General features: G+C 34.9%; 44 protein-coding genes (1 of these 44 running past the window's edge). 16 read left to right on the top strand and 28 right to left on the bottom strand.

The window, feature by feature from the left end:
• On the top strand, positions 1–1,484 hold the 3' portion of the coding sequence (locus ACN0QX_RS04175) for an acyl-CoA carboxylase subunit beta (protein WP_248399937.1). Its footprint begins 145 nt before the window's first position; 1,484 of the gene's 1,629 nt are visible here — the last part of the coding sequence; the start codon falls outside the window, past its left edge; the stop codon is at positions 1,482–1,484.
• Complete coding sequence (locus ACN0QX_RS04180; protein ID WP_417195653.1) at positions 1,484–2,755, top strand: MFS transporter; 1,272 nt, start codon at positions 1,484–1,486, stop codon at positions 2,753–2,755. Before ACN0QX_RS04175 ends, ACN0QX_RS04180 begins: the two co-directional genes overlap by 1 nt.
• A gap of 46 nt (positions 2,756–2,801) precedes the next feature.
• On the opposite strand, the gene ACN0QX_RS04185 is transcribed toward ACN0QX_RS04180, so the two are convergent.
• The 4 genes from ACN0QX_RS04185 to ACN0QX_RS04200 all read right to left on the bottom strand — a co-directional run bounded on the left by ACN0QX_RS04185 (position 2,802) and on the right by ACN0QX_RS04200 (position 8,137).
• Positions 2,802–4,946 carry a YfbK domain-containing protein gene (locus ACN0QX_RS04185; protein WP_417195654.1) on the bottom strand — a complete coding sequence of 715 codons (2,145 nt, stop codon included), beginning with the start codon at positions 4,944–4,946 and terminating at the stop codon, positions 2,802–2,804.
• 73 nt (positions 4,947–5,019) lie between these two features.
• Complete coding sequence (locus ACN0QX_RS04190; RefSeq protein WP_417195655.1) at positions 5,020–6,087, bottom strand: AMP-binding protein; 1,068 nt, start codon at positions 6,085–6,087, stop codon at positions 5,020–5,022.
• A 6-nt stretch (positions 6,088–6,093) separates the two neighbouring features.
• Positions 6,094–7,053: a CPBP family intramembrane glutamic endopeptidase gene (locus ACN0QX_RS04195; RefSeq protein WP_417195656.1), complete on the bottom strand. Its 960-nt coding sequence runs from the start codon at positions 7,051–7,053 to the stop codon at positions 6,094–6,096.
• Positions 7,054–7,084: 31 nt separating this feature from the next.
• Positions 7,085–8,137, bottom strand: coding sequence for an o-succinylbenzoate synthase (locus ACN0QX_RS04200; protein ID WP_417195684.1), 1,053 nt, complete (start codon positions 8,135–8,137; stop codon positions 7,085–7,087).
• Between the two features lie 57 nt (positions 8,138–8,194).
• On the opposite strand from ACN0QX_RS04200, the gene ACN0QX_RS04205 reads away from it, so the two are divergent.
• Together ACN0QX_RS04205 and ACN0QX_RS04210 are read left to right on the top strand one after the other, a co-directional pair.
• Positions 8,195–9,130, top strand: coding sequence for a sterol desaturase family protein (locus ACN0QX_RS04205; protein ID WP_417195657.1), 936 nt, complete (start codon positions 8,195–8,197; stop codon positions 9,128–9,130).
• Between the two features lie 38 nt (positions 9,131–9,168).
• Positions 9,169–9,960 carry an SDR family oxidoreductase gene (locus tag ACN0QX_RS04210; RefSeq protein WP_417195658.1) on the top strand — a complete coding sequence of 264 codons (792 nt, stop codon included), beginning with the start codon at positions 9,169–9,171 and terminating at the stop codon, positions 9,958–9,960.
• 1 nt (position 9,961) lies between these two features.
• Here ACN0QX_RS04210 and ACN0QX_RS04215 read toward each other — a convergent pair whose 3' ends face one another.
• From ACN0QX_RS04215 to ACN0QX_RS04230, 4 genes are all read right to left on the bottom strand, one after another.
• Positions 9,962–10,726, bottom strand: a complete 765-nt coding sequence (locus ACN0QX_RS04215; RefSeq protein ID WP_417195659.1) for a head GIN domain-containing protein — start codon at positions 10,724–10,726, stop codon at positions 9,962–9,964.
• A 76-nt stretch (positions 10,727–10,802) separates the two neighbouring features.
• On the bottom strand, positions 10,803–11,480 hold the full coding sequence (locus ACN0QX_RS04220; protein ID WP_248399953.1) for a metal-dependent hydrolase: 678 nt from the start codon (positions 11,478–11,480) through the stop codon (positions 10,803–10,805).
• A gap of 77 nt (positions 11,481–11,557) precedes the next feature.
• Positions 11,558–12,460, bottom strand: a complete 903-nt coding sequence (gene menA, locus ACN0QX_RS04225) for a 1,4-dihydroxy-2-naphthoate octaprenyltransferase (RefSeq protein ID WP_376859459.1) — start codon at positions 12,458–12,460, stop codon at positions 11,558–11,560.
• A gap of 9 nt (positions 12,461–12,469) precedes the next feature.
• Positions 12,470–13,309 (bottom strand): 1,4-dihydroxy-2-naphthoyl-CoA synthase, encoded by an 840-nt coding sequence (locus ACN0QX_RS04230; protein ID WP_417195660.1) that lies wholly within the window; start codon positions 13,307–13,309, stop codon positions 12,470–12,472.
• A 51-nt stretch (positions 13,310–13,360) separates the two neighbouring features.
• Between ACN0QX_RS04230 and ACN0QX_RS04235 the strand changes: the two genes are divergently transcribed.
• Positions 13,361–14,479, top strand: coding sequence for a C1 family peptidase (locus tag ACN0QX_RS04235; protein ID WP_417195661.1), 1,119 nt, complete (start codon positions 13,361–13,363; stop codon positions 14,477–14,479).
• Positions 14,480–14,657: 178 nt separating this feature from the next.
• Here ACN0QX_RS04235 and ACN0QX_RS04240 read toward each other — a convergent pair whose 3' ends face one another.
• The 5 genes from ACN0QX_RS04240 to ACN0QX_RS04260 all read right to left on the bottom strand — a co-directional run bounded on the left by ACN0QX_RS04240 (position 14,658) and on the right by ACN0QX_RS04260 (position 19,428).
• On the bottom strand, positions 14,658–15,491 hold the full coding sequence (locus ACN0QX_RS04240; RefSeq protein ID WP_417195662.1) for a S1 RNA-binding domain-containing protein: 834 nt from the start codon (positions 15,489–15,491) through the stop codon (positions 14,658–14,660).
• Between the two features lie 132 nt (positions 15,492–15,623).
• On the bottom strand, positions 15,624–15,962 hold the full coding sequence (locus tag ACN0QX_RS04245; protein ID WP_248399961.1) for a DUF2853 family protein: 339 nt from the start codon (positions 15,960–15,962) through the stop codon (positions 15,624–15,626).
• 89 nt (positions 15,963–16,051) lie between these two features.
• Positions 16,052–17,812 carry a 2-succinyl-5-enolpyruvyl-6-hydroxy-3-cyclohexene-1-carboxylate synthase gene (menD, locus tag ACN0QX_RS04250; protein WP_376859454.1) on the bottom strand — a complete coding sequence of 587 codons (1,761 nt, stop codon included), beginning with the start codon at positions 17,810–17,812 and terminating at the stop codon, positions 16,052–16,054.
• A gap of 50 nt (positions 17,813–17,862) precedes the next feature.
• Entirely contained in the window at positions 17,863–18,999 is a 1,137-nt protein-coding gene (locus tag ACN0QX_RS04255; protein ID WP_417195663.1) for a chorismate-binding protein, read from the bottom strand.
• A gap of 3 nt (positions 19,000–19,002) precedes the next feature.
• The gene (locus tag ACN0QX_RS04260) at positions 19,003–19,428 is read right to left on the bottom strand and encodes a PaaI family thioesterase (protein ID WP_417195664.1); all 426 of its coding nucleotides are present in this window, start codon (positions 19,426–19,428) and stop codon (positions 19,003–19,005) included.
• A gap of 52 nt (positions 19,429–19,480) precedes the next feature.
• On the opposite strand from ACN0QX_RS04260, the gene ACN0QX_RS04265 reads away from it, so the two are divergent.
• Positions 19,481–20,122: an alpha/beta hydrolase gene (locus ACN0QX_RS04265; protein WP_417195665.1), complete on the top strand. Its 642-nt coding sequence runs from the start codon at positions 19,481–19,483 to the stop codon at positions 20,120–20,122.
• A 3-nt stretch (positions 20,123–20,125) separates the two neighbouring features.
• Here ACN0QX_RS04265 and ACN0QX_RS04270 read toward each other — a convergent pair whose 3' ends face one another.
• On the bottom strand, positions 20,126–21,073 hold the full coding sequence (locus ACN0QX_RS04270) for an NAD(P)H-dependent flavin oxidoreductase (RefSeq protein ID WP_248399971.1): 948 nt from the start codon (positions 21,071–21,073) through the stop codon (positions 20,126–20,128).
• Between the two features lie 272 nt (positions 21,074–21,345).
• The gene (dnaK, locus tag ACN0QX_RS04275; protein WP_417195666.1) at positions 21,346–23,253 is read right to left on the bottom strand and encodes a molecular chaperone DnaK; all 1,908 of its coding nucleotides are present in this window, start codon (positions 23,251–23,253) and stop codon (positions 21,346–21,348) included.
• Positions 23,254–23,451: 198 nt separating this feature from the next.
• Between dnaK and ACN0QX_RS04280 the strand changes: the two genes are divergently transcribed.
• The 5 genes from ACN0QX_RS04280 to ACN0QX_RS04300 all read left to right on the top strand — a co-directional run bounded on the left by ACN0QX_RS04280 (position 23,452) and on the right by ACN0QX_RS04300 (position 27,537).
• Positions 23,452–23,946, top strand: a complete 495-nt coding sequence (locus ACN0QX_RS04280; RefSeq protein ID WP_417195667.1) for a hypothetical protein — start codon at positions 23,452–23,454, stop codon at positions 23,944–23,946.
• An 87-nt stretch (positions 23,947–24,033) separates the two neighbouring features.
• Positions 24,034–25,458 carry an L-serine ammonia-lyase gene (locus ACN0QX_RS04285; protein ID WP_417195668.1) on the top strand — a complete coding sequence of 475 codons (1,425 nt, stop codon included), beginning with the start codon at positions 24,034–24,036 and terminating at the stop codon, positions 25,456–25,458.
• A 120-nt stretch (positions 25,459–25,578) separates the two neighbouring features.
• The gene (gene panB, locus ACN0QX_RS04290) at positions 25,579–26,397 is read left to right on the top strand and encodes a 3-methyl-2-oxobutanoate hydroxymethyltransferase (RefSeq protein ID WP_248399979.1); all 819 of its coding nucleotides are present in this window, start codon (positions 25,579–25,581) and stop codon (positions 26,395–26,397) included.
• A gap of 57 nt (positions 26,398–26,454) precedes the next feature.
• Positions 26,455–26,736, top strand: coding sequence for a four helix bundle protein (locus ACN0QX_RS04295; RefSeq protein ID WP_417195669.1), 282 nt, complete (start codon positions 26,455–26,457; stop codon positions 26,734–26,736).
• A gap of 90 nt (positions 26,737–26,826) precedes the next feature.
• Complete coding sequence (locus ACN0QX_RS04300) at positions 26,827–27,537, top strand: RluA family pseudouridine synthase (protein ID WP_417195670.1); 711 nt, start codon at positions 26,827–26,829, stop codon at positions 27,535–27,537.
• On the opposite strand, the gene ACN0QX_RS04305 is transcribed toward ACN0QX_RS04300, so the two are convergent.
• The 5 genes from ACN0QX_RS04305 to ACN0QX_RS04325 all read right to left on the bottom strand — a co-directional run bounded on the left by ACN0QX_RS04305 (position 27,526) and on the right by ACN0QX_RS04325 (position 31,841).
• The gene (locus tag ACN0QX_RS04305; protein ID WP_248399981.1) at positions 27,526–28,365 is read right to left on the bottom strand and encodes a sensor histidine kinase; all 840 of its coding nucleotides are present in this window, start codon (positions 28,363–28,365) and stop codon (positions 27,526–27,528) included. The genes ACN0QX_RS04300 and ACN0QX_RS04305 overlap by 12 nt on opposite strands.
• A complete protein-coding gene (locus tag ACN0QX_RS04310) occupies positions 28,358–29,062 on the bottom strand; it encodes a hypothetical protein (RefSeq protein WP_417195671.1) in 705 nt (234 codons plus the stop codon). Before ACN0QX_RS04310 ends, ACN0QX_RS04305 begins: the two co-directional genes overlap by 8 nt.
• A gap of 8 nt (positions 29,063–29,070) precedes the next feature.
• Positions 29,071–29,574 (bottom strand): hypothetical protein, encoded by a 504-nt coding sequence (locus tag ACN0QX_RS04315; protein ID WP_417195672.1) that lies wholly within the window; start codon positions 29,572–29,574, stop codon positions 29,071–29,073.
• A 70-nt stretch (positions 29,575–29,644) separates the two neighbouring features.
• Positions 29,645–30,157, bottom strand: coding sequence for a hypothetical protein (locus tag ACN0QX_RS04320; RefSeq protein ID WP_417195673.1), 513 nt, complete (start codon positions 30,155–30,157; stop codon positions 29,645–29,647).
• 145 nt (positions 30,158–30,302) lie between these two features.
• Positions 30,303–31,841 carry a YifB family Mg chelatase-like AAA ATPase gene (locus tag ACN0QX_RS04325; protein ID WP_417195674.1) on the bottom strand — a complete coding sequence of 513 codons (1,539 nt, stop codon included), beginning with the start codon at positions 31,839–31,841 and terminating at the stop codon, positions 30,303–30,305.
• A 166-nt stretch (positions 31,842–32,007) separates the two neighbouring features.
• Between ACN0QX_RS04325 and ACN0QX_RS04330 the strand changes: the two genes are divergently transcribed.
• A complete protein-coding gene (locus ACN0QX_RS04330; RefSeq protein ID WP_376859427.1) occupies positions 32,008–32,985 on the top strand; it encodes an NAD(P)H-dependent flavin oxidoreductase in 978 nt (325 codons plus the stop codon).
• 3 nt (positions 32,986–32,988) lie between these two features.
• Here ACN0QX_RS04330 and ACN0QX_RS04335 read toward each other — a convergent pair whose 3' ends face one another.
• The 5 genes from ACN0QX_RS04335 to ACN0QX_RS04355 all read right to left on the bottom strand — a co-directional run bounded on the left by ACN0QX_RS04335 (position 32,989) and on the right by ACN0QX_RS04355 (position 40,363).
• Positions 32,989–33,954 carry a YheT family hydrolase gene (locus ACN0QX_RS04335; protein WP_417195675.1) on the bottom strand — a complete coding sequence of 322 codons (966 nt, stop codon included), beginning with the start codon at positions 33,952–33,954 and terminating at the stop codon, positions 32,989–32,991.
• 10 nt (positions 33,955–33,964) lie between these two features.
• Positions 33,965–35,584 carry an adenine deaminase gene (ade, locus tag ACN0QX_RS04340; RefSeq protein ID WP_417195676.1) on the bottom strand — a complete coding sequence of 540 codons (1,620 nt, stop codon included), beginning with the start codon at positions 35,582–35,584 and terminating at the stop codon, positions 33,965–33,967.
• Between the two features lie 72 nt (positions 35,585–35,656).
• Positions 35,657–37,690: a protein-disulfide reductase DsbD family protein gene (locus tag ACN0QX_RS04345; protein ID WP_417195677.1), complete on the bottom strand. Its 2,034-nt coding sequence runs from the start codon at positions 37,688–37,690 to the stop codon at positions 35,657–35,659.
• Positions 37,680–39,002 carry a tRNA lysidine(34) synthetase TilS gene (gene tilS / locus ACN0QX_RS04350; RefSeq protein WP_417195678.1) on the bottom strand — a complete coding sequence of 441 codons (1,323 nt, stop codon included), beginning with the start codon at positions 39,000–39,002 and terminating at the stop codon, positions 37,680–37,682. Before tilS ends, ACN0QX_RS04345 begins: the two co-directional genes overlap by 11 nt.
• Positions 39,003–39,058: 56 nt before the next feature.
• Positions 39,059–40,363, bottom strand: coding sequence for an anthranilate synthase component I family protein (locus ACN0QX_RS04355; RefSeq protein WP_417195679.1), 1,305 nt, complete (start codon positions 40,361–40,363; stop codon positions 39,059–39,061).
• 154 nt (positions 40,364–40,517) lie between these two features.
• Here ACN0QX_RS04355 and ACN0QX_RS04360 point away from each other — a divergent pair, with 154 nt between their 5' ends.
• Positions 40,518–41,867 (top strand): DEAD/DEAH box helicase, encoded by a 1,350-nt coding sequence (locus tag ACN0QX_RS04360; protein ID WP_248400621.1) that lies wholly within the window; start codon positions 40,518–40,520, stop codon positions 41,865–41,867.
• Between the two features lie 82 nt (positions 41,868–41,949).
• On the opposite strand, the gene ACN0QX_RS04365 is transcribed toward ACN0QX_RS04360, so the two are convergent.
• Positions 41,950–42,462, bottom strand: coding sequence for a DUF3124 domain-containing protein (locus tag ACN0QX_RS04365; RefSeq protein ID WP_248400004.1), 513 nt, complete (start codon positions 42,460–42,462; stop codon positions 41,950–41,952).
• A gap of 342 nt (positions 42,463–42,804) precedes the next feature.
• Positions 42,805–43,188: a MotA/TolQ/ExbB proton channel family protein gene (locus ACN0QX_RS04370; RefSeq protein WP_417195680.1), complete on the bottom strand. Its 384-nt coding sequence runs from the start codon at positions 43,186–43,188 to the stop codon at positions 42,805–42,807.
• 337 nt (positions 43,189–43,525) lie between these two features.
• Here ACN0QX_RS04370 and ACN0QX_RS04375 point away from each other — a divergent pair, with 337 nt between their 5' ends.
• Together ACN0QX_RS04375 and ACN0QX_RS04380 are read left to right on the top strand one after the other, a co-directional pair.
• Positions 43,526–44,431, top strand: a complete 906-nt coding sequence (locus ACN0QX_RS04375; protein ID WP_417195681.1) for a sensor histidine kinase — start codon at positions 43,526–43,528, stop codon at positions 44,429–44,431.
• The gene (locus tag ACN0QX_RS04380; RefSeq protein WP_417195682.1) at positions 44,432–45,148 is read left to right on the top strand and encodes a LytR/AlgR family response regulator transcription factor; all 717 of its coding nucleotides are present in this window, start codon (positions 44,432–44,434) and stop codon (positions 45,146–45,148) included.
• Between the two features lie 130 nt (positions 45,149–45,278).
• Here ACN0QX_RS04380 and ACN0QX_RS04385 read toward each other — a convergent pair whose 3' ends face one another.
• On the bottom strand, positions 45,279–45,848 hold the full coding sequence (locus ACN0QX_RS04385; protein ID WP_248400016.1) for a TMEM175 family protein: 570 nt from the start codon (positions 45,846–45,848) through the stop codon (positions 45,279–45,281).
• 189 nt (positions 45,849–46,037) lie between these two features.
• On the opposite strand from ACN0QX_RS04385, the gene ACN0QX_RS04390 reads away from it, so the two are divergent.
• Positions 46,038–46,553, top strand: coding sequence for a DUF3124 domain-containing protein (locus tag ACN0QX_RS04390; RefSeq protein ID WP_248400018.1), 516 nt, complete (start codon positions 46,038–46,040; stop codon positions 46,551–46,553).
• Positions 46,554–46,909 lie beyond the last annotated feature (356 nt).

Genomic DNA, 46,909 nt, shown 5'->3' on the forward strand with positions numbered 1-46,909 from the left:
GTATTGATTATTTATTAGACGCTAAAAAACCAGCCATTGAAATTGCTGCTTTCGCGGGAGACGATATGTATGAAGAGCACGGAGGATGTCCATCCGCTGGGGTGGTTGTAAAAATGGGTTATGTAAAAGGTAAACAATGTTTGGTTGTTGCTAATGATGCCACGGTTAAAGCTGGAGCTTGGTTTCCAATAACGGCTAAAAAGAATTTACGCGCTCAAGAAATTGCTATAGAAAACAGATTACCTATTATATATTTAGTGGATTCAGCTGGTGTTTACCTGCCATTACAAGATGAAATATTCCCTGACAAGGAACACTTTGGTCGTATTTTTAGAAACAACGCTATAATGAGTAGCATGGGAATTACACAAATTGCTGCGGTTATGGGAAGTTGTGTTGCTGGTGGTGCCTATTTACCGATTATGAGCGATGAAGCCTTGATAGTAGATAAAACCGGAAGCATCTTTTTAGCTGGTAGTTATTTAGTGAAAGCCGCAATAGGAGAAACTATAGATAACGAAACACTTGGTGGCGCAACAACACACTGCGAAATTTCTGGTGTAACGGATTATAAAGCAAAAGATGACAAAGATGCTTTAGATAAAATTAAAAACATTGTTGATAAAATTGGCGATTATGATAAAGCAGGATTTAATCGTGCTGATGCTAAAAAACCGAAAGAAAACCAAGAAGATATTTACGGAATTATTCCAAAATCGCGTGCTGATCAATATGATATGTACGAAATTATCAAGCGTTTGGTTGATAATAGTGAATTTGAAGAATACAAAGCCGGATACGGCCAAACCATTATTACCTGTTACGCACGTATTGACGGCTGGGCTGTTGGTATTGTTGCCAACCAACGTAAACTGGTGAAAACTGCCAAGGGCGAAATGCAGTTTGGTGGTGTAATTTATAATGATTCGGCTGATAAGTCTACCCGTTTTATTGCTAATTGTAATCAGAAGAAAATTCCTTTAATATTTTTACAGGATGTTACTGGTTTTATGGTTGGTAGTAAGAGTGAACATGGTGGGATTATAAAAGATGGTGCTAAAATGGTAAATGCTGTTAGTAATAGTGTGGTTCCCAAATTCACCATTATTTTAGGAAACAGTTATGGTGCTGGTAATTATGCCATGTGTGGAAAAGCGTATGACCCACGTTTAATTGTGGCTTGGCCAAGTGCTGAACTTGCCGTAATGAGTGGAAATAGTGCTGCTAAAGTCTTATTACAAATAGAAAAAGCATCGCTTAAAAAGAAAGGTGAAGAAATAACGCAAGATAAAGAAGATGAACTCTTCAAAAAAATTAAAGACCGTTACGACAAACAAGTATCTCCTTATTATGCAGCGTCGCGCATTTGGACAGACGCCATTATAGATCCTTTAGATACCCGAAAATGGATTAGTATGGGAATAGAAGCGGCAAACCATGCGCCTATTGAAAAGCCATTTAACATGGGCGTATTACAGGTATAATGTTTAAAAAACAATCAGCTTCATCAGCCTTTACTATCATCTTACTAATATTAGCTGGTGAAGCTGTTTTTGTTTTACCCTTTGTTTTAGCACGCATATTTAGACCTACTTTTTTAGAAGTCTTCGCAATCAACAATACGCAATTGGGGAGTTGTTTTTCGGTTTACGGCATTGTGGCATTCGTTTCTTATCTTTTTGGTGGTCCATTAGCCGATAAGTTTAAACCGAATAAACTTATGGCTGTGGCCTTATTTCTCACAGCTCTTGGCGGATTTTATCTTGCTTCTTATCCGTCTCTATTTTTACTCCATGTCCTTTACGGTTTCTGGGGATTTACTACCATATTTTTATTCTGGGCTGCCATGATTAAAGCAACTCGAATTTGGGGAGGCACCAATAATCAAGGTATTGCATTTGGTTTTTTGGATGGTGGTCGTGGTTTAACAGCTGCCCTATTTGGTACTTTAGGAGTATTGTTGTTTTCATTCTTTTTAACATCCAATATTAATGACACAAGCTTAAGTGAAAGACAAAGTGCTTTTAGAATGGTAATAATTGCTATATCTTTAATAGTTTCAGTAATTGGAGTTTTAGTTTATTTCTTTCTTAAAAATGATACTTATTCAGAACAAAACAGCAAAATTTCCCAAAAACTAACACTTCAAAACTTTAAAGTAATTATGAAATATCCAAGTGTTTGGTTGCTCATGATAATTATTTTATGTGCTTATTTTGGATATAAAATGACAGACGTTTTTAGCCTATATGCAAAAGACGTGATGAAATACGACGATATCGATTCGGCTCAAGTTGGAACGTACCTTTTATACATGCGACCAATTATAGGTGTTACCATTGGTTTATTAGCAGATAAAACACGAGCCTCTTTTTGGATTGTTATTGGATTTCTATTGATGCTTTGTACAAGTTTAATTTTTTCGACGACCTTCATAAATAGTAATGAAACAATCCTATTTGTTTTATCTATTATTATCATGGCCATTGGTGTATATTCCGCACGCGTATTATATTTTGCTACGTTGGAAGAAGCTAAAATACCATTGGCGCTCACTGGTACTGCTGTTGGTTTTATATCTATAATTGGCTACACACCTGATATCTTTGCTGGTCCTATAATTGGATATTTATTGGATGCATCACCTGGCGTTTTAGGACATAGACATGTTTTTATGACCATGGCTATTTTTTCTTTTATTGGTTTATTAGCAGCTTTTGCATTCTATAAAATTTCAACAAAAAAGAACGCTTAATTTCTTAAGCGCTCTTTATTTATTTTTTAATTATACCATAAAATTATCACAGACTATTATATGCATTTACCAATCGAACAAACTCGGAACGGTAACCATTCCCATCCTGGCCTCTACCCTGTTTTGCTAAATCCAATACATCATTCAATTTGGAATTATTATCATATTCTGAATGACGCAATTGCATACCGTATAACGCAACAGCTGAAGCAAATTTCATATCAACTGATGCGTTTTCAACTTTATTTTCATGCACATGAACCATCTCGATACTTTTATCACCTTCTGGTTTTTTGTATCGGAATTTCACGGTGAATAGTTCATCAGAGAAACTAGACGCATTTTCATTTTTGGTATATTTTAAATCAGAAATATCTTTTAAATAATGGCTTTTCACACCAACTGGAATAACTTCATATAAAGCCGTTACGGTATGTCCACTGCCTAATTCACCAGCATCTTTGGTATCATCAATAAAATCTTCATCAGCTAACAACCGGTTTTCATAACCTATTAATCGGTAGGCTTGAACAACCGCAGGATTGAATTCTACTTGAATTTTTACATCCTTAGCAATCGTAAATAAGGTTCCGCCAAATTCCTTTCCAAAAACTTTTTGTGCTTCCTGCATCGTATCAATATAGGCATGGTTTCCGTTGCCTTTATCTGCTAATGTTTCTAATTTTGAATCTTTGTAATTCCCATATCCAAACCCTAAAACGGATAGGAACACACCTGTTTTGCGCTTGTCTTCAATTAGTTTTTCCATATCTTTATCGGAAGAAGCGCCCACATTAAAATCACCATCTGTTGCTAGAATTACGCGATTATTACCGTTTTTCTTAAAGTTCTTTTCCGCCAAACTATAAGCCAACTCAATACCTTGTCCACCAGCTGTAGAGCCTCCAGATTGCAACTTATCTAAAGCTGCTATAATTTTCTCTTTCTCAATGCCAGATGTTGGTTCTAAAACCACACCAGCTGCTCCAGCGTAAACAACTATAGAAACATAGTCTTGAGGACGTAATTGGTTCACCAATAATTTATAAGCTGATTTCAATAAAGGCAATTTATTCGCATTTCCCATAGAACCTGATACATCAATTAAAAAAGTTAAATTGGATGCTGGTAATTGGTCATTTTCATACGTTTTTCCTTGTAAACCAACACGTACTAATTGCGTATCTGTATTCCAAGGCGTTTGAATTTGTTCGGTGTTTATGGAAAATGGATGTTTACCTGTTGGTTCCGGATAATCATAGTCAAAATAATTTACCATTTCTTCAATTTTAACTGAATTCGCTGGAATTTCTTGTCCATTATTAATCATCCGTCTGATGTTACTGTAAGATGCTTTGTCAACATCTATTGAAAACGTTGACAACGGTTTTGTTTTCACATTTTCGAAGGTGTTTTCAACAATTTCTTCGTAAATATCATTATTATCATACGTATTCGGTTGAATTATATGATGTTTGACTTCTTTAGGTAGTTTATAATTACTCCCTTTTGTTGTTACAATAATAACACCATTTGAACCTTGGGAACCATACAAAGCGCTACCACCTGCACCTTTTATAACATTTGTACTCGCAATATCTTTAGGTTTTATTTTTGATAAAGTTTCCGCCGAAACTACATTGCCATCAATTACAATAAGCGCTTGATTGTTTCCCGTTACCGAGCGATTGCCTCGTAAAACAATTCGAGTGCTTTGGTTAACACCATTATTGTTAGTGTTTATTTGTAATCCTGATACTTTTCCTGACAAAGACTGAACTATATTTGGGTTGGAACTTTGTGATAGTTGTTCCGTACGAACACGCTGGTAAGACATCGTTCTTCTTGTAGCTTTTCGTTTGATACCTAAAGCAGTCACAACAACTTCTTCCAATGATTCAGAATCCACTTGCATGGCGAAGGAAATAGTGTTTGTGTTTTTCTTGATTTTTCGTTCTGCAGTTATATAACCGATAAATGAATAGGATATAGTAGCGCCTTCAATGGCTTGAATGGTATATAATCCGTCAAAATTGGTTTGAGTACCATCTGAAGTTCCTTTAACTATAATATTCACACCAGGTAATGGCAGTCCGTTTTCATCTGTAATAGTTCCCGAGATTGTTTTCTTTTGCCCGTGTATTTGCAAACTTATAAAGGCCACACATACAATTAGTAATAGATTTTTCATGGTTTTGTGTTTTAAATTCTAGGTAAACCTAAAACACAATGGTCATAATAAAAACTAGGAATTCGTGAATGGGTTATTTGATTGAGGCAAGTGTCTTTTTTCGCTGTATTTTTCCAGAATGGGTTTCTTGAAAATGATTTACAAAGAAAATATCTTTAGGGATTTCATGTTTCTGTAATCCTGTAAAGACGTCTTGTTTTATGGTTTTCTCTTCACCCTCAATAACTAAAATAACACGTTCGCCTAACTCGTTATCAGGTTGTGAAGCAATAAAAAATCGATCATCTAAATGAGCTGTCAGTGTATTTTCAATTACTTCGGGATGGACTTTGACACCTCCAGAATTAATAACATGATCTATACGTCCTAACCATTCAAATGTGGATTTGTCTTGAATTTTAACCACATCATTCGTAACAATTATGGCTTCGGAAATGTTTTTAGCATCAATAACCAAACATTCACGATTATCTTGTGAAATTATAACGCCGGGTAATACTTGAAAATACGGTTTCGGTGTTTCTTCAGAAAAATTATTAAGTTGCTTTACGGCAATATGGCTAACGGTTTCAGTCATACCATAGGTTTCATAAACTGTTGGTTTTATAGTCTGAATAATCTTTTTTAAATCTTTTGAAACCGGAGCTCCACCAACAATGATGGTTTTTATTTTGGCAACTTTAGCCAGATTCTTTTGCAATTGCATGGGAATCATAGCAGCAAATTGGTATGTTTTACGCGGATTAATTTCTAGTATTTTTTTTGGTGGAATACTATCTAAATGTAAACCCAACATCAAAGCACGAATTAACATCATTTTTCCGGCTATCGTTCCGGCAGGCAAACATAAAAGTGCGCGATCTTTTGGTTGCAATTCGAAAAAATTACCTGTGGTAAGTGCTGAATGCACCATAGCTTGTTTACTAACACCAATAGTTTTAGGTGTTCCAGTAGAACCTGATGTTTGTACCGTAAGTGTTTCATTTGAATCCAACCAATCTGCTAAAAATTCGCCAATAGCTATTTCAAAATCGTCACCTTCCTTGATGAAACTATAAGCGACTTCCTTTAAACCTTCACGATTATAATGAATACCATTTAGTTGAAAATGATTGTGAACTTTATCAAATGTTGGTGTCATGATTAATTAGTTGTTTGTTATATTTTCAGATTCTATTATTGGAGCTTCAACAGTACCAAACAATTTTTCTTTCCAATTGTTCCAATTATATTTTTTTGAAAACACAAAAAGTACAACTGGAAAAATTACAAAAACAGGCATAAACACGTCCATAAAACCAGCTGCTCCAGGTAATGATGTGTCTTTAAATACGGAATGTGTTTGCAGTGCTGTCCAATCTGCAGTTACCAATAAAGCTGTAAACAAATTATTGGCGGCATGAAACCCTAAAGCTAATTCTAAACCTTCATCCATTAATGTTGAAATACCTAAAAACAAACCTGTGCCTATATAATAAACCATGACGATGTAGCCTAATTGTTTAACTTCCGGGTTAGCTATATGTAAAAGTCCAAATACCACGGATGTGGTTAACAACGGCACCCATTTATTTTTAGTAATAACACCCATACCTTGCATTAAATACCCACGAAATAAGTACTCTTCAAAACTCGTTTGAAGTGGAATTAGTGCAATTGCTATAACACATAGAATGATAAATGGGACGAGTTTAAAGTTTAAAACATAATCTTCCGGCGACAAAAAATAATCTAAAAAAATAAAACTAGTAGATACAAATCCCCATAAAATAAAAGCGAACCAAAAACGCTTCCAGTCAATTTTATCACGCGCAGTTGTTAAAGAAACGATGGATTGTTTATGAAGATATTTAGCCACAATAAAAACCCCTACCAAACCAGCTGCAAAAGATAGCAACATGAGGAACAGATTTAAATTTGGTTCCAATACTGTCATCATTTGCGCTTCCGTCATGCCAAAAGCATTACCACCATCGGAAACGGTTTTAAATAAAACAGCCAAGGTAAATGGCATTTGTCCTATCACGACCGCTAGAAAAATAATGAGGATTCCAATAATATATCGCCACCATTCGTGCAGACCTTTAAATGCTTGTGCTATGTACATGTTTTATAATTGTGTTCGTGTTAAACTTAAATTAATTGCTAGTTGTAGCGCTTATATTGAAGTGCCATAACTTGTTATTATCATAAAATAAAGAACCTGTGTTTATAGTTAAAGGACTCTCAAAATTATTAGTAAATAAACTTCCTGTTCCTAAACCTTGAGGCATATTTGCGTTTAAAGTATATGTCCATTGGGCAATAGCATTCAAACCTACATTACTTTCCAAAGCACTTGTTATCCACCAACCAATTTGATTGCTTTCGGCCTGTTGAATCCACTCTTGACTCCCTTTCCAGCCTCCTACAAAACTCGGTTTTAAAATAATGTATTGCGGTTTAATGTGATTTAAAAGGAATGCCTTGTCTGAATTTTCGAAAACGCCAATTAATTCTTCATCTAAAGCAATTGGAAGAGGAGTTTTCAAACATAATTTTGCCATAGCTTCTATTTGGCCCGCTTTTATTGGTTGCTCAATAGAGTGTAAATTTAAATCGGATAGACGTTTTAGTTTTTCTAACACATCGGTTTCAGAAAAAGCGCCATTGGCATCCACGCGTAATTCAATATCATTAGCTGAAAATTCATTCCGAATAGACTTCAGCAAACCAATCTCCGTTTCAAAATCAATCGCACCAATTTTCATTTTAATACAGGTAAAACCTGCTTCAATTTTATCTTGAATTTGCTGCTTCATAAAAGCATCTGTTCCCATCCAAATCAAACCATTAATAGGAATAGATTTATTGTTTTGAGTAAATTGTGAAGGAAATAAATCGAAAGGTGTTTTAGCATCCAAAGATTTAAAAGCCATTTCCAAACCAAATTGAATACTTGGGAAAGTTTTTAATTTAGTATATAAAACGGCGAGACCTAAATGGATGTTTTTGCACGTCCATTGTAATTGTTCTTCATAATTAGGAACATCATCCGCGCTTAAACCGCGTAAAATACCACATTCACCAATCCCTTGTTTTCCTTCATGTTCTAGAATAATAAACCAAGTTTCCTTCGTTTTTAAAACCCCTCGAGACGTACCACTTGGCTGCTTAAAATTAAGAATATATTTATGATAAGATGCTTTCATATAGTATTCAAAAGTACTCAATTTATTTTGTATTTTAGACAACATAAAACAATCCTAATGCCTGAATTTCCAAACATTATTGTATTTGCCATTCCGTTTTTTGTTTTAGCAATGTTGCTTGAAATGTATGTTACTACCAAACAACAGATTAGGACCTATGAAACAAAAGATGCCTTATCGTCTATTGCTATGGGATTGGGTAATGTTTTCTTGAATTTTTTAAGCAAAGCTATTGTGCTTTTGGTCTTCTTTTGGATATATGACAACTTCCGATTGTTTACTATTCCTGTAGCTTGGTGGAGTTTTGTATTAATTTTCTTTGCGGATGATTTCTCTTATTATTGGTTTCATCGTATTTCTCATGAAAGTCGTTTGTTTTGGGCATCACATGTGGTGCATCACTCATCGCAAAAATATAATTTAAGTACTGCTTTACGCCAAACATGGTCTGGCGGATTTTATTCGTTCGTTTTTTGGCTTTGGATGCCTTTATTGGGTTTTCATCCTGCCATGATTTTATTACAAATGTCTATTAGTTTGTTATATCAATTTTGGATTCATACCGAAGCTATTGATAAAATGCCTAAGTGGTTTGAAGCCGTATTTAATACACCATCTCATCATCGGGTTCATCATGGCAGTAATCCGTTGTATTTAGATAGAAATCATGCAGGTATTCTAATTATTTGGGATAAGTTATTTGGTACGTTCCAACCTGAATTAAAAGAGGAAAGAGTTATTTATGGTTTGGTTGTTAATATTAACACGTATAATCCCGTAAAAATTGCTTTTATAGAATGGCGAAATATGCTAAAAGATGTTTTTTTCGGTAGAAAATCTTTAAAAAATCGGTTTCTCTATTTAGTGAAACCACCGGGTTGGACGCATGATGGAACCGGAAAATTGAGTGATGATTTACGTCGGGAGTGGCTGGAGAGTAGTTTGCAGCCGCAGTCGCAGTCGCAGTCGCAGTCGCAGCTTAAAGAAGATTAGTTTTAAATAAAGAGACACCCGTTTTGGCGAGCATTTTTATGAATTTCAACAACAAAGTTATATGGATTACGGGAGCTTCCAGCGGAATTGGTAAAGCTTTGGTTGCTAGTTTGGCAAAACAGAAATGCCAACTTATTATTTCATCCCGACGTTTAACAGATTTGGAAAACGTAAAAAATGCGCAACCCAATCCCGAAAATATTGCCTGTGTGCCTTTTGATTTAGCCGATTATAATAATATGTTACCAATTGTTGAAAGTGCCATCGGCAGTTTTGGCACGATTGATATTTTAATAAATAATGGTGGCATTAGTCAACGGTCGCTCATTATTGAAACCGATATTGCTGTTGATAAAAAACTGATGGAAGTAGATTATTTAGGAACTGTAGCCCTTACAAAAGCATTGCTACCCTATTTTGTGCATCAGAAATCTGGACAGTTTGTAACCGTAACGAGTTTAATGGGGAAGTTCGCATCGCCTTACCGGTCAGGATATTGTGGAGCCAAACATGCGCTTCATGGCTTTTTTGATGCCTTACGATTAGAACATGAAAAAGAAGGAATATCTGTCACTTTAATTTGTCCAGGTTTTGTAAATACTGATATTGCACGCCATGCCTTAATTGGCAATGGTGAGCAACAAAACACCCAAGATACAGCTACAGAAAAAGGGCTTCCAGCAGACGTTTTTACTGAACGCATGCTGAAAGCCGTTTATAAAAATAAATTTGAAGTTTATATTGGTAAAAAAGAAGTGTTAGGCGTTTTTTTAAAACGTTTCTTTCCAAAATTTCTGCATTGGTATACCTTAAGAAGTGCTGTACGTTAAATTAATCTATTTTTACAATTTCCACGTCACCAAATGATAAGCCGTTTTCTACTCTAACACTTCCTTTATAGGTAATTGTTGGTTCGCCGTAGGACCTTATTTTAAGCTTATCAGACACATTGCATTGATAACTGCCATCGCCATAAGCCGTTATTTTGGTTTCCTTATTATTTACCTGTGAAAAATCGACCGTACTTTCACCATAACCAATTATTTTTTGGTTTTCAATACTACCCTTTTCAATAACTAAATAACTTTCGCCATATATGGATACTTTTAAATCTTTTAAGGTTACGTCTTTCATGGTTACTTGAGATTCACCATAGATACTAAAGACAATTTTATCGGATATGATGGCATCTTCAAAATTAAAACGCTCTTCGCCTCTTAAAGAAAACGATTTTACTTTTTTATAGTAAATAGTTGCTCTTGCCACGGTTCCTTTATAAGCCTCAACCGTTCTGTGTTTGGTGCTTTTTTCTTTATCGTTTTCGGTGATGATTTTAGCATCATCCAAATAAACTTGCAGTGTTTTGTTTTTAACTTCTACATTAATTTCCTCTAAAGGTTCGCTTATCATTTCAATAACCACTTCTTCCTTATCACCAGTTTTAAAAACAACTTCTATATGTGGACTGATAATAACTTTGTCAAACGTTTTAACGCTAAAGGTTTTATTTTGTCCAACAACCAAGTGGGCACTTAAAAAAAGGGTAATAAAAAAAATAGTGATAATTGGAGACGCACTTTTTAAAAAGGAATTCATAATGCGTATTTTGATTAATATATCCTTAAAGACAAGCACTTTTTAGGTTTGTTACAGTTTTGAATACGTTTTTTAATTACAATTCCAAACTATCGCCAATTTTCAATAACATTAAATCTTTATCTTTTTCAAAAAATTTGCGTTTTGCAACTTCATGATCAATTTCTATATATCCGAAGGTATCAAAATGGTAGCCTAACACTTTATCACATTGCACAAAATCACTGGCTAAAATAGCATCATCAATTCCCATGGTAAAATTATCGCCAATTGGTAAAATGGCTAAATCTAACTTGGTACGTAGTGGAATGAGTTTCATATCCATGGTTAATGCTGTATCTCCAGCAATGTAGATGTTTTTATGTTCGCCTTCAATAACAAAACCTCCTGGTTGTCCACCATAGCTGCCATCAGGAAACGACGAGGTATGAATAGCATTTACATATTTCACAACACCAAATTCGAAGTCCCAAGAACCTCCATGATTCATAGGATGTCCTTCCAACCCTTTATTTTGAAAATGGGTTACAATTTCAAAATTGGAAACAATAACGGCATCTGTATTTTTAGCAATCGCTTCCACATCCAAAATATGATCTTGGTGTGCATGAGTTAATAAAATATAATCCGCTTTTAAGGTGCTAATATCTATATGTTTGGCGTTCTCATTACCCGTAATAAAAGGGTCCACAAGAATATGAACACCATCTACTTCTATTCCTAAACTGGCATGACCGTAAAATGTAATTTTCATTGAAAGAGGGTTTTAAATTCGGTATTGAAAAATACAAAATCTAAAACAATTTTATGAAGTGATAGCCATAAAATCTACTAAATAATATAGCCCACTCCCATTAAAATGGCGAGTAGAAATGTAGAAATAGCCACTTTTTTTAATTCTGAATCTAGTAAGGAAGGGTTAGTCGTTTTTCTAACATAGAATAAATGCTTCACCAGTGGAATATACATAACCATAAACATTAAATTATATGGTGAAACATAATACAAAACTGCAAATATGGCGGAAAGAAGAATAGCACCACAAATTAAAATATAATGATAGCGTTTGGCATTTTCAAAACCGAGCTTTACGGCTAACGTAATTTTATTTGATTTTTCATCCGAAATAATATCGCGCATATTATTTAAGTTCAAAACCGCCACACTCAATAAACCAATGGTAAAAGCCGGCAAAATAATAACGTGATCTATTTTTAAGGTGTATAGAAAATACGTGCCTAAACCACTTACTAATCCGAAGAATATAAATACAAATACATCACCTAGACCTTTGTAACCATAAGCAGAATCGCCAACGGTATAATTAATTGCCGCATAAACTGAAAGTGCTCCCAAGGCTAAAAATAGCATGGTATATAAAAAATGACGCATACCAAAAGCGCAAAAAAGTAAAGTGACAACTAAAGCTATAATGACTAAAATATTAATTTTTATAGCCATAAACATTTGGTCTGCAGATACATTTCCACTTTGCAAAGCACGTTTTGGACCTACACGTTCATCATTATCGGTACCTTTAACACCGTCGCCATAATCATTAGCAAAGTTGGATAGCACTTGTAGTGCAACCGTTGTTAAAAGTGCTAAAACAAAAATATACCAATTTACATATCCATTATAGGCTGCAAAACTTGTAGCAAGAATAATTCCTGAAATGGATAATGGTAAGGTGCGCAATCTTGCTGCTGAAACCCAATGTTTTATTGATGGCATAGACTGTATTTAAGGAATCCATTTTTTTGGAAAATTAGGCTTACGTTTTTCTAAAAAGGCATCACGACCTTCTTTGGCTTCGTCTGTCATATAGGCTAAACGCGTAGCTTCTCCAGCAAAAACTTGCTGACCAACCATACCATCGTCTGTTAAATTCATAGCAAATTTGAGCATTTTTATAGATGTTGGCGATTTGGCTAAAATTTCTTGAGCCCACTCATAGGCCGTAGATTCCAATTCGTCATGTGGAATAACTGCATTTACCATGCCCATATCAAAAGCTTCTTGTGCCGAATAGTTTCTACCTAAAAAGAAAATTTCACGCGCCTTTTTCTGTCCAACCATTTTAGCTAAATAAGCAGATCCGTAACCACCATCAAAACTGGTAACATCGGCATCCGTTTGCTTAAAAATAGCGTGTTCTTTACTAGCTAATGTTAAATCGCAAACTACATGTAAACTATGTCCACCACCAACTGCCCATCCCGGAACAACGGCAATAACGGCTTTTGGCATAAAACGAATTAAACGTTGTACCTCCAGAATATTAAGTCTATGATAACCATCATCACCAACATAACCTTGATGACCACGTGCTGTTTGATCGCCTCCTGAACAAAAACTATAAACACCATCTTTGGTTGAAGGCCCCTCAGCTGATAATAATACGACCCCAATATTCACATCTTCATGTGCATCATAAAACGCATCATATAATTCACTAGTCGTTTTTGGGCGAAAGGCATTTCGAACATTTGGTCTATTAAAAGCTATGCGTGCCACACCATCAGATTTCTGATAGGTGATGTCTTCATATTCCTTAACCGTTTTCCAGTTTGATACACTCATTTTCTTTATTTTTGTCAAAAATAATTATTATTTATCTAACAATTCAGTACCATGAGAAATATTCTGTTTTTATTCGCCTTTCTTTTTACAATCACAACCAGTTTTTCACAAAGTTACACCTTTGAATCGGTAATCGATTTAGATGCCACCGATGTGATTAGTCAAGGAAATACGGGAACATGTTGGAGTTTTTCAACATCCTCATTTTTAGAAAGTGAAATCATGCGGTTAACGGGAAAACAAATTGATATTTCTGAAATGTTTCAAGTCCGTCACACCTATCCTAAAAAAGCATGGAATTATGTTATGCGTCAAGGAAAAGCACAATTTAGTGAAGGTGGTTTGGCTCATGATGTTATGAACAGTATTCGCGATTATGGTTTGGTACCACAATCCGTTTATAGTGGCATGGAAACTGGGGCAACTGGACACAATCATGCTGAAATGGTAGCCGTTTTAAATGGCATGTTGGATGTTTATATTGAAAATCCAGGAAGACGATTATCACCTAAATGGCAAGCAGTTGTAAATAGTACTTTGGATACCTATTTAGGAAAAGATATTACCTCCTTTACATATGAAGGTGTGGAATATACACCAAAATCGTTTCAGGCAATGACGCAAATTAATCCTGATAATTATGTAAGCATAACCTCATTTACACACAAGCCGTTTTACTCCCAATTCATTTTAAATATTCCCGATAATTTCTCCAATGGTAGTTTTTATAATGTGCAATTAGATGAACTGATGTCCACCATTAATCACGCTTTAGAAAATGGTTTTACGGTTGAATTAGATTGTGATGTGAGTGAAAAAACATTTTCTGCTAAACACGGTATTGCGGTAATTCCTAAAGATGATGCAACCGCTGCTGAAGCTATTATTAGCGTACGTCCGGAAAAAACAATTACTCCAGAATACAGACAACAAGAATTTGAAAACTACGCTACAACAGACGATCATTTGATGCATATTACTGGTATGCTAAAAGATCAAAATGGCACCTTATATTATAAGGTAAAAAATTCTTGGGGAACAGATGAAAGTCGCGTAGCCAATAACGGTTATATATATATGAGTGATGCTTTTATGCGTTTAAAAACCATTTCAGTCATGGTGCATAAAGACGCTGTTACTAACGATTTAAAGAAGAAATTGAAATTGTAATAAAAATAAGAATCAAGACTTAAATTTTGCTGACTTGATAACCTAGTTATTGAATTGGGAAATGTTTAATTAAATAGACTTTCAAGCAACTAAAAAAAAACAAAAGTCATCAACTCCTAAATCGCTGTTGATGACTTTTTTATAATAGTTTCAAATTGTAAGATATACTAGAGGATTCCTATTCTACCAAATAAATCCCATCATCTTTAATTTCAATCAATTTTTGTCTGTATAAGGTTCCAATAGCTTTCTTAAAGCTTTTTTTACTCATTTGAAGCGCATTTTTTATAGTATCTGGATCAGATTTGTCTGTAAGGTTTAAATAACCACCATGGTCTTCCAGTACCTTCATTATTAAATCCGCATTCGGTTCAATACTTCGGTAACCCATTTTACCTAAACCAATGTCCAGTTTATTATCAGGTCGGATTTTCTTAACATAGCCTTTTAAGCGGTCGCCAATGGAAAGGTCTTGAAAAATATCATCGTTAAAAATTAAGCCTTGATGTTTTTTATTCACTATCACATTCATACCAATATCAGATGGATGCGAAACTATTAAATCCACTTCTTGAAAAGCTTCAACCGTTAATTCTTTATTATTTAAAAACTGATTGGTTTTACTAGAGGCAACTAAACGATTAGACGTTTCATCAAGAAAGCAATACACCAAATACCAGCCGCCTTTTTTCATACTAAAGGCCTGTTCTCTAAATGGACAGAATAACTCTTTAACCATTCCCCAGTCTAAAAAAGCACCATGTTCGGTAACGGCATTACAACGTAATACAGCAAATTCACCACGTTGAATATACGGCTTATCGGTAACGGCAACTAGACGTTCTTCGTTATCTAAATACACAAATACATCCAGTTTATCCCAAATTTTAAATTCTTTCGGGACATAGCGGTTTGGCAGTAAAACCTCATTTCCATCCGCGTCTTCCAAAAATAATCCTGGTTCGGTTTCGCGAAGGATTTCTAATGTATTGTATTCTCCAATTTTTATCATGTGACAAAGGTACTATTTTATGAGATATCTTGTGTATCTGTTTTTATGGATTTAGAAATATCCTCAATATTTTAAATTTAGGTATAAAAAAAGCCACTTGAAGAAGTGGCGTTTTACATATGTTATGAAGATCTAGTAAACAGATTCCTTTTTGAAATGTTTAGTTAATAGATAATATACAACAGCTCTGTACTTATTACGGTTGGATTTACCGTATTGTTCCATAACTATTTCAATTCCTTTATCTAATTCCGGGCTATCTTTTAATCCAAGTTTTTTAATTAAGAAATTGTTTTTTACCGTTGCTAATTCCGATGCATCTGAACCTGAAACCGTTGCTGCATCCGCATTATAAATAGATGGTCCACAGCCAATAGTTACTTTTGTCAGTAAATCCATATCTGCATTTACACCTAATTTATCTTTTAAATCGGCTGCATATTTAGCTATTAATTCGTCTCTTTTACTCATGTTTATAAAAATTAATTTAAAGATTAATATGAGCCCCCTAATATACTTAATAATGAGTCATTTAAAAAATACGACGCCATTTTTAACAATTACTTAATAAACTTGAAATAATTCAATAATACGTCGTCATTCTCTGTACGTGGTGTGAATATTTCTAATATTTTGGGTTGATCTGATTCTTTATAAAAATCTTTTAATTTATTTTTAAGCTGAGTGGCATTCGCTGCAGTTCCATATTGGAAGCCATACATAGCAGCCAATTGTTTTGCTGTAAAATTATGAGTAGTTTCAAAAAAGTTTTCAAAATTTTCTGAATCCTTATTTCCTGGCAAAATTCTAAAAATTCCACCGCCTTGATTATTCACAATAATTAGTCTAAAATTATTAGGAATGTAATTATTCCACAGTGCATTGCTATCATAAAAAAAGCTTAAATCGCCAGTAATAAAAACCGTTTGTTTTTCTTGGCCAACGGCACAACCTATAGCTGTAGAAGTACTGCCATCAATACCACTGGTGCCACGATTACAAAACACGTTTATTGATTTATGAATATCAAAAAGCTGTGCATATCTTATCGTGGAACTGTTACCCAATTGCAATGCGAGATTATTTGGTAAACTTTTAAATACCGTCTCAAACACCTGAAAGTCACTAAAAGGAATTTCGTTTAAATACGCACTATGTTTTTCTTTTCTATAAAGTCTAACCTGCTCCCAAGTGGCTTTGTAATCACTTTTTACAAAATGCGTGATTTGGGGTAAGAAGGTTTCAAAAAAATTATTAGGTGTTGTTTCAATATGTTTCTCCAAACAAAAAAATGTGTCATTTGCATAATCACGATCTATATGCCAATGTTGCTTTGGCTGGTAACTTCGTAAAAAAGCTTTAATTTTTTTGGAGACTACTAGTCCGCCAAAGGTTAATAAAATATCAGGTTGCAAGGCTTTAAAATCATCATCTTCTAAAGGTGCAATCATGGTGTCTATACTATTGAAAAACCCTGGATTGTGGATATTAGAAGTTGTTTCCGTAAACACAATTACGCTATTATCTTTTACCAATTCATCCAACCATTTTTGTTCTATTTCGTTTGGTGGATTTACGCCAACTAAAACCATTTTTTTGGTTGCGCTATTCCAGGCATCAAGGCATTCATTATAAATAAAGTCGTCTACTTTACTTGCGCGTTTGTTTATATCAATAATTTTTGGATTCACACTTAAGCTATCCGTTAACTCATAAAGGGGTTCGTGAAATGGCATATTAATATGAACTGGACCACGCTTGGACAAAGCTTTGTTAAGCGCTTTATTGATTTCCGTTTCATTTTCCTGCTGTAACTCCTGTTTTCTTCCTAAAAAGCGCTCTAATTTGTTTTCTAGTGTTTTAAGAATGGCTGGTTCATCTTCATCCCGATTTTTAAATTCGGCATCCATTTGTGAACTTAAGTTTGCCGTATAAATAATATGATTTTTATAAACATCGGTTTGGTTAATGGTTTGCCCATCACCTATTCCTATCAAGTGTTTCGGTCTATCAGCCGATAAAACAACCAACGGAATATGACTGTAATAAGCTTCAGCAATAGCAGGATAGTAATTTAAAAGTGCACTACCTGAACTACAAACTACAGCTACTGGCTTTTGGATTTGTTGCGCAATTCCCAATGCAAAAAAGGCAGCACAACGTTCATCTACAATACTATAGCATGTAAAATAATCATCGTGTGTAAAACCGATAGTTACAGGTGCATTTCTACTACCTGGTGAAATAACAATATGTTGAATGTTTTTAGCTTTGCAAAGCAGAACAATGGTTTGCGCAAGCGGAATTTTTGGGTATTGCATGTAAGATTGAATCTAAGCGTAAAAATAGCAAATAGCTTCCTGATAAAAAATTATTGTAATACCTTTTTCATTGTCACCGATTTAGCCATGGTTTCCTCCCATTCTAAATTGGGATTGGAGTCTTTTGTGATGCCTCCTCCAATGTATAAAAGGGCTTCCGTGTTTTGAATTTGCATGCAACGCAGATTTACAAACAGATTTGAAACCGTTTTAATACGCGTGTAAGCATTATTTTCAACATTGCGTCTGTTCGGGTTTCTTGAAATGGATTTCTTAATATTTAGTTCACCTAAAAAACCTGTATAAAAATCGCGTTTATACGCTTCATTTTCAAGGATAAATTGTTTGGCTTCTTCTTTTGGCATACCGCAAACAGCAGGTGTGGGATGCAAAATTTCAATAATATTTTTTAAGCTCGAAGTATCAGAATTCACCCGACCAGAAATGTGCGTTTTTAAATGCAGTAAATTTCCTGCTTTTACAGTTTCCACCTCGGAGATTTTTAAATTATCTAACTGGCTTTCTAGATTTGAAACGATGAAATTGGTAACAATTTGTTGTTCCTCCAATTCTTTATCCTTCCAAACTACATCTATGGTGTTTTTATAAACTTGCGTTCCCGCCAACGCCATGGTGCTGAATTGGTTATTTTCAATATGAAGCAAAGTTTCTGGCGTAGCACCTAACCACAATCCTACTTTAGGATGAAACCATACATACACATAAGCGGTTGGATAGGTTTCTAATAACCTTTTATAAATTTTAATAGGATTTGTTTCTGAAATAGTAACCGATTCTTGCCGGGATAATACGACTTTTTCAAATGTGCCTTTATGAATAGCTTTAATCCCCTTTTCAACTAATACAATATGGTTTTGCTTAGCCACAGTTATATCAGATGTCTCAATACCTTTGGAAGCACATGAGTTTATGGATGATTCTTCAATAGTTTCACTTTCAAATTCTAAAATTAATGATGTTTCAACAGGAATTAAAACACTAGTTTCTTTTATGTTAAAAGGCGAAAAAACAAATCCACTTTCAGAGAAATTCGTGGTTATATAAAGTGTATCATCTTGCTGTAAAAACGTTTTAATTATAGTCTCATTAGGGTTTCTATAAGCTACAAAGGGCAAGTTGTTTACATACTGATCTTGAAGGTTCTCTAAAAAAACAGAAAATGTCATGTTTTATTTTTTTCTTGGTAATGAAATAGTTGACAAGCGGCAAACTGAAATCAAGTTGTCATGGTCATCCGTGACGCGAATATCTATTAATTGCGTGGTTCTTCCTTTATGCAAAAAAGTGGCTTTAGCAAATACATGACCGGCCGTTACACTTTTTAAATGGTTGGCTGTAATTTCGGTGCCGCGAACAAATACCTCGTCTAAATTTGAAAACAAATGGGATGCAAAACTACCAACACTTTCCGCCAATGCTGCTGTTGCCCCACCATGCAACACACCATCTGGTTGATATACGCGCGAATTAACCGGCATTTTGGCTATTAAATAATCATCGCCAAAATCGGAAATACTAATTTCTAGAGTTTCCATCAAGGTGTTTTTGCAAACCGCATTGATTTCCTTAAGTTTGGCTTCTTTAGATATGGACATAAAATTCTGTATTTTTAAATCGAAATGTAAAAGTACAAAACACCAATAACAAATGAATCTAACTGAAAAGGAAATATCTTACACCACCACGAATAGTTATGCCACTTTAAATACATTATCGGCAACTACAAAAAACGTTTGGTTTGTTTGTCATGGGATGGGTTATTTAAGTCGATATTTTTTAAGATATTTTCAGGGCTTATCTGCTGAAGAAAATTATATTATTGCGCCTCAAGCACCAAGTAAATATTATACACCACCAAAATTTAAACATGTTGGCGCGAGTTGGTTAACGAAAGAAACTACGGTTAAAGACACCGAAAATATTATGCGTTATTTTGATTCCGTTCTGGAAGCGGAAGGCCTTCCTGACGGAATAAATTTAATTGTTTTAGGGTATTCACAAGGTGTGAGTGTGGCAACGCGATATCTTGCCAAACGCCAACTACCATGTTCCCAACTGGTATTGCATTCTGGCGGAATTCCAAAAGAATTAGTGGCTGCTGATTTTCAATATTTAGATGCATCAACCAAAGTATCGCTTATTTATGGTACTGAAGATGAATATTTAAATGACGAACGCATCCATCACGAAGAAACGCGCGCTACCCAATTATTTGGAAACCGGTTGCAATTAGTCCCTTTTGAGGGCAAACATGTTGTAAACGTTGAACTAATTAACGGTTTGGTGTAACTATTAATTAGTCAGATTTTTAATAATCTCACGTATCGGCAAAATAGCTTTGGTATGTTCAATACTAGGTCCAGCAACCCAAACTGTTTTGTACGTTGCTTGTAAGGCTGCTTTTTCAGTGGCTTTCATCCCAATATAAAACCGGATCATTTTTACCCATTTTTTAAGGGTTTTATTTTTATTTAGTAGCTTTTCTAAACCCGTTGATTTTGTTCCTATTTTCTGAACATAAGGCGTATTTATTACCGTACACGGTGTTCCTGAAATACGCTCTGTCATAACAATATCGTCCGCGCCATAATCCACACAGGCTTGTTTATAGTCGTCCGTAACACCAGCCTCAATAGAAGCAATAAACGGACTTCCTACAGAAACACCTGCTGCTCCATAGCTTAACATCGTGTCAATATCTGATTTGCAACCCACACCTCCAGCGGAAATGACTGGAATATTTAATTCTTTATGCAATAAACTGGTTAATTCTTGTGGCGATAAATTACCACGATGCCCACCAGCTTCACTATTTACAGCTACGGCTGCATCAGCACCTAATTGTTCTACTTTTTTGGCGAAATGTAAATCGGTTACGTCACAAAATACTTTAATACCAACGGCATGCGCTTCCCTAATGGTTTCTTCTGGATTTCCTAAAGAGGTTAAAATGAAATCGCAACCTTCTTCACAAATCACACGTAATTGTTCTTTATATTTGACATTGGATTTATTCACAATCAGATTATATCCAAAAGCACCACCCGAAACCTTTGCCTCTTTTAACTCATTTATAGAAGCTCGCAATTCATCCAAGGTTCTATAGTTTAAAGCTGGAATACAGCCAGCAATACCGCTTTTCATCCCTTCGATTACCATAGCCGTATTGGAAACCAAAAACATAGGCGCCATAATGATTGGGTGTTTTATTTTGAGAAGATCGGTGAGTTGGGTTGACATGTAATCTGAATTTGTTTGCGCCACAAATATAAGAGAATTTATTATGCGTGCATAGTTTATGGTTGTAAATTTAGTTTCCTCAACGAGTTGTTTCTGACGCCTAAAATTAGTGGTTACAAAAAACCTAACAGGTTTTGAAAACCTGTTAGGTTTAGACATAAAGAAAACGCAACCAAATTAATGATTGCGTTTTAATTTTATCAGAACCCAAAATAAATTTGGGATTAGTGCTTCGCACAATCCCGATTAAAAGATCGGGATTGGCTCTCTGTTTACTTCACTTCTTCGAAATCCACGTCTTCTACGTCGCTTCCTTCGTTAGCATCTGTTCCTGCATTTGCATCAGGACCTGCTTCTGCACCACCTTGTTGCCCATCTGCTTGTGCTTTATACATTTCCTCGCTTGCTACTTTCCATGCTTCGTTAATTTTCTCTAAAGCTGGATCAATAACGGCAAGATCTTTAGTTTCGTAAGCTTTCTTCAATTCTTCAAGTGCTTCTTCAATTGGCTTTTTCTTATCATCAGATAATTTTTCGCCAAATTCTTTCAGCTGACTCTCCGTTTGGAAAATCATCGCATCAGCAGCATTCAATTTTTCAGCAGTTTCTTTTGCTTTCGCATCGGCATCGGCATTGGCTTCAGCATCTGCTTTCATTTTTTGAATTTCTTCTTCTGATAATCCTGAAGAAGCTTCAATACGAATATCTTGTGTTTTGTTCGTCGCTTTATCTGTTGCCGAAACTTTAATGATACCATTGGCATCAATATCAAACGTTACTTCAATTTGAGGGGTTCCACGTTTTGCTGGTGGAATTCCGTCTAAATGGAAACGTCCAATTGTTTTGTTGTCGGCAGCCATTGCACGCTCTCCTTGTAACACATGGATTTCAACAGATGGCTGATTGTCAGCTGCTGTAGAAAATACTTGCGATTTTTTAGTTGGGATAGTCGTGTTAGCTTCAATAAGCTTAGTCATGACGTTACCCATTGTTTCAATACCTAATGATAAAGGCGTTACGTCTAATAACAATACATCTTTTACATCACCAGTTAAAACACCACCTTGGATAGCAGCTCCTAAAGAAACTACTTCATCTGGGTTAACACCTTTACTTGGTTTTTTTCCGAAGAATTTCTCAACAGCTTCCTGAACAGCAGGAATACGTGTAGATCCACCAACTAAAATAACCTCGTTAATATCACTTTTTGTTAAACCTGCAGCTTTCATAGCAGACTCACAAGGTGCAATTGTACGTTTTACTAAATCGTCAATTAACTGCTCAAATTTAGAACGTGTTAAAGTACGTACCAAGTGTTTTGGTCCACTAGCTGTAGCCGTAACATATGGTAAGTTAATTTCTGTTTGTGCCGCAGATGATAATTCAATCTTCGCTTTTTCAGCAGCTTCTTTTAAACGCTGTAACGCCATTGGGTCCTTGCGTAAATCAATATCTTCTTCAGACTTGAATTCGTCAGCTAACCAATCAATGATTTTCTCATCAACGTCATCACCACCTAAATGTGTATCACCTTCTGTTGATAATACTTCAAATACACCATCACCTAATTCTAGGATAGATACATCATGGGTTCCACCTCCAAAATCGAAAACAACGATTTTTTGATCCGTTCCTTTTTTATCCATTCCATAGGCTAAAGCAGCAGCAGTAGGTTCGTTAATAATACGTTCTACCTTTAAACCGGCAATTTCTCCAGCTTCTTTAGTTGCTTGGCGTTGCGAGTCATTAAAGTAAGCTGGTACTGTAATAACAGCACGAGTTACATCTTGACCTAAATAGTCTTCAGCTGTTTTCTTCATTTTCTGAAGAATCATTGCTGATAATTCCTGTGGTGTATACAAACGACCATCAACGTCTACACGTGGTGTATCGTTATCGCCTTTTACTACTTTATAAGGTACACGGCCTGCTTCTTTTGATGATTCAGAAAATTTATTACCCATAAAACGCTTAATAGAATAAACCGTTTTTTCAGGATTTGTAACGGCTTGACGTTTTGCTGGATCACCAACTTTAATTTCACCGCCTTCAACGAAAGCGATTACAGATGGTGTTGTTCTCTTACCTTCTGCATTTGGTATTACAACTGGCTCATTACCTTCCATTACAGAAACACAAGAGTTAGTTGTACCTAAATCGATTCCAATAATTTTACTCATAATAGTTATTTATTTTAATTTGTATTTTCCGATTAGAATCGGAAGTGTTGTGTTCTTATTTATTTTCGGAATGTATAAGACAATGATTGTGCCATGACAAAAAAAGTGACACGATGTCAGACTCCTATGTTAATATACCTTTAAACCGCGCGTATGACGTGAATTATTAGTATTTTTAAATTCTAAAAAATAATGATTATGAAAAATCTATTAACACTATTAGTTGGATTTGTTTTAGTTTTAACCTCTTGTGAAGGTCCTCAAGGACCTCCAGGCTCTCCTGGTAGAGATGGCGGATTAATAGTAGCTCAAGCTTTTGAAATTGAACTGAATTTTACAAGCGCAAATAATTATGAATTTTTTGAACCTTATGGTTTTGAAACGTATCCTGCCGATGTCACTTTAGTGTATATTCTTTGGGAAGTGGTTAATGGGCAAGAAGTTTGGCGCTTATTACCTCAAATAGTAGAGTTTGAAGATGGTACTTTAATGTACAATTTTGATTTTACACGAACGGAAGTGCGTTTCTTTTTAGATGGTTCTGTAAATTTCAATACTCTAGATAATTCGTGGACGCGCAATCAAGTATTCCGAGTGATTGTGGTTCCTGCCGATAATGTTGGCAAACATGATTATTCTGATATCAATGTAGTAATGGACACTTATGGTATTACAGAATTTGAAAAACATTAGGTTAAATTCCTATGGAATATACGTGCGTTTCTTGAAAATCATCATAAACTAAATGTATATTTGTAGTTAATCTAAACTGATTATAATATGGAGTGTATTTCTGTCTTCGATATGCTAAAAATTGGTGTGGGACCTTCTAGTTCGCACACATTAGGTCCTTGGCGTGCTGCCGAAAGATGGATTGCGGAATTAAAATCTAAAAACCGGTTTGGAAAAGTAGAAAGCATCACGGTAGATTTATACGGCTCCTTGTCCTTAACTGGAAAAGGCCATGCTACAGATTATGCGGTTATGTTAGGTTTAAGTGGCGCCGATCCCGAGTATATTCCTGTGGATACTATTGATGTTATAATAGCCTCCATTAATAACACCCATAAACTGCGTTTTAATAATGAACGCACTATAGATTTCGACCCGAAAAAAGACATCGTTTTTAATAGAAAATTCTTGCCATACCATGCTAACGGCATGCGTTTTACGGCGGTTATTAATGGCAGGAAATCCCATGCCTACTACTACTCTATTGGTGGTGGATTTGTGGTTCAAGAAGAACGTCAGAATTCTAAAGCCAACAAAATTATATTCTATTGTACGTTTCCATATCCTGTTGAAAATGGCGTGAAATTACTTGATTTTTGCCAGCAACTAAATTTACCGATTTCAGGCGTTGTTTTAGAAAATGAAAAGTCCATTCGCGATGAAGAAACAATTGATTTTGAATTAAAACGCATCTGGAATACCATGTTAGAATGTATGTACGTTGGTTGTCATACAGAAGGTAATTTACCTGGAGGTTTAAATGTGCGCCGTCGTGCCTATGATATGCACAAGAATTTAAATAATGGCGTGCCGTATGATTCGCCTGAAACCTGGTTACAAAGTATTCGTCAGACGGAAGTTAAATTCCGACAAATTTTAAAATGGGTGAGCTGTTTTGCTTTGGCTGTAAATGAAGTAAATGCGGCTTTAGGTCGTGTTGTAACAGCGCCAACAAACGGCAGTGCAGGTGTAATTCCAGCTGTTTTAATGTATTATTTAGTTATTGAAAACCATGATGCCGATTTTGAACATATCAAGAAGTTCTTATTAGTTTCTGGTGAAATTGGTTCCATATTTAAAAAAGGAGCCACCATCTCGGCTGCTATGGGTGGTTGTCAAGCTGAAATTGGCGTATCATCTGCTATGGCTGCAGGCGCTTTGTGCGAATTAATGGGTGGCACACCAGACCAAGTTTTAATTGCGGCTGAAATAGCTATGGAGCATCACTTAGGTCTCACCTGCGATCCTATTGGTGGTTTAGTACAAATACCATGTATTGAACGTAATTCTATGGGAGCAATAAAAGCCATTAATGCCGCTGAATTAGCCCTAGACACCGATCCTAAAAATGTAAAAGTGCCTTTAGATAAAGTGGTTCAAACTATGTGGGAAACGGCTAAAGACATGAATTCCAAATACAAAGAAACCAGTGAAGGTGGACTTGCCGTTAGTGTTAATTTAACGGACTGCTAATTGGTTTTTTAAACCCATTGATTCTTGTGTGTACTGGTAACCTATTTTATTGAAATACTTAAAAATTTAATGGTATCCACTCTTAATTTATTAATTTTACCTGCATTTTAAACCAAACTTATGTCAGTAGCCAAAAAACAGTACAAACGCATTACCGTAAAAACATTAGTGGATATGAAAGCCAAAGGCGAAAAAATATCCATGTTAACAGCCTATGATTATACCATGGCTAAAATTGTTGATGGTGCCGGAATAGATGTGATTCTTGTTGGCGATTCCGCCAGTAATGTTATGGCTGGACATGAAACAACCTTACCCATTACGTTGGATCAGATGATTTATCATGCATCATCAGTCGTTCGTGCGGTTGAGCGTGCTTTGGTGGTTGTAGATTTACCTTTTGGAAGTTACCAAAGTGATCCTAAAGAAGCCTTACGTTCTGCCATCCGAATTATGAAAGAAAGTGGCGGACATGCTGTAAAACTAGAAGGTGGAAAAGAAGTTAAAGATTCTATTAAGCGTATTTTACATGCGGGAATTCCGGTTATGGGACATTTAGGTTTAACACCACAATCCATTTATAAATTTGGAACTTATACCGTTCGTGCCAAAGAAGATGAAGAAGCAGATAAACTGAAAGAAGATGCTTTAATGCTTGAAAAAGCGGGTTGTTTTGCTATTGTGTTAGAAAAAATTCCCGCCAAATTAGCTCAAGAAGTTGCGGAAAGTGTCAGCATTCCTGTTATAGGCATTGGCGCTGGAAAAGGTGTAGATGGTCAAGTGCTTGTATTGCACGATATGATTGGCATGACACATGAATTTAATCCGCGTTTTTTACGTAGATATATGAATTTGTATGAAGATATGACCAATGCTATTTCGCAATATGTTACTGATGTTAAATCGGTTGATTTTCCGAATGATGAGGAACAGTATTAAATCCGATTGTTGGATTGTTGGATTGTTGGAAATATGACAAATAGTTTAAATTAGTAAATGCATAGATTTAAGGATTTAGAAGTATGGAAAAAAAGTAGATTATTTTGCGTAGAAATTTATTCTATAACATCTAAATTTCCCGAATCGGAGAAATTTGGATTGTCTAATCAATTGCGAAGAGCCTCTGTTTCCATACCTTCAAATATTGCTGAAGGTTCATCTAGACATTCGAATAAAGATTTTACAAGATTTCTTCAAATAGCAATTGGTTCAGCATACGAAATTGAAACAAAATTATTAATTGCGTCAGACTTAAATTTCATAAACAAAGTAGATTGAGATAATCTATTAAATAGTTTAGATGCTATTATTAAAATGACCTCTAAATTTAAATCAACGCTCAAATAAATCCAAAAATCTAATAATCTAGTGATCAAATCGTCTAAATTACTCTCCAACAAAACCAACCTCCAAGTCCTATACGAAGACAATCACCTAATCATCGTGAACAAACGCGCTGGTGATATTGTTCAAGGTGATAAAACTGGCGACACGCCGTTAAGCGATGTGGTTAAAGACTATATAAAGGACAAATACAACAAACCTGGCAATGTGTATTTAGGTGTGGTTCATAGATTGGACAGACCAACTACTGGTGTAGTTATGTTTGCTAAAACCAGTAAAGCCTTGCCACGATTGAATAAATTATTTGCGGAAAGAGGTGCCCATAAAACCTATTGGGCTTTAGTTAAAAAGGCACCTCCAAAACAAACGGATACGTTAATACATTGGTTGCGGAAAAACCCGAAGAACAATAAATCCACTGCCTTTCCTAATGAATCTGCTGATAGTAAAAAAGCCATTTTGCAGTATCTGGTGTTAAAACAATTAGATAATTACTATTTAGTAGAAGTCGCTTTAGAAACCGGCAGACATCATCAAATTCGTGTGCAATTAGCTAGTATTGGTTGTCCAATAAAAGGCGATTTAAAATATGGCTTTAACCGAAGTAATCCAGATGGCAGTATTAGTTTACACGCTAGACACTTAAAATTTACGCATCCTGTTTCTCATGATGTTATTGATGTTACAGCACCTGTACCAAATGATCCCGTTTGGAACGCCTGTTTAGAAGATTAATTTTGTTTCTTCACGATACGGATAGTTAATTTGCAAGCTTGTTCCTTCCTTAATTTCAGAACGTAAATTAAACGCCGCGTGAATTAAATCTGCACGACTTTTCATATTTAGTAAGCCTGCTCCCTTTTCTGCGGAAGCGATATCAAAACCTTTGCCATCATCTTCAATATGAATTATCAGCTGTTGCTCTTGATAATCTAATTTCACCATTAAACTCGCTGCCGATGCATATTTCACGGTATTTGAAATAAACTCTTGGATTATTCGGAATAAGATAATGCTATCTTTGGAATTGGTGAATGTGGTTTCATCACCTGTAATTTCTAATTGGGCTGATAATAGCTGTAGTTTATTTAAACGTGCCACTTCGTTTTCAACCGATTTTTGAAAACCACGATTCACAATTACATCACTATTTAAGGATTTAGAAAGCGCACGCACTTCGCTTAAACTCTCTTTGACTACATTTTTAGTTTCCGTAAATTGCTCCTTAATGGCTTCCTGAACTTGCATATTCATAATGCTCATTTGCATATTGGCAACAGACAGTAATTGCCCAATATTATCATGCAATTCCTGACCAATATTTTTAAGTGTTTGTTCCTGAATTTCTATTTGGGTGTTAGAGATTTCTTCTTGAAAGACTTTCTCGCGTTCAATTTTATCTAAAAGCAGTTTGTTTTTTCGTTTTTGAAAAACGATAAAGAATATAATAATTAAAGCCGTAACAATTATTAAAACAGCTATCATGTATAACAATAGGTAACGTTCAGCTGCTGTTGACACGGCTTGCTTCTGGAATACAATAAAAAGTAACGTTCTAATCATATTGTGGTTTGCAAAAAAAGAGAGCTAAAGCAAAAGATACATACATAAACACATTAGCAAACAAAAATATTTGGTATTTTAAAAATACAAAGTTCCAGTCGGCTTGAGAAAAATAGAGCTCATAGAAAACTAATGGTGTGGTGATTAACCACCAAATTAATACGGTGGCACTGATATAAAAATTAATAGATTGATAAAATATTAAAATACGATCACTATTTAAAATTTCAAAAAAATATAAACTAATAGCCAAAAAAACAGTTAAAGTCGATAGCACCTGTATTAAAGGAATATAACTAATATAGAGTTTTTCATATTGGGTGGTTAATATTATTATGGAAGCTGTAAGAAACAGCCATTTGGTAAATTTTAAAATTGTTTTCAATTTTGGATGTTGAATTATTTTTTGAAAATAAAAAACGTAAAACAGGGTACTGGCAATTACCCAAAAAATAGTAATGTACCAATAATTCCTTTCAAACATGGTATTCTCAATACTATCAAAAGTTTCCAAATAATGAAAAAATCTTGGATACCTTGAAATCAAATCAACAAAAGCACTATAGACCAGAAACCATATAAAATAAATAACAGCAGTAGATTTATACTTTTTATAAAGGAATAAACCTGTACCTGCTGCTAAAAATTCAACGGAATGCGTAATTAAGAAATAATTTTGACTTAAAAACTCATTCATAATTTTGGTTATTGTGGATAGTTTGAATTTGGCGGATGACCAGAACTTCCCATATTCAAGCCATCACCTCCAGGAATATCACCACCTTCTTCACGTGTGAAAGGAATCATGCTGGCTTTAGAAACATTTCTGTTTCCAGTTGGCACTAAAAATACGGTAGCTCGACCTGCTTTACCATTCGCTTCATGTTCGCCATAAGCTGCAAAATAAATACGAACACCATCCATTTCATAGCCTAAATCCTGCGATTGATTTTCAGCATAATCTAGATATGCTCTCATATCTTGTAGCGAAAATTTCACAGATCTGTTATCTGGTTTACCAATAGCAGCTTCAATTGCGCTTGCACGTGAAGCCGTCCAATTATTATTTAATTCTTGAGCACGTTCAGGTGAAATAAGACCTGGAGGTGCCTTAAATTTACTAGATGACAACGCATCATTATCATTTTCAGCAGATTTAGAATCATCAGTAGTACAACTGTAGCTAATAAACAACATACATACATACATACATACATACGGATTTCCAATTAAAATAATTTTTCATAATTTAAATATTTAAGGGTTAATAATTACGTATTTACTGTGGGTAATTGGCACTCGGTGGATCACCACCACCTCCCATATTCAAGCCATCACCACCAGGAATGTCACCGCCTTGGCGTTTAAAATGAAACGGCATACTGGAGCCTTCAGATAAGGCTTGCATACCTGTTGGTACAAAAAACATGGTGGTGTAACCAACGCCTTCTTCATTGGTATCTGGATAGGCACCTAAATACAAACGCACACCATCCATTCTGTAACCTAATTCATGGGATTGATTTTCTGCATATTTTAGGTAATTTCGTACATCTTCTAAAGACCACCAAGCAGATCGGTTATCTGGACGCATAACAATTTGTTCGCTAATTAATTGGTGCCGCGTGTTAAAAGCAATATCTAAAGTTTTAGCTTCTTCGGGTGTTATAACACCTGCTGGCTTAACAATACCACCTACGGTATCATCGTGACCTGCACAATTAGGACAAAAATAGTAGGTAGCTAAAGCACCAATGATGGCACCAATAATTAATAAGGATACATTTTTCATTTTTGGTTAGTTTGATTAATAGGTCTTAAAAATATAAAAAAGAATGAAATAGACTTTGTTTTTCTAGAAATAAAATGATTTAATTTCATTTTTCAACTATCCTATTTATTGGCGATTAGCCTGCAAACTGTCAGAAAATTTTCACTTAACCTAACCAACCCTCGCGATCTAAACTACGGTATTGAATGGCTTCGCTAATATGGGAACCATTTATAGACGGACTAGCTTCTAAATCGGCAATGGTTCTGGAAACTTTTAAAATCCTATCATAAGCGCGAGCGGACAAATTCAAACGTTCCATGGCTGTTTTTAATAATTCTTTGGAAGCAGCATCCAGTTTACAATATTTCCGAATTTGCTTCACATTCATTTGCGCATTATAATGCACGCTATCCGAATCCACAAAACGTTCTGTTTGTTTTTCTCTGGCTGCAGTAACCCGTTTTCTGATTTCTACAGATGCTTCGCCTTTGCGTTCATCAGATAATTTTTCAAAAGGTACTGGTGTCACTTCAATATGAATATCTATTCTATCTAACAACGGACCAGACACTTTACTTAAATACCGTTGCATTTCCGCTGGTGATGATGTTACAGGTGCATTGGGATCGTTAAAATAACCACTCGGACTCGGATTCATACTCGCCACCAACATAAAGGATGATGGATAGGTAACCGTAAATTTGGCTCTGGAAATGGTAACTTCCCGATCTTCTAACGGCTGACGCATCACCTCTAAAACCTCGCGTTTAAATTCTGGTAATTCATCTAGAAACAACACACCGTTGTGCGACATGGAAATTTCGCCTGGTTGCGGATAGCTACCTCCTCCCACTAAAGCGACATTTGAAATAGTATGATGCGGACTTCTAAAAGGGCGTTGCGCCATTATTCCTGTGTTTTCTTTAACACGACCAACGACGGAATGAATTTTTGTAGTTTCCAAAGCCTCACTTAATGTCATTGGAGGAAGTATGCTTGGTAACCGTTTTGCAAGCATGGTTTTACCAGCGCCTGGAGGACCTATTAAAATAATATTATGACCACCCGCTGCGGCAATTTCCATACAACGCTTAATTCCTTCTTGACCTTTTACATCAGCAAAATCGAATTCTGGGAAATTGAGACTTTTATTAAACTCTTCCTTCACATCAATTATGGTTTGCTCTAAAGCTTCGCCTTTATCAAAATAATCGATGACCTGCGAAATTGTATCTACGCCATAAACATTTAAACCAGAAACAATGGCAGCTTCTTTGGCATTTTGTTTGGGAAGAATAAACCCTTTAAAACCTTCTTCGTGTGCTTTTATGGCAATGGGTAAAGCGCCCTTTATGGGTTGTAAGGTTCCATCTAAAGACAACTCACCCATAATTAAATAAGCTTCTAAATCATCCGCTTTTATCTGGTTGGTGGCGGCTAGAATTCCCATAGCTAGGGTTAAATCGTAGGCACTTCCCTCCTTCCGTAAGTCGGCAGGCGACATATTTATAATTATTTTTTTGCCGGGAATTTTATAACCATTGTTTTGAAGCGCAGCAGCAATTCGGAAATTACTTTCTTTAATAGCATTATCCGGTAAACCTACCAAATGATAGCCAACGCCTTTATCCACATTTACCTCTACGGTTATGGTTGTCGCTTCAACGCCAAATACCGCACTTCCAAAAACTTTTTTTAGCATAATTGCTTGATTTCCTTAAATGTATGAAAAAACAATGAGTAATGTGGCAACTAAATTTTAGAAATATGTTGATAATTATGACGAATTAGCAAACTCTTAAGTCGTCAATTCAAGCCTAATGAGCAGATTTTATTTATATTTGGTATCCAATCAAAACACACAAAAAATGAGTAAAGCATCGTTTATAAAAGACTTAACATTGCCTGCTGTTGCGGCACCTATGTTTTTAATTTCTGGACCACAATTAGTCATTGAATGTTGTAAAAATGGCATTGTTGGAACGTTTCCTGCTTTAAATCAGCGTACGAGCGAAGGTTTTGAAGAATGGCTGGTAGAAATTAAAACCGCACTTGCCAAATTTGAACAAGAAACAGGAAAAAAAGCAGCACCATTTGGTGTGAATCTGATTGTTCATAATACAAATCCACGTGTACAAGCCGATTTAGAACTATGTATTAAACACAAAGTACCATTAATTATTACATCTTTAGGTGCTGTTTCAGAACTGGTTGATGCTGTTCATAGTTATGGCGGGTTAGTATTTCATGATATTATTAAAAAACGGCATGCAGAAAAAGCTGCCGAAGCTGGTGTAGATGGGCTTATTCTCGTTTCCGCCGGAGCTGGTGGTCATGCAGGAACTATTAACCCGATGCCCTTAATTGCAGAAATTAAACGCTTCTTTAAGAAAACCATTTTGCTAGCAGGAACCATAAGCACAGGACGAGATATAGCATCTGCCTTACAAATGGGTGCCGATTTAGCCTATATGGGAACCCGATTTATTAATACGCAAGAAAGTAAAGCACCTCAAGAATATCGGGATATGATTATTGATGCTGGCGCTGATGATATTGTTTATACAGCCGCTATTTCTGGTGTTGCTGCCAACTTTTTAGGACCAAGCATAAAAGCCATGGGAATCACCGAAGAGATGTTAACACGTGAGAAAAAAGTAGATTTTGGTGAAGAATTAACAGCTCATAAAGATGATGCAAAAGCATGGAAAACGATTTGGTCCGCTGGACAAGGGGTGACTAATATTAGCAATGCACCTCATGTATCTGAATTAGTGAAAGCACTTAAAGATGAGTTTATTTCGGCTCTTGAAGAACAAACGAATTACTTGGAAATTTATAAGTAAGGATTATTGCGAATTTTTACGAATAAACTCCAAAGTCCGAAGTTCATTATAATAATAACCACCTTTTTGAATAAAGCCCATATGACCACCATATTTGGGCATCTCTAAAAATAAATTCGGGTTATTTATCGCTTCTTTTACGGGATAGCACTCCGGTGATAAAAAGGAATCGTTTAGCGCATTTATTATTAATGTGGGAACTTTAATATTAGGAAGAAATTGTAAGGAACTGCTTTTCTCATAATAATCGGCACCATTTATAAATCCGTGGGCTTTAGAGGTATAATAATTATCGAAATCGTAAAGCGTTTTAATGGCTTTTAAATCTTTATTTGAAATTTTATCGGGATGGTTTTTGCTTTTAATCCGTAATTTATTGATTAAATCACGTTTGAACTTTTCGTGAAATGGAACGTTTTTAATGGTGTGCAATTCCTTGGCAGATCCTGCTAAATAGCATGGTACTGAAATGGCTATTCCGCCCTTTATTTCTGTTGGAATGTTAGTGGATTCACCTAAATATTTTAAAGTGACATTTCCGCCTAAACTGACGCCTTTGATATAGATTTCTGAATACGTTTTTGTACCAATAACATGCGAAATAACATCTTGTAAATCCGTGGTTGCTCCTGAATGATAGGATTGGAAATGCAAGTTATCTTCACCAGAACACCCTCTAAAATTAACGGATAACGCATCAATTTTATTCTCATTACACAACTTGGCTGTTCCAGTAACATAAGCACGTTGTGCGCTACCTTCCATGCCATGCAAAATAATGATAAGCGTATCTGTTTTTTCATCAGCATAACTCCAATCCAAATCTAAAAAATCGCCATCGGATAAGGTGAACCGTTCGCGTTTTTGGACAATGCCTTCAACTTTCCGGATTAATCCAGAATAAACAGTGGCCACAAAGCCTTTTCTGAAAAAATAGGGTGGTTTATAGGTGGATTCTAGTATGGGCATATTAAACTTCTTAAACTTCTAAAGATGTAAATTTAAACGTATTCCCGTCAAACAAGCCTTTGTCACTCAATTTTAAGGACGGAATTACCAATAATGCCATAAAACTCAAGGTCATATAAGGTGCATTTAATGTGCTGCCTAATTGTTTAGCTATTTTATCTAATTTGCCATAAGCTTCACCAATGGTTTTGGCGTCTTGATTGCTCATGATACCAGCAACGGGTAAGGAAACAATGTGACTATCAGTTTCGGAGACAGCACAAATACCACCTTTGTTTTCAATAATTACATTCACAGCTTTGCAAATGGCTTCATCGGTCGCACCAACGGCAATAATATTATGTGAGTCGTGACCAACTGAACTGGCAATGGCACCAGATTTTAATCCGAAGTTTTTAATAAAGGCCATAGACGGTTTATCATTATTATAGCGATTTACAACCGTCATTTTTAAAATATCTTTTTCAATATTTGAGATTAAGTTTCCGTTTTCAATTAACGCATCTTCAATAAGCTCATTGGTTACCAGTTGCCCTTCCAAAGCTTCGATAACTCTGATTTTCTTTGCTGAAGATTCTATTCTAAAATCGGACACCTGCTTTTTAGATGTATTGAAATTATTAAGTATTTCGAATTCTGTATGTGGAATAAGCGATTGTCCGTTTTCAAAAACCACCTCACCATTAATAACCGTTTTAAGCGTTTTAAAGTGACTTAAATCTTCTACAACAATAAAATCGGCTGCATCATTTACTTGCAATAAGCCGACTGATAAATTATAATGTTTTACAGGATTTACACAGGCCATTTGTAATATTTTAAATACATCAAAGCCTTTGGAAATGGCACGCGCACATAATTGATTAATATGACCAAGTAATAAATCGTCTGGATGCTTATCATCGCTACAAAACATCATGTTTTCGTAATGTTCTGGTAACAAATCAATTAGAGCTTCAAAGTTTTTGGCAGCACTCCCCTCTCGTATTAAGACTTTCATACCTTTTTGAAGTTTCTCTAACCCTTCTTCATAGGTAAAACATTCATGATCGGTTGAAATGCCTGCGTTGATATATTTCGTTAAATCATCACCACGTAAACCTGGAGCATGACCATCTACGGGTTTGTTGTAGTGTTTTGCCCAAGCAATCTTTTTTAGCACCTCTTCGTCATCGAATAAAACGCCTGGATAATTCATCATTTCGGCTAAATATGTTATATCCGGATTTGCCATTAATTTCCTAATTCCCTCCGAATCAATTACAGCTCCTGCCGATTCAAAGGTGGTTGCTGGCACGCAAGATGGTGCACCAAAATTAAATTTGAATGGTGTTTGCTTCCCGTTTTTAATCATGAATTCCACACCTTCTACTCCCAAAACATTAGCTATTTCATGCGGATCGGAAACGGTTGCTATTGTTCCATGGTTTACGGCAATTCTTGCAAATTCACTGGGTACCAACATAGAACTTTCAATATGAATATGCGCATCCACAAATCCTGGTAAGATAAACTGTTGTATGTTATGAGACACTTCTTCGATAGCTGAAATTTTGCCGTTTGTTACGGTAATTTCACCCGAAAAAATACGCTTATTGGGTATATCTACAATCTGTCCTTGTATTTTCATAAAGTCGTTTCGGTAAAGCTACTTATTTTAAATAAAAAAAGCGAGAACGAGTCTCGCTTGATTTTTAAGTATTTATTGTTTTTGTTTAAATCGTTTTACACCTGCTTTTAACCAATCGTAATATTCATCGGCATCTGGCATGTAACCTACAGCCTTGCTAATATCGTTTCCGTCAGTGTCCTGAATTACATATAAAGGTTGTGCGTTGGTATTGTAACGCACTTGTTGAAATTCCAACCATTTATGGCCAAAAGTTGTGACATTATTTCCTGTTAATTCAGATTCATATTGTTCGTCTTTAGGTAGCTTTTTTCTATCATCAACATATAATGAAATCAATACCACGTCATTATTTAACACATTAAAAACATGCTCCTTTACCCAAACTTGCTCTTCCATTTTTCGGCAATTAACACAAGTTAATCCGGTGAAATCCAGCATTACAGGTTTGTTCACTTTCTTGGCATAAGCTAAACCTTGATCATAGTCATGAAATGCTATTAAGTTATTTGGTCCATAATGTGCATGCTCTGGAAGTTCAACCGCTGTACCTGTTCCACTGGAATACAAAGCTGGTTTGGTATTTCCAACACCATAGGGCGATTCACTATTAGTGCTCATTGGTGGTGGAAAACCACTAATAAGTTCCACTGGTGCTCCCCAGAGTCCTGGAATCATATAAACCGTAAACGATAAAGCTAACAATGCCATACATAAACGACCAACGGAAATATGTGGTAAAGGCGAATCGTGTGGTAATTTAATTTTCCCTAATAAATATAAACCTAGTGTACCAAAAATAGCAATCCAGATGGCTAAAAATACCTCACGGGTTAACATGTGCCATTCGAGTACTAAATCCACCATAGACAGGAATTTGAAAGCAAATGCTAATTCTAAAAACCCTAAAGTCACTTTAACAGTATTCAACCAACCACCCGATTTTGGCATGGAATTTAACCAACTCGGGAAAAATGCGAATAAAGCAAATGGTAACGCTATTGCTGATGAAAAACCTAGCATACTAATAATTGGTGCAATACCACCTTTAGTTGCTGCATCTAACAAAGCTGTTCCTGCAATAGGGAAGGTACATGAAAACGACACAACCGCCAATGCTAAAGCCATAAAGAAAATACCTACCACTCCACCTCTATTGGCACCAGTATCTACTTTGTTGACCCAAGAATTTGGTAACATAATTTCAAAAGCACCTAAAAAAGAAAAAGCAAAAATTAATAAAGCCAAGAACATAATGGTATTAAACGTAACACCCGTAGAAAATTCATACATGGCATTACTACCAAAAAGAGCCGAAATAGCCGTTCCTAAAAGTGTATAGATTACAATGATGAAGAATCCGTATAGCAATGCATTTCTAATACCTTGACCACGTGTTTTGCTTTGTTTGGTAAAGAAGCTCACCGTCATAGGAATCATTGGAAACACGCATGGTGTTAGTAATACCAAAAACCCTAAAAAGAAAGCCGTAAAAAACGTTACCCATAGACCTTTGGATTCGTTTTCTACTTCCGAATCCAAAACCGTATAATCTGGCGACACTTCTGTTTTAGATTCATTTAAATTTAAAATGTTTGAAAGTCCGGAATTCTCATTCATAACAGGAATGGCATCTTCCATGGTGGTGTTGTCCAAATTAAATGTAACAGATTTCTGTTGATAAATGCAACGCATATCATCACAAGCCTGGAAATCGATGGTTCCGGTAATGGATTTTAAATTTGGATTTAAAAGTTGAATTTTTTGAGTGAAAGTAGCTTCCCTGTCAAAGTAGTTTAAATCCATTTCAAACACCTTATCAAAAGCAGTGATATACTTACTCTCCACAACATTACCAATTAGTTTATAATTATCTGTTTGGTCAATGGTGTCGAAAATAAATTCGGTTGGCGTTGGTCCACCATCTGGTAAGTCTTGAGAGTATAAATGCCATTTATCTTCAATGGTTGCCTCAAAAATTAAATTGTATTCGGTTTCTGATAGTTTTTCAGTTTTTCCTGTCCATTTTACGGGGTTTAAAATTTGGGCATGTACTGAAAACGCAGTAATAAGAAGCGTTGTAAATAGAATTAAATTACGTTTCATTATGGAGACTAATTTTTAATATAGGTTTCGTTTCGTTAGTTACTTTAAATCGGTTATCGGCGCGTAAACCAATAACCCAAACAATTTGCTTATTGGTACATAATAACCAGGCTTGTTCTTTTTCGGGTAAAGACAATTTTTCATCTTTAAAAAATTTACTCAATTTCTTTTTACCATCCATCCCAAAAGGGTAAAAATAGTCGCCTTTTTCCCATTTTCTTACTGTTAAAGGATATTTTAACAAATCTTTATCAACATATAATACTGTAGCTGAAATTTCATCAATTTTCGTGGTATTTTCAATTGTTAAACGACCAATGGGAAGTGCCAATTCAGAATCATTTTCTTGTAAAACAACTGATGTTTCCGCAATATTTATTGGTAATTCTGTTAAAATTAAAGTGGTTCTATCTTTAAGCAACCTATGTGTTTTTGACAGAACAAATTTTCCGGATTGTGCAAATAATAATTGATACACATCATCCCATTCTGTAAACTGAAAATCTTTAAGTAGCTGGTATAAATAGACTTTCGGATTGGATAATTGTTGTAATTTTTTTACATCCAACTGAATACTATTATCTGTTGTGTAAACTATTTTTTTCTGAATTCGAACCAAGGCGTCATCAATAATTTCAGCCGACTCTTGTAAGTGAACTTGTGTTTTTTGAAAATTTTGAAGGAATTGCGGATTCATTTCCTTTAAAACAGGAATGATATCATGTCGTAATTTATTCCGAAGGTATTTGGTGGATGCATTGGTACTATCTTCCTGCCACGACATTTTTTCACCTTTTGCAAACACTTGTAATTCGCTGTGTGAAAACGGTAATAAAGGTCTAACAAGCTTACCATTTGTTTCAGGAATGCCTGTTAAACCATCTAAACCGGTTCCACGCATGAGATTAATAAAAAAGGTTTCCAAGTTATCATCGGCATGATGGGCTGTTAAAATATAGTCGAAATTCAATTGTTCTGCTAATTCAAGAAACCAATTATAACGTAATTCGCGCGCAGCCATTTGAATAGAGATATTATTTTCTGTAGCGTAGGTTTCGGTTTCAAAACTTTCTATAAACACTTCTAAATCTAAATCTTCGGCTAACTCTAAAACAAATTCTTCATCCGCATCACTTTCAGTTCCGCGTAAATTGAAATTACAATGTGCCAAAGCAATGTTTAAATTCATTTTATGGCAAACACGGGTTAGAACCACACTATCCATTCCTCCAGAAATAGCAATTAAAACCCTGCTTTTAGCTAAAAAAGGAAATTCTTGGTGGATATGATTTTCAAAATCAATTTGTGTCATATAATTTTCAATAATACGTCAAATTTACACTTTTAAAAAAACTATTCGTAATCCTTTTAAGCCTCCAAAACGTCGCGCATAGCTTTGGCTTTTATGAGGCACTCCTCGTATTCATTTAACGGATTGCTTTTAGCTGTAATGGCACCACCAACAGAATACGACACATACTGATTTGTGGCGTTATAAAGTATACTTCGTATCACCACATTAAAATCAAAATCACCTTGAGGTGTCATATAACCAACAGCACCGGAATATAAGCCACGCTTTGTTTCTTCAAGGTTTTCAATAATGCGCATGGCCGAAATTTTAGGTGCACCTGTCATGCTTCCCATAGGAAATGTGGATTCAATAATATGGATAGGATTTGTGCTTTCTGAAACCGTACTTTGAATGGTTGAAATCATTTGATGAACTTGTTGAAAACTGTAAATTTTACACAATTCCAATACGTGAACGCTTCCCTTAATTGCTGTTTTAGATAAATCATTTCGGACTAAATCCACGATCATGATATTTTCGCTACGCTCTTTAACATCATTTATTAACTGATTTTTAAGTGAGGTATCTTCTTCTTCATTTCCAGACCGTTTGGCGGTTCCTTTTATAGGTTGCGAAATAACCGTTTGTCCTGATTTTTTCAAATAGCGTTCAGGCGAGGCTGACAACAAATATTTATCATCTAATTTTAAGAAAGTAGCAAAAGGTGGTTTTGAAATCGCATTCAGATTGTTATAAATGGCTAATGGCTTTATTTGGGTGTCTTCCGCATAAAACTCCTGACAGAAATTAGCTTCATAAATATCACCACGATGAATATGAGCTAGCATATTATTCACCTTTTCAAAATAAGCATCTTTGGTAATCCTCATTTTAATTTTGATGGGATTATCTAATACATTTTCATCGCGATTAGAATGAAATTCTTCTACTTTTTTAATGGCTTCCAGATCTGCTTCTATCTCATCATCCACCATATTCAGATACTGCAAGACCACTTGATTTCCTTTGATTAAAAATATTTTTTTAGGTTGAAAGAAACACATGTCTGGAAATTGTAATCCATCAAAGTTTTCAGATTTTAAGGGTTCTGTTGTGTTTTTTAAATCATAGGTTAAATACCCAAAAATCCAATCGTTAGTTATGGTTTGATACTCTTTTAATTTCTGAAATGCATCTATATAATCCGTTTGAATACTAGTAAAAGCATCCACAGCTAAAACAGCATCATAACTACTATGCGTTTGTGTGTAAGTATTAGAATCTAACCACAAAACCTCACGGAATTGCTGACTCCAAAGCAGTAACTGATTTTTAAAGACTTGGATGTCTTGGGGTTGATATGTGTGGGTTTTTCTCAATAAAAAAGTTATTTACAAAGTACCGAAAATTTCATTGGATAAAAAAGCAGAACTATGGTATGTATCATAACAATTTATAAAGTTGCAAAGCCATAAAGCATAAGACATATAAAACATTTACCTTTGTAGCCTAAAACAGAAACTTTTGGACGCAATTACCTTTCAAGATTTAAAATTAAATACGCCTTTATACAATGCATTAGACGATTTAGGCTTTACCAATCCAACACCTATTCAGGCTGAAGCCTTTAATGTAGTTGCTTCAGGATCTGATGTGGTTGGGATTGCCCAAACTGGTACCGGTAAAACCTTTGCCTATATGTTGCCAATTTTAAGGGGTTTAAAATACTCCGAGCAAGAAAGTCCACGTGTTTTGGTAATGGTGCCTACGCGAGAATTAGTAGTTCAGGTAGTTGATGAAATTGAAAAATTAGCCAAATACATAAATGTCCGCGTATTGGGTGTTTATGGTGGCGTGAACATTAATGCCCAAAAACGTGCTGTTGCCGAAGGTATTGATATTATTGTAGCCACTCCAGGACGCTTGTATGATTTAGCCGTTAGTCGTGTGTTGCAATTAAAAACCATTCAGAAATTAGTAATAGATGAAGTAGATGTCATGCTAGATTTAGGTTTTAGACATCAGTTAATAAATATTTTTGATATTCTACCTGAACGTCGTCAGAACATAATGTTTTCGGCTACAATGACGGAAGATGTTGACGCGTTAATAAATGACTTTTTTATAGCACCAAAACGTGTTTCCATTGCCGTTTCTGGAACCCCTTTAGAAAATATTGATCAACATAAATATGCCGTTCCCAATTTCTATACGAAGTTAAATTTGCTAAAAGAAATTTTAAAAGACACCGAAACCTTTAATAAAGTGTTGATTTTTGTCGGTTTTAAGAAAATGGCAGATCGGTTATTTGATGCGCTGGATGAAAATTTCCACGATGAATTATGCGTAATCCATTCCAATAAAACTCAAAATTACCGTTTACGAAGTATTGAGCAGTTTCGTGCTGGCGACAATAGGATTTTGGTGGCAACCGATGTTATGGCTCGTGGTTTGGATATTGATAATGTGTCTCACGTTATCAATTTTGATACACCCAATTTCCCTGAAAATTACATGCACCGCATTGGTAGAACAGGTCGTGCCGAACGTGAAGGTAAATCCATACTTTTTTATACTGAAAAAGAACAAGAAGCTTTAGAACGTATAGAGGGTTTGATGCAAATGACAATTCCAGAAATTGAATTCCCAGAAAATGTTGCTATTTCTACAGATTTATTAGAAGAAGAACGTCCTCAAATTTTAGAACGAAATAATCCGCTAAAATTACGTGATGAAGATGCGCCAGGTCCCGCATTTCATGAAAAGAAAGAGAAAAATAGTAAAGAAAATCTAGGTGGTTCGTATAAATTTAAAATTGCGGCCAAATATAAAAAGCCAAAGACGCGTGGTGATAAGAATTATAATAAGCGGAATAAAAAGTAAGAAGCTTCGCTCTTATTTGCCATTAGCAACCTTAAAAATGACCTTAAGTTAATATATAAGATTCTTTCTTATAAAGGGATTTTTATTTAATACGTTTCCCAACGGTTGTAAACGATAAACCCTGCTGACCTAAAGTAGAATTCATAACACCTTCAAATAATGGTTCTGGTGCCTCTTTAGGCTTACGCCATTCAAATATAAAATTAGAACCTGTACCTCCTGTTACGTCTACTTCATCAATGATAGCTTCCGTAGTTTCTAAAGGTGCCAAATATATTGGTTTATCAAAATAGGTGCGAATTAATTTGCCATGAGAATCATAATATTTGGCACTAACTATATAAATAGTATCTGAATCGCTGGTGTTTCGCATGCTAGCCATAGCCGTTAAATTATGCGTTTTATGCTGAGACATGCTGTAGATTTGGGAGTAAATGGAAAGATAGGTTTTTCCATACTCCAACACGTCTTTCGCAGTAATATCTTTACGTCTTTTATTCCAGTTTTCTGCATGAAAATCGTCTGGGTCTTGTTTTTCATTACAAGAAAATAAACAAACAAAACTTAAGAATACACAGATATAAATACGTTTCATACGAAAGCAGAAATTAATGTGGAAGCAATATACAAATAGCTTTTTTAATTTTTAAAAAAAATCCCTCACCATTTCGGGCAAGGGATCCATAAATAATCTTGTATCCTTTTAAAACCTTCCTAACAATAACTTAAACCATAATAAGTCGCTTTAAAAATCAACATGATTAGTATCTATTTGCTATAATCATAACTATAAATATCTTCAATTTTTGCTAACTGCCAAAATTTTCATTGTAAATTTTTATAAAATGACCTATAAATCAATAAATTACAATTCTTTGAAAACTAAAGAAGCGACCCGAAAGTCGCTTTTAAAAATCTTTAATAAGATGAAATGGCACTAAACCTCTTTTTGCAATCCTTTTAATAATAGAATACCAATTCTTGCAATTATAAATGTCAGCAAACCAAAACCAGCGGTTAACAGCGATACTTTTAAGCCTCCTGCAAAAATAGCCGGATCTGGATCACCCATGGCTTGAACAGAGTCGAAGGCGGTAATTAATCCGATTATAGATGCCAAAAAACCTAATACTAAACCTAGCAAACTACTGTCTGCTGCTAACTTAACCATTTTTTTGGATAGATTAACGTTGGATTTTAAACTACTGAATCCTCTGATTAAAAAAACAATAGAAATAATTAAACAAATGGTAATTAAGGACATCATGATGGGTCCACCTTCGGAAAAAGGATTTATGAGTAATAAAGTTAATAATATCATAAACAAATGGTTTTAGTTAAACATGGTACAAACATAAGTTGCATTTCATGTGAAATCTTAAAAATGCGGTGGATGACCAATTTAGACCTCATTATAACCGACATGTTGAAACCAGCTCTAAATCTGTTATTCGTCTACAAAATATGAAAACGCATGAAAAACGTTGTATTATTGTATGTTATTTACTTATATGTTTACAAAAAAATCTATTTTAAAAGCACTTCTGCGTTTTTTACTACATCTCGTTTTTTGGTGTTGTGTGTTGTTGTTTTTTACAAAATTCTTTAGTGCCAAAAATGAGAATTTTAATGATACGTTTTTGTTTTCACTCTTTATCATGCCTATTACTATTGTCACAACTTATATTTCCGTTTATAAATTAATTCCAGGTTATTTAGTATCAAAGCGCTATTTGCAATTTGTCTTATATAGCCTATATACCCTAATTATTTCTGGATATTTAATTATGGTTTCTATATTTTTCAGTTTAATATATTTAGCCAATTTTGAATATGAGGCTATGAATCCCGTGACTCGGAATATATTTATTATCACCTCTGGCGTTTATTTAGTAGTTATTTTAGTTAGTGCTTTTAAGTTGCTCCAGCTTAATTTAAAACACACCGAAGAAACCAAAGTGTTGGAAACTAAAATTTTGGAAACCCAATTAAAACTAAAGGAACAAGAGTTGCATTATTTAAAGATGCAAATCCATCCGCATTTCTTATTTAACACTCTGAATACTATGTATGGTTTTGCATTAAAAAAGGCAGATGAAACACCTGAAATGATCTTGAAACTTTCCAATTTACTAGATTACTTATTATATCAAGTAGATAAACCTTTTGTTCTTTTAACACAAGAAATACAGCATATAGAAGATTATATTGCCCTTGAAAATTTGCGTTTTAATGATACATTAGCCGTGACATTTAATTACTGCCATATTCTTGAAACGACAAAAATTGCACCCATGCTTCTATTGCCATTTGTAGAAAACAGTTTTAAACATGGAGGTTTAAAATCAGGAAAGTTATCTATAAACATAGACCTGACCGTTAAACATGAGGAGATTATTTTTTCCATAGAAAACACGCAAGCTAAAATTGAAAATTCCCAAGATGGTATTGGTTTACAGAATATTCAGAAACGTTTAGATTTACTCTATAAAGACCATTATAATTTAACTATTTTAGACACCGATGATTTGTATAAAGTTCATTTAACCTTAAAATCTAATTAATTGCGATCCCAGAAAAACATAGCCTGTCTAATTGTTGATGATGAAGCTATGGCGCGCGATATTATTAGCGCTCACCTTTCAAAAATTGAAGCCATAGATGTTATTGCTAGTTGCAGTCATGCCATGGAAGCTTTTCAGGTAATTAGCAATCATAAAATTGATTTAGTGTTTTTGGATATTAATATGCCCGATATTTCGGGTATCTCATTTGCCAAATCCATCAATAAAAACATTAAAATTATTTTTACCACGGCTTATCGCGATTATGCTGTAGAAGGTTTTGAATTGCAAGCTGTTGATTATTTATTAAAGCCCATTTCGTTTATACGCTTACTAAAAGCGGTGAACAATTATTTTGATGTGTATGCTACCCAAGAAAACGCGTTAATGTCCACTACAGAATTGCATGCGTTTATGTTTGTAAGATCAGACAGACGCATGATTAAAATTGATTTTGAAGCTATTATTTATATTGAAAGTTTTAGCGATTATATAAAAATTCATCTAGCCAATGAAACCATTGTAACACGCGAAACTATTAGTGCTATTGAAGCCAAACTGCCAAGTAAACAATTTATTAGGATCCATCGATCTTATATTATCGCTATTAAACAAATCACATCTTTTACCAATGAACATGTTGTGATTCAGGACCAAGCTTTAACTATTAGTAGAAGTTATAAAAAATCGGTTTTAGACCTATTGGAACAGTTTTAAAGTTGTTTGAATTTGCTGTTTAATATATTTTTGGCTCGTATATGATTTGGTAGCGCTGCTCTTTAAAATAACTTAAGATACTTTTATATTCACCAAAACGCCCAAGAGAAAATAGCGTTGGCTATAACGCTTAAATATTTTTCTCAATCCGCGTATCTGGAATGAGCCACATAATGGCAACTATAACATAACATGCAATGGATAACCACGTACTTATAAAGGCTAAACCTATACCAAGGCAATAAAATACTATAGAAATTTTTCCTTTACCATCCGTTCCAATGGCTTTTTTAAGAGGAAAAGCATCGTCGTGCGATTTTATAATAACACTTTGCAAAATAAAATAGGCAATGGCATTACCAAGTAAAACCACACCATAGGAAATTATGGGTAGTTTAGCTTCGTAATTATCACCAATCCACGCTGTAGTAAACGGAATTAAGGAGAGCCAAAAGAGTAAATGCAAATTGGCCCATAATGTTTTACCGTTTACTTTTTGTGTAATTTGAAACAGATGATGGTGGTTATTCCAATATATACCAACATAAATAAAACTAGCAACATAACTAATAAAAACGGGAGCTTTAGCCAAAAGCGATTGAAAATCTGTTCCTTCCGGTGCACTTAACTCTAAAACCATAATGGTAATAATAATGGCCATGACACCGTCACTAAAAGCTTCTAACCTGCTTGTTTTCATAACATATAATAATTGAAATACCAAAGCTAATAAAATTCGCGCTTTATTTGTGTGGCAGGCTTATAAATTACAAGCCTCCAGGTCCTTTGTTTTATTTCCGTTCTAGAAACAGAAATCTTTAAAAATTATAATTAAATGTTCTTTATATTTGTAAGTAATGTTAACCATTTCATTGAAAACCCTGTTACCATGAAATCTACTATCGTCCTTTTTTCTGTTTTATTCATCTTATTTGTCTCATGCGATAAAAAATCGTCTAGCAAGGAGCGTGAAATAATTTCTAATGAACATCAGGTGCCTAAACAGGTAGAAAAATCAAACGGTGATTTGGTCACGAAAAAAGTTTATGTTCCCGTTTATTCTAACATTTATCAGCGTACGCGAAATGATAGAACGCAGCTAACATCTACATTAAGTATTCATAATACGAGTGAAACTGACACCCTGTTTATTAGTAGAATTGATTATTTCAATACGGAAGGAAAATTTGTTAGGAGTTATATAAAATCGCCTATTTATTTAAGTACGTTTGAAACGTTGGAGTATGTTGTGGATGAGGAGGATGTATCTGGTGGTTCTGGTGCTAATTTTGTGGTAGAATGGTATGGGAACACCAAGTTAAATCCACTATTTCAAGCTGTAATGATTGGTGGTTTAGGAAGTAAATCTTTTTCATTTGTAACGGAAGGGGTTTATTTTGAATAATATTGAGATCGTACTTTTGTTAAAAATTACATTAAAAACACACTATTAAAAGTCGGATTTTTATAATGAGCTCGTGGATAATTAGACATTACAAAATTTCAGAATAAATCATTTTTCTAAAGTGTTTAGAATATCTATTAGTTTATTTTTTTATTTTTAAACTTTCAATCAAATGTAATCTCTCGGTGATTTCTATTTTGTAAGCTGGTTTGGTAAATTTTAAAATAAGCTTATCTATGGTTTTTTCTGTGAACAATTTTAAATCCTTTTAACAAGGGTTACAAATAACATAACCATAAAGTTCTTAATCCGTGTTACGACTATTAAAACATGTGGTGTCCATAGTCCTATTTGTT

The organism is Bizionia sp. (genome assembly GCF_048259285.1).
Classification (GTDB): Bacteria; Bacteroidota; Bacteroidia; order Flavobacteriales; family Flavobacteriaceae; genus Algorimicrobium; species Algorimicrobium hallyeonense.

Coding starts and splice junctions, on each gene's coding strand:
- ACN0QX_RS04285 (WP_417195668.1), top strand. CDS start 24,034: ATGGAGTGTATTTCTGTCTTCGATATGCTAAAAATTGGTGTGGGACCT.
- ACN0QX_RS04185 (WP_417195654.1), bottom strand. CDS start 4,946: ATGAAAAATCTATTACTAATTGTATGTGTGGCCTTTATAAGTTTGCAA.
- ACN0QX_RS04315 (WP_417195672.1), bottom strand. CDS start 29,574: ATGTATGTATGTATGTTGTTTATTAGCTACAGTTGTACTACTGATGAT.
- ACN0QX_RS04215 (WP_417195659.1), bottom strand. CDS start 10,726: ATGAATTCCTTTTTAAAAAGTGCGTCTCCAATTATCACTATTTTTTTT.
- menD (WP_376859454.1), bottom strand. CDS start 17,812: ATGCAATACCCAAAAATTCCGCTTGCGCAAACCATTGTTCTGCTTTGC.
- dnaK (WP_417195666.1), bottom strand. CDS start 23,253: ATGAGTAAAATTATTGGAATCGATTTAGGTACAACTAACTCTTGTGTT.
- ACN0QX_RS04255 (WP_417195663.1), bottom strand. CDS start 18,999: ATGACATTTTCTGTTTTTTTAGAGAACCTTCAAGATCAGTATGTAAAC.
- tilS (WP_417195678.1), bottom strand. CDS start 39,002: ATGACACAAATTGATTTTGAAAATCATATCCACCAAGAATTTCCTTTT.
- ACN0QX_RS04200 (WP_417195684.1), bottom strand. CDS start 8,137: ATGAAAGCATCTTATCATAAATATATTCTTAATTTTAAGCAGCCAAGT.
- ACN0QX_RS04345 (WP_417195677.1), bottom strand. CDS start 37,690: ATGAAACGTAATTTAATTCTATTTACAACGCTTCTTATTACTGCGTTT.
- ACN0QX_RS04240 (WP_417195662.1), bottom strand. CDS start 15,491: ATGATAAAAATTGGAGAATACAATACATTAGAAATCCTTCGCGAAACC.
- ACN0QX_RS04190 (WP_417195655.1), bottom strand. CDS start 6,087: ATGACACCAACATTTGATAAAGTTCACAATCATTTTCAACTAAATGGT.
- ACN0QX_RS04210 (WP_417195658.1), top strand. CDS start 9,169: ATGAATTTCAACAACAAAGTTATATGGATTACGGGAGCTTCCAGCGGA.
- ACN0QX_RS04195 (WP_417195656.1), bottom strand. CDS start 7,053: ATGTACATAGCACAAGCATTTAAAGGTCTGCACGAATGGTGGCGATAT.
- ACN0QX_RS04325 (WP_417195674.1), bottom strand. CDS start 31,841: ATGCTAAAAAAAGTTTTTGGAAGTGCGGTATTTGGCGTTGAAGCGACA.
- ACN0QX_RS04270 (WP_248399971.1), bottom strand. CDS start 21,073: ATGTCAACCCAACTCACCGATCTTCTCAAAATAAAACACCCAATCATT.
- panB (WP_248399979.1), top strand. CDS start 25,579: ATGTCAGTAGCCAAAAAACAGTACAAACGCATTACCGTAAAAACATTA.
- ACN0QX_RS04365 (WP_248400004.1), bottom strand. CDS start 42,462: ATGAAACGTATTTATATCTGTGTATTCTTAAGTTTTGTTTGTTTATTT.
- ACN0QX_RS04260 (WP_417195664.1), bottom strand. CDS start 19,428: ATGTCCATATCTAAAGAAGCCAAACTTAAGGAAATCAATGCGGTTTGC.
- ACN0QX_RS04320 (WP_417195673.1), bottom strand. CDS start 30,157: ATGAAAAATGTATCCTTATTAATTATTGGTGCCATCATTGGTGCTTTA.
- ACN0QX_RS04245 (WP_248399961.1), bottom strand. CDS start 15,962: ATGAGTAAAAGAGACGAATTAATAGCTAAATATGCAGCCGATTTAAAA.
- ade (WP_417195676.1), bottom strand. CDS start 35,584: ATGAAAATACAAGGACAGATTGTAGATATACCCAATAAGCGTATTTTT.
- ACN0QX_RS04305 (WP_248399981.1), bottom strand. CDS start 28,365: ATGATTAGAACGTTACTTTTTATTGTATTCCAGAAGCAAGCCGTGTCA.
- ACN0QX_RS04235 (WP_417195661.1), top strand. CDS start 13,361: ATGAGAAATATTCTGTTTTTATTCGCCTTTCTTTTTACAATCACAACC.
- ACN0QX_RS04220 (WP_248399953.1), bottom strand. CDS start 11,480: ATGAAAATTACATTTTACGGTCATGCCAGTTTAGGAATAGAAGTAGAT.
- ACN0QX_RS04180 (WP_417195653.1), top strand. CDS start 1,484: ATGTTTAAAAAACAATCAGCTTCATCAGCCTTTACTATCATCTTACTA.
- ACN0QX_RS04375 (WP_417195681.1), top strand. CDS start 43,526: ATGCCTATTACTATTGTCACAACTTATATTTCCGTTTATAAATTAATT.
- ACN0QX_RS04385 (WP_248400016.1), bottom strand. CDS start 45,848: ATGAAAACAAGCAGGTTAGAAGCTTTTAGTGACGGTGTCATGGCCATT.
- ACN0QX_RS04205 (WP_417195657.1), top strand. CDS start 8,195: ATGCCTGAATTTCCAAACATTATTGTATTTGCCATTCCGTTTTTTGTT.
- ACN0QX_RS04295 (WP_417195669.1), top strand. CDS start 26,455: ATGCATAGATTTAAGGATTTAGAAGTATGGAAAAAAAGTAGATTATTT.
- ACN0QX_RS04335 (WP_417195675.1), bottom strand. CDS start 33,954: ATGCCCATACTAGAATCCACCTATAAACCACCCTATTTTTTCAGAAAA.
- menA (WP_376859459.1), bottom strand. CDS start 12,460: ATGCCATCAATAAAACATTGGGTTTCAGCAGCAAGATTGCGCACCTTA.
- ACN0QX_RS04230 (WP_417195660.1), bottom strand. CDS start 13,309: ATGAGTGTATCAAACTGGAAAACGGTTAAGGAATATGAAGACATCACC.
- ACN0QX_RS04280 (WP_417195667.1), top strand. CDS start 23,452: ATGAAAAATCTATTAACACTATTAGTTGGATTTGTTTTAGTTTTAACC.
- ACN0QX_RS04390 (WP_248400018.1), top strand. CDS start 46,038: ATGAAATCTACTATCGTCCTTTTTTCTGTTTTATTCATCTTATTTGTC.
- ACN0QX_RS04370 (WP_417195680.1), bottom strand. CDS start 43,188: ATGATATTATTAACTTTATTACTCATAAATCCTTTTTCCGAAGGTGGA.
- ACN0QX_RS04265 (WP_417195665.1), top strand. CDS start 19,481: ATGAATCTAACTGAAAAGGAAATATCTTACACCACCACGAATAGTTAT.
- ACN0QX_RS04310 (WP_417195671.1), bottom strand. CDS start 29,062: ATGAATGAGTTTTTAAGTCAAAATTATTTCTTAATTACGCATTCCGTT.
- ACN0QX_RS04330 (WP_376859427.1), top strand. CDS start 32,008: ATGAGTAAAGCATCGTTTATAAAAGACTTAACATTGCCTGCTGTTGCG.